The organism is Pseudomonas endophytica (assembly GCF_001411475.1).
Lineage (GTDB): Bacteria > Pseudomonadota > Gammaproteobacteria > Pseudomonadales > Pseudomonadaceae > Aquipseudomonas > Aquipseudomonas endophytica.
This window is the reverse complement of the sequence record NZ_LLWH01000024.1, coordinates 1-57,671: the sequence shown is the minus strand read 5'-3', so window position 1 is coordinate 57,671 and position 57,671 is coordinate 1. Positions and strand designations below refer to the sequence as shown.

Annotated in this window: 46 protein-coding genes, 2 tRNA genes, 1 other RNA gene and 2 pseudogenes (1 of these 51 running past the window's edge); 22 read left to right on the top strand and 29 right to left on the bottom strand. The window is 54.5% G+C overall.

What is annotated here, in order from left to right; all coding sequences use genetic code 11:
- The 9 genes from AQS70_RS03260 to AQS70_RS03220 all read left to right on the top strand — a co-directional run.
- A protein-coding gene (locus AQS70_RS03260; protein WP_055101495.1) for a sigma-54-dependent transcriptional regulator crosses the window boundary here: on the top strand, positions 1 to 9 show its end. 1,425 nt of this gene lie to the left of the window's left edge; 9 of the gene's 1,434 nt are visible here — the last part of the coding sequence; the start codon falls outside the window, past its left edge; the stop codon is at positions 7 to 9.
- A 754-nt stretch (positions 10 to 763) separates the two neighbouring features.
- Positions 764 to 2,158, top strand: coding sequence for a polynucleotide adenylyltransferase PcnB (locus AQS70_RS03255; RefSeq protein WP_055101494.1), 1,395 nt, complete (start codon positions 764 to 766; stop codon positions 2,156 to 2,158).
- A 3-nt stretch (positions 2,159 to 2,161) separates the two neighbouring features.
- Complete coding sequence (gene folK, locus AQS70_RS03250; protein WP_055101493.1) at positions 2,162 to 2,662, top strand: 2-amino-4-hydroxy-6-hydroxymethyldihydropteridine diphosphokinase; 501 nt, start codon at positions 2,162 to 2,164, stop codon at positions 2,660 to 2,662.
- Positions 2,663 to 2,868: 206 nt separating this feature from the next.
- Complete coding sequence (gene panB / locus AQS70_RS03245) at positions 2,869 to 3,669, top strand: 3-methyl-2-oxobutanoate hydroxymethyltransferase (RefSeq protein WP_055101492.1); 801 nt, start codon at positions 2,869 to 2,871, stop codon at positions 3,667 to 3,669.
- Entirely contained in the window at positions 3,666 to 4,520 is an 855-nt protein-coding gene (panC, locus tag AQS70_RS03240) for a pantoate--beta-alanine ligase (protein WP_055101491.1), read from the top strand. The genes panB and panC overlap by 4 nt, the downstream gene beginning before the upstream one ends.
- Positions 4,521 to 4,792: 272 nt before the next feature.
- Entirely contained in the window at positions 4,793 to 6,457 is a 1,665-nt protein-coding gene (gene pgi / locus AQS70_RS03235; RefSeq protein WP_055101490.1) for a glucose-6-phosphate isomerase, read from the top strand.
- Between the two features lie 46 nt (positions 6,458 to 6,503).
- On the top strand, positions 6,504 to 7,373 hold the full coding sequence (locus AQS70_RS03230; protein WP_055101489.1) for an oxygenase MpaB family protein: 870 nt from the start codon (positions 6,504 to 6,506) through the stop codon (positions 7,371 to 7,373).
- Positions 7,374 to 7,447: 74 nt separating this feature from the next.
- On the top strand, positions 7,448 to 8,428 hold the full coding sequence (locus AQS70_RS03225) for a class I SAM-dependent rRNA methyltransferase (protein WP_055101488.1): 981 nt from the start codon (positions 7,448 to 7,450) through the stop codon (positions 8,426 to 8,428).
- A gap of 141 nt (positions 8,429 to 8,569) precedes the next feature.
- Positions 8,570 to 11,494: a DUF748 domain-containing protein gene (locus AQS70_RS03220; protein ID WP_055101487.1), complete on the top strand. Its 2,925-nt coding sequence runs from the start codon at positions 8,570 to 8,572 to the stop codon at positions 11,492 to 11,494.
- 414 nt (positions 11,495 to 11,908) lie between these two features.
- On the opposite strand, the gene AQS70_RS03215 is transcribed toward AQS70_RS03220, so the two are convergent.
- The 16 genes from AQS70_RS03215 to rlmE form a co-directional block, all read right to left on the bottom strand.
- Positions 11,909 to 12,262, bottom strand: coding sequence for a BON domain-containing protein (locus AQS70_RS03215; protein ID WP_055101486.1), 354 nt, complete (start codon positions 12,260 to 12,262; stop codon positions 11,909 to 11,911).
- A gap of 279 nt (positions 12,263 to 12,541) precedes the next feature.
- Positions 12,542 to 14,647: a polyribonucleotide nucleotidyltransferase gene (gene pnp / locus AQS70_RS03210; protein ID WP_055101485.1), complete on the bottom strand. Its 2,106-nt coding sequence runs from the start codon at positions 14,645 to 14,647 to the stop codon at positions 12,542 to 12,544.
- Between the two features lie 225 nt (positions 14,648 to 14,872).
- Positions 14,873 to 15,142: a 30S ribosomal protein S15 gene (rpsO, locus tag AQS70_RS03205; RefSeq protein WP_016783433.1), complete on the bottom strand. Its 270-nt coding sequence runs from the start codon at positions 15,140 to 15,142 to the stop codon at positions 14,873 to 14,875.
- A 161-nt stretch (positions 15,143 to 15,303) separates the two neighbouring features.
- Positions 15,304 to 16,221, bottom strand: a complete 918-nt coding sequence (gene truB, locus AQS70_RS03200) for a tRNA pseudouridine(55) synthase TruB (RefSeq protein ID WP_055101484.1) — start codon at positions 16,219 to 16,221, stop codon at positions 15,304 to 15,306.
- A 3-nt stretch (positions 16,222 to 16,224) separates the two neighbouring features.
- On the bottom strand, positions 16,225 to 16,623 hold the full coding sequence (gene rbfA / locus AQS70_RS03195) for a 30S ribosome-binding factor RbfA (protein WP_055101483.1): 399 nt from the start codon (positions 16,621 to 16,623) through the stop codon (positions 16,225 to 16,227).
- Positions 16,624 to 16,781: 158 nt separating this feature from the next.
- Positions 16,782 to 19,292, bottom strand: a complete 2,511-nt coding sequence (gene infB / locus AQS70_RS03190; RefSeq protein WP_055101482.1) for a translation initiation factor IF-2 — start codon at positions 19,290 to 19,292, stop codon at positions 16,782 to 16,784.
- A gap of 27 nt (positions 19,293 to 19,319) precedes the next feature.
- The gene (nusA, locus tag AQS70_RS03185) at positions 19,320 to 20,801 is read right to left on the bottom strand and encodes a transcription termination factor NusA (RefSeq protein ID WP_055101481.1); all 1,482 of its coding nucleotides are present in this window, start codon (positions 20,799 to 20,801) and stop codon (positions 19,320 to 19,322) included.
- Positions 20,802 to 20,848: 47 nt separating this feature from the next.
- Positions 20,849 to 21,307: a ribosome maturation factor RimP gene (rimP, locus tag AQS70_RS03180; RefSeq protein ID WP_055101480.1), complete on the bottom strand. Its 459-nt coding sequence runs from the start codon at positions 21,305 to 21,307 to the stop codon at positions 20,849 to 20,851.
- Between the two features lie 141 nt (positions 21,308 to 21,448).
- Positions 21,449 to 21,525, bottom strand: a tRNA-Met gene (locus AQS70_RS03175).
- A gap of 96 nt (positions 21,526 to 21,621) precedes the next feature.
- Positions 21,622 to 21,707: transfer RNA gene (locus AQS70_RS03170), tRNA-Leu, on the bottom strand.
- A gap of 29 nt (positions 21,708 to 21,736) precedes the next feature.
- Positions 21,737 to 22,120 (bottom strand): preprotein translocase subunit SecG, encoded by a 384-nt coding sequence (gene secG / locus AQS70_RS03165; RefSeq protein ID WP_048373267.1) that lies wholly within the window; start codon positions 22,118 to 22,120, stop codon positions 21,737 to 21,739.
- Between the two features lie 4 nt (positions 22,121 to 22,124).
- Entirely contained in the window at positions 22,125 to 22,880 is a 756-nt protein-coding gene (gene tpiA / locus AQS70_RS03160; protein ID WP_055101479.1) for a triose-phosphate isomerase, read from the bottom strand.
- Between the two features lie 66 nt (positions 22,881 to 22,946).
- Positions 22,947 to 24,284: a phosphoglucosamine mutase gene (gene glmM, locus AQS70_RS03155; protein WP_055101478.1), complete on the bottom strand. Its 1,338-nt coding sequence runs from the start codon at positions 24,282 to 24,284 to the stop codon at positions 22,947 to 22,949.
- A gap of 16 nt (positions 24,285 to 24,300) precedes the next feature.
- A complete protein-coding gene (folP, locus tag AQS70_RS03150) occupies positions 24,301 to 25,152 on the bottom strand; it encodes a dihydropteroate synthase (RefSeq protein WP_055101477.1) in 852 nt (283 codons plus the stop codon).
- Between the two features lie 8 nt (positions 25,153 to 25,160).
- Positions 25,161 to 27,071 carry an ATP-dependent zinc metalloprotease FtsH gene (gene ftsH / locus AQS70_RS03145; RefSeq protein WP_055101476.1) on the bottom strand — a complete coding sequence of 637 codons (1,911 nt, stop codon included), beginning with the start codon at positions 27,069 to 27,071 and terminating at the stop codon, positions 25,161 to 25,163.
- 190 nt (positions 27,072 to 27,261) lie between these two features.
- On the bottom strand, positions 27,262 to 27,912 hold the full coding sequence (rlmE, locus tag AQS70_RS03140) for a 23S rRNA (uridine(2552)-2'-O)-methyltransferase RlmE (protein WP_055101475.1): 651 nt from the start codon (positions 27,910 to 27,912) through the stop codon (positions 27,262 to 27,264).
- A gap of 107 nt (positions 27,913 to 28,019) precedes the next feature.
- On the opposite strand from rlmE, the gene yhbY reads away from it, so the two are divergent.
- Complete coding sequence (gene yhbY / locus AQS70_RS03135) at positions 28,020 to 28,328, top strand: ribosome assembly RNA-binding protein YhbY (RefSeq protein WP_055101474.1); 309 nt, start codon at positions 28,020 to 28,022, stop codon at positions 28,326 to 28,328.
- A gap of 293 nt (positions 28,329 to 28,621) precedes the next feature.
- On the opposite strand, the gene greA is transcribed toward yhbY, so the two are convergent.
- From greA to grpE, 7 genes are all read right to left on the bottom strand, one after another.
- Complete coding sequence (gene greA, locus AQS70_RS03130) at positions 28,622 to 29,098, bottom strand: transcription elongation factor GreA (protein WP_055101473.1); 477 nt, start codon at positions 29,096 to 29,098, stop codon at positions 28,622 to 28,624.
- Positions 29,095 to 32,316: a carbamoyl-phosphate synthase large subunit gene (gene carB, locus AQS70_RS03125; protein WP_055101472.1), complete on the bottom strand. Its 3,222-nt coding sequence runs from the start codon at positions 32,314 to 32,316 to the stop codon at positions 29,095 to 29,097. The genes greA and carB overlap by 4 nt, the downstream gene beginning before the upstream one ends.
- A gap of 115 nt (positions 32,317 to 32,431) precedes the next feature.
- Complete coding sequence (gene carA, locus AQS70_RS03120; RefSeq protein WP_055101471.1) at positions 32,432 to 33,568, bottom strand: glutamine-hydrolyzing carbamoyl-phosphate synthase small subunit; 1,137 nt, start codon at positions 33,566 to 33,568, stop codon at positions 32,432 to 32,434.
- A gap of 258 nt (positions 33,569 to 33,826) precedes the next feature.
- Positions 33,827 to 34,633, bottom strand: a complete 807-nt coding sequence (gene dapB, locus AQS70_RS03115) for a 4-hydroxy-tetrahydrodipicolinate reductase (protein ID WP_055101470.1) — start codon at positions 34,631 to 34,633, stop codon at positions 33,827 to 33,829.
- Positions 34,634 to 34,642: 9 nt separating this feature from the next.
- Positions 34,643 to 35,767 (bottom strand): molecular chaperone DnaJ, encoded by a 1,125-nt coding sequence (dnaJ, locus tag AQS70_RS03110; RefSeq protein ID WP_055101469.1) that lies wholly within the window; start codon positions 35,765 to 35,767, stop codon positions 34,643 to 34,645.
- Between the two features lie 317 nt (positions 35,768 to 36,084).
- A complete protein-coding gene (gene dnaK / locus AQS70_RS03105) occupies positions 36,085 to 38,001 on the bottom strand; it encodes a molecular chaperone DnaK (RefSeq protein WP_055101468.1) in 1,917 nt (638 codons plus the stop codon).
- 100 nt (positions 38,002 to 38,101) lie between these two features.
- Positions 38,102 to 38,671: a nucleotide exchange factor GrpE gene (gene grpE, locus AQS70_RS03100; RefSeq protein WP_055101467.1), complete on the bottom strand. Its 570-nt coding sequence runs from the start codon at positions 38,669 to 38,671 to the stop codon at positions 38,102 to 38,104.
- 253 nt (positions 38,672 to 38,924) lie between these two features.
- Between grpE and recN the strand changes: the two genes are divergently transcribed.
- Complete coding sequence (gene recN, locus AQS70_RS03095) at positions 38,925 to 40,607, top strand: DNA repair protein RecN (protein WP_055101466.1); 1,683 nt, start codon at positions 38,925 to 38,927, stop codon at positions 40,605 to 40,607.
- Positions 40,608 to 40,702: 95 nt separating this feature from the next.
- Here recN and fur read toward each other — a convergent pair whose 3' ends face one another.
- A complete protein-coding gene (gene fur / locus AQS70_RS03090; RefSeq protein ID WP_055101465.1) occupies positions 40,703 to 41,116 on the bottom strand; it encodes a ferric iron uptake transcriptional regulator in 414 nt (137 codons plus the stop codon).
- A gap of 98 nt (positions 41,117 to 41,214) precedes the next feature.
- Between fur and AQS70_RS03085 the strand changes: the two genes are divergently transcribed.
- Positions 41,215 to 41,742 (top strand): outer membrane protein assembly factor BamE, encoded by a 528-nt coding sequence (locus AQS70_RS03085; RefSeq protein ID WP_055101464.1) that lies wholly within the window; start codon positions 41,215 to 41,217, stop codon positions 41,740 to 41,742.
- A 61-nt stretch (positions 41,743 to 41,803) separates the two neighbouring features.
- Here the strand turns inward: AQS70_RS03085 and AQS70_RS03080 are convergent, their stop codons facing one another.
- The 3 genes and pseudogenes from AQS70_RS03080 to AQS70_RS23730 all read right to left on the bottom strand — a co-directional run.
- Positions 41,804 to 42,121 (bottom strand): RnfH family protein, encoded by a 318-nt coding sequence (locus tag AQS70_RS03080; RefSeq protein ID WP_055101463.1) that lies wholly within the window; start codon positions 42,119 to 42,121, stop codon positions 41,804 to 41,806.
- Complete coding sequence (locus AQS70_RS03075) at positions 42,114 to 42,548, bottom strand: type II toxin-antitoxin system RatA family toxin (RefSeq protein WP_055101462.1); 435 nt, start codon at positions 42,546 to 42,548, stop codon at positions 42,114 to 42,116. Before AQS70_RS03075 ends, AQS70_RS03080 begins: the two co-directional genes overlap by 8 nt.
- Positions 42,549 to 42,555: 7 nt before the next feature.
- Positions 42,556 to 42,729: pseudogene (locus AQS70_RS23730) on the bottom strand (sodium-dependent transporter); the annotation flags it as partial.
- 110 nt (positions 42,730 to 42,839) lie between these two features.
- Here AQS70_RS23730 and smpB point away from each other — a divergent pair.
- Positions 42,840 to 43,322 carry an SsrA-binding protein SmpB gene (smpB, locus tag AQS70_RS03070; RefSeq protein ID WP_055101461.1) on the top strand — a complete coding sequence of 161 codons (483 nt, stop codon included), beginning with the start codon at positions 42,840 to 42,842 and terminating at the stop codon, positions 43,320 to 43,322.
- Between the two features lie 81 nt (positions 43,323 to 43,403).
- Here smpB and AQS70_RS03065 read toward each other — a convergent pair whose 3' ends face one another.
- Positions 43,404 to 44,171 carry a GntR family transcriptional regulator gene (locus tag AQS70_RS03065; RefSeq protein ID WP_055101460.1) on the bottom strand — a complete coding sequence of 256 codons (768 nt, stop codon included), beginning with the start codon at positions 44,169 to 44,171 and terminating at the stop codon, positions 43,404 to 43,406.
- A 260-nt stretch (positions 44,172 to 44,431) separates the two neighbouring features.
- Here AQS70_RS03065 and AQS70_RS03060 point away from each other — a divergent pair, with 260 nt between their 5' ends.
- The 5 genes and pseudogenes from AQS70_RS03060 to AQS70_RS03040 all read left to right on the top strand — a co-directional run bounded on the left by AQS70_RS03060 (position 44,432) and on the right by AQS70_RS03040 (position 51,874).
- On the top strand, positions 44,432 to 46,126 hold the full coding sequence (locus AQS70_RS03060) for a lactate permease LctP family transporter (RefSeq protein WP_055101459.1): 1,695 nt from the start codon (positions 44,432 to 44,434) through the stop codon (positions 46,124 to 46,126).
- 146 nt (positions 46,127 to 46,272) lie between these two features.
- Positions 46,273 to 46,942, top strand: a pseudogene (locus tag AQS70_RS03055) ((Fe-S)-binding protein).
- Positions 46,939 to 48,399 carry a LutB/LldF family L-lactate oxidation iron-sulfur protein gene (locus AQS70_RS03050; RefSeq protein WP_055101458.1) on the top strand — a complete coding sequence of 487 codons (1,461 nt, stop codon included), beginning with the start codon at positions 46,939 to 46,941 and terminating at the stop codon, positions 48,397 to 48,399. The pseudogene AQS70_RS03055 and the gene AQS70_RS03050 overlap by 4 nt, the downstream one beginning before the upstream one ends.
- On the top strand, positions 48,396 to 49,067 hold the full coding sequence (locus tag AQS70_RS03045) for a LutC/YkgG family protein (protein WP_055101457.1): 672 nt from the start codon (positions 48,396 to 48,398) through the stop codon (positions 49,065 to 49,067). The genes AQS70_RS03050 and AQS70_RS03045 overlap by 4 nt, the downstream gene beginning before the upstream one ends.
- Positions 49,064 to 51,874 (top strand): FAD-binding and (Fe-S)-binding domain-containing protein, encoded by a 2,811-nt coding sequence (locus tag AQS70_RS03040; RefSeq protein ID WP_055101456.1) that lies wholly within the window; start codon positions 49,064 to 49,066, stop codon positions 51,872 to 51,874. Before AQS70_RS03045 ends, AQS70_RS03040 begins: the two co-directional genes overlap by 4 nt.
- A gap of 80 nt (positions 51,875 to 51,954) precedes the next feature.
- On the opposite strand, the gene AQS70_RS03035 is transcribed toward AQS70_RS03040, so the two are convergent.
- The gene (locus AQS70_RS03035) at positions 51,955 to 52,305 is read right to left on the bottom strand and encodes a DUF6124 family protein (RefSeq protein ID WP_055101455.1); all 351 of its coding nucleotides are present in this window, start codon (positions 52,303 to 52,305) and stop codon (positions 51,955 to 51,957) included.
- A 484-nt stretch (positions 52,306 to 52,789) separates the two neighbouring features.
- On the opposite strand from AQS70_RS03035, the gene AQS70_RS03030 reads away from it, so the two are divergent.
- The 4 genes from AQS70_RS03030 to hsdR all read left to right on the top strand — a co-directional run.
- A complete protein-coding gene (locus AQS70_RS03030) occupies positions 52,790 to 53,068 on the top strand; it encodes a hypothetical protein (RefSeq protein ID WP_055101454.1) in 279 nt (92 codons plus the stop codon).
- 71 nt (positions 53,069 to 53,139) lie between these two features.
- Positions 53,140 to 53,537: a transfer-messenger RNA gene (ssrA, locus tag AQS70_RS23070) on the top strand.
- A 411-nt stretch (positions 53,538 to 53,948) separates the two neighbouring features.
- Positions 53,949 to 54,314 (top strand): hypothetical protein, encoded by a 366-nt coding sequence (locus AQS70_RS23900; protein ID WP_187331769.1) that lies wholly within the window; start codon positions 53,949 to 53,951, stop codon positions 54,312 to 54,314.
- A gap of 272 nt (positions 54,315 to 54,586) precedes the next feature.
- The coding region (hsdR, locus tag AQS70_RS03020; protein ID WP_055101452.1) for a type I restriction-modification system endonuclease at positions 54,587 to 57,671 on the top strand (3,085 nt) is incomplete at its 3' end.

The window sequence follows — 57,671 nt, the reverse complement described above, 5'->3', positions numbered from 1 at the left end:
GAAAACTGAGTCGGTAACGCCTCAGGTAACACGTCAGAACGCGAGAAAACTGTTACCGCTGTCGATTCACGTAACAAAAGCCGGGGTTTACGGTAACGAAACCCCGGCTTTTTTTTGGTCTTCAAAAAAGTGAAAAGCCTGAAAACCCCCTATTTTGCTGGGCCTCACAAAAGTTGGCACGACCCCTGCTATATGTATTCGTACAAGAACAATAAGAAGCACAGCAACACACAATAAAAATAAGACGTATCGGCTCACGCATAACAAGAACAACACGGCGGAGGCGCAGCTAACTGATTGTTTTGGAGAGGCGTTGTACATGGGGCTTGCCCCACGACTAGGCAGAGAACAACAAAAACTGCACTTAAAGCAGAGCCTGAACTAGTTGGATCATTGATCACATCAACACAGCGACCAAAGCAATCCGTTTGCTCTTATCTCTCAATTTGAGAGGGTTACACAGGCTAAACCTTTGTAACCAGGGCACTTAACAAAAACAAAAAGCCCGCAAATCATAATAAAAATAGAGCATGCAACTAATTCTGGGGGAGCTTCGGCTCCCCTTGTGCTTACTGCGATTCAGCAAAACCCGCCAACACGCTCTACCTCAGCCCTCTTGCAGCTTTTTTAGCTTGCCGCTTGTAGCTTCGCTCGCAAGAGCGGCTCAGCTTCCTACACCATCCCCTGACTAAATGCTAGAATCCCCGCCCATCATGCGGTCATTCTTCGGTTTGGCCGAACATTCCTTCAAACAGTGCATCCCATGCTGAAGAAGCTGTTCCAGTCACTCCGTCCCCCCAAGCGTCGTACGCAACAACTGCGTAGCACCCCTGAAGTGCTTAACAGCAGCCAACACTCGCTGCAACGCGCCCAATTCAGTCGTTACGCCGTCAATATTGTCGAGCGCCTGCAAAACGCTGGTTACCAGGCTTATCTGGTCGGCGGTTGCGTACGCGACATGCTGCTCAACATCACGCCTAAAGACTTCGACGTTGCCACCAGCGCCACGCCTGAACAGGTGCGTGCAGAGTTCCGCAATGCCCGAATCATTGGCCGACGGTTCAAGTTGGTTCATATCCACTTTGGTCGCGAAATCATCGAAGTCGCAACCTTCCGTGCCAATCACCCGCAAAACGACGAAGAGGAAGACAGCAACCAATCCTCGCGTAACGAAAGCGGGCGCATTTTGCGCGACAACGTGTATGGCACCCTTGAAGAAGACGCCCAGCGTCGTGACTTCACGATTAATGCCCTGTATTACGACCCAGTTAGCGAGCGGATTCTCGATTACGCCAACGGCGTACATGACATTCGTAACCGACTGATTCGCCTTATCGGTGATCCGCAACAGCGCTACCAAGAAGATCCGGTGCGCATGCTGCGTGCTGTGCGTTTCGCTGCCAAGCTCGACTTTGGCATCGAAAAACATACGGCAACCCCCATCCGCGCCTTGGCGCCGATGCTGCGTGAGATTCCGTCTGCGCGGCTCTTCGAAGAAGTTCTGAAGCTGTTCCTTTCTGGCAACGCGGCTGACACCTTTGAGATGCTGGTTGATCTTGAATTGTTTGATCAACTGTTCCCGGCCAGCGCCCAAGCGCTGGAGCACAATCCAACCTACACCCACACCCTGATCAGTGAAGCGTTGCGCAACACAGATTTGCGGATCAAACAGGGCAAACCCGTTACCCCGGCCTTCCTGTTCGCCGCCTTGTTGTGGCCAGCCCTGCCAATCCGTGTCCTGCATTTGCAAGATCGCGGCATGCCAGCCATCCCTGCTATGCAGGAAGCCGCACATGACCTGATCGCCGAGCAGTGCACGCGGATTGCAATTCCTAAGCGTTTCACAATGCCTATCCGCGAGATTTGGGACATGCAAGAACGTCTACCGCGTCGTAGCGGTAAACGGGCAGATGCGCTGCTCGATAATCCGCGCTTTCGCGCGGGCTATGATTTCTTGCTGTTGCGTGAGAGTGCAGGTGAACAGACCCACGGTTTGGGCGAGTGGTGGACCGATTATCAGGATGCCAACGACAGTGGCCGCCGCGAGATGATCCGCGAGCTAAGCACTGCTAAGGAAGATGGCACTGGCCCTGCCCCGCGTAAACGCCGCCGCACCAGCAGTAGCAAGCGCAAACGCAGTGCGGGCGCGGAAGAGTAAGTGATGGAACGTATTTACATCGGCATGGGCAGCAATTTGGCTGCCCCCGCAGACCAATTGCGCAGCGCTGTCCAGGCGCTTGCTCAATTGCCGAACTCTCGTTTGGTCGGGGTTTCGGCGTTCTATCAAAGCGACTCGTTGTTGCCCGGTCAACCGCGTTATACCAACGCCGTGGCGGCTATCGACAGCGCACTTGCACCTCTGGCCCTGCTCGATGCGTTGCAAGCCATTGAGCAGGATCAAGGCCGCGAACGCCACGAACGTTGGGGGCCGCGCACACTGGATCTAGACATCTTGCTTTTCGGCGACCAACTGATCGACGAGCCTCGCCTGAAAGTCCCGCACTACCATATGCACGCGCGCCCTTTCGTTCTGTATCCGTTGGCCGAGCTGGCACCTGCCTCGTTGAAATTCGCCGATGGTCGCCGCCTTGAGCAACTACTGGCAGACTGCCCGTTTGTCGGCCTAGAACGTCTTGTGCCATCCGCTGAAACGAATCAATAACGGCGGTAACACCCCAGCGGTAACACCTCTAATTGACTTCCAGTGTCCTCGTCACGACTATAGGCATCCCGCTGCCGTCCGTTTGGCGGCGCAATGTGAAAAGCAGGCGTTAAAAGCACCGTCCATAACAGGTGTGCCTACTTAAACGATGAATCACGTGCGTGACACGCAGTGGTTATCACACTGCCTGACGAGGATCCTTTTTCATGCCGGCTATCACCCTGACCACCCTGCAAAGCCTTAAGCAAAAAGGTGAAAAAATCACCATGCTGACGTGCTATGACGCCACCTTTTCCCACGTCTGTAATCAAGCTGGTGTGGAAGTGTTACTGGTTGGCGATTCTTTGGGCATGGTCCTGCAAGGGCATGACAGCACACTGCCAGTCACTACCGCAGACATGGCGTACCACGTGGCCTGCGTCAAACGTGGCAACCAAGACGCCTTAATTCTCGCGGACCTCCCATTCATGGCCAACGCGACGATTGAACAAACATTGAACAACAGCGCTCAGCTTATGCAAGCAGGTGCGCACATGATCAAAGTTGAAGGCGCAGTCTGGCTCGCGGAGTCGATTCGTTTGCTGACCGAGCGCGGCATTCCAGTCTGCGCCCACATGGGCCTGACCCCGCAAACAGTCAACGTGTTGGGTGGCTACAAAGTCCAAGGCCGCAACGAAAACCAGGCCCGCCAAATGCGCGCCGACGCGATTGCTCTGGAACAAGCTGGCGCTGCCATGTTGCTACTTGAATGCGTTCCTAGCGAGCTAGCCAAGGAAATCACCAGCGCGGTCAAAATCCCAGTGATCGGCATTGGCGCGGGCAGCGACACTGATGGCCAAGTGTTGGTATTGCACGACATGCTCGGCCTGTCCCTGACCGGGCGCGTACCCAAGTTCGTGAAGAACTTCATGACCGGCCAACCCGACATTCAATCGGCACTCAGCGCTTACGTAGCTGAAGTCAAAGCCGTCAGCTTTCCTGGCATCGAACACGGATTCTCTGCATGAACACAGTCAAAACCGTTCGCGAATTGCGCGCTGCCGTAGCTCGCGCCCGCAGCGAAGGTAAACAAATCGGCTTGGTCCCTACTATGGGCAACCTGCACAGTGGCCACGCGGCATTGGTGACCACCGCCGCTCAGCAAGCAGATTTTGTGGTGGCGAGTATTTTCGTCAACCCGTTACAGTTCGGCGCCAACGAAGATCTGGATACTTACCCTCGTACCCTCGCGGCAGACCAAGAAACACTCTTGCAAGCAGGCTGCAATCTGCTGTTTGCCCCGGCAGTTGAAGAAATGTACCCCCACGGTATGACGGGACTGACCCGCGTGACCGCTGCGCAATTAAGCAATGAGCTATGCGGCAGCCGTCGCCCGGGGCATTTTGACGGTGTCACAACCGTGGTCAGCAAGCTCTTCAATATGGTTCAACCTGACCTGGCTATCTTTGGGCAAAAAGACTACCAACAACTGGCCGTTATCCGCGCCATGGTCAGTGACCTGAACATACCGGTGCAAATTATTGGCGAACCTACGGTGCGTGCCGACGATGGTTTGGCCTTATCCTCACGCAATGGTTATTTGACTGACGAACAACGCCAAGTAGCCCCCGCGTTGTATCGCCACCTGGGCCAAATCGCTAAGGCTATTAAAGACGGTGAGCGCGATTACCCAGAGCTGGCTCGCCAGCATTTGGCGAGTATAAAAGCTGAAGGCTTTCGCCCCGACTACCTAGAAATCCGTCATGCGCAGACCTTGTTGCCAGCGACCGCTGAGGATCGTGACATTGTGATTCTGGTGGCGGCATTCATGGGTTCAACCCGGCTGATCGACAATCTACACATGGGCCTCGACAGTTAATTTTTAGAAGTAGACTGCACGGAACAGCAGATCTGCTGCCTAACCGTTCTCACAGCACTGAACACTGTGTAGTACGCGAGTAACATGCTCGTGACAAAAGTTACACAGTTACGTCAGACAAAGCCGAGACAGAAGTAGGCTCGAGGGTTAATGTAATCGCCCTGCTTCTGAATGAAGCGCAGATTAGACCGGCCGAAATCTTCAGCCTAGAGCGAAGGTTTCGGTGTTTTCCGTGTCCAAAAGGCAGTTTAAGCAAAAGGATATTCGCAGCGATGGCGTACTACCGCACCCCTCATGACGTTACCGCTCTGCCCGCTTGGCAAGCGTTAAAACTCCACCGCGCCGACATGCAACATTTCAGCATGCGTGATGCGTTCAACAGCAACCCTAAACGCTTTGAGGATTTCTCTCTCAGCAGCTGCGGGTTGTTTCTGGACTATTCGAAAAACCTGATCACCGACCAAACCCGTAGCCTGCTGGTCAATCTGGCCAACGAAGCTGACCTTAAGAATGCGATTAAAGCGCTGTTCGAGGGCGACATCGTCAACGCCTCCGAAGGCCGTCCTGCTCTGCACACTGCTTTACGCCGTCCAGTGGCAGACAAACTGTCGGTGAGCGGCGTAAATATCATGCCGCAAGTACACAAAGTCCTGAATCAAATGACCGAACTGGTCGGTCGTATTCACGACGGTCTGTGGCGCGGTTACACCGAAAAGCCCATTACCGACGTGGTAAACATAGGCATCGGTGGCTCATTCCTCGGCCCGGAGCTGGTGTCCGAAGCGCTGCTGTCCTACGCCCAAAAAGGCGTGCGCTGCCACTACTTGGCGAACATCGACGGCAGTGAATTCCACGAGTTGACCGCAAAGCTTAGAGCAGAAACCACGCTGTTCATCGTTTCATCGAAATCCTTTAACACCCTCGAAACCCTGAAAAACGCGCAAGCTGCGCGGGCTTGGTACTTGGCTCAGGGCGGCTCTGAAGCGGAACTGCATCGCCACTTTATTGCGGTATCGAGTAACAATGCAGCGGCAGTAGCGTTCGGGATTCGTGAAGAAAACATCTTCCCGATGTGGGACTGGGTCGGCGGTCGTTACTCGCTGTGGTCGGCGATTGGCTTGCCGATTGCCCTGGCGATCGGGATGTCCAACTTCAAAGAGCTGCTGTCCGGCGCCTACACCATGGACCAGCACTTCCAAAACGCACCGTTCGAACAGAACATGCCGGTGTTGATGGCCGCGCTAGGCGTTTGGTATGGCAATTTCTGGGGCTCGCAAAGCCACGCGATCCTGCCGTACGACCATTACCTGCGCAACATCACTAAGCACTTGCAACAGTTGGACATGGAATCCAATGGCAAGAGCGTTCGTCAGGACGGCACGCCCGTCTCGACCGATACAGGCCCGGTCATTTGGGGCGGCGTAGGTTGCAACGGTCAGCACGCCTATCACCAGTTGCTGCATCAAGGCACGCTGCTGATTCCGGCTGATTTCATTGTGCCGATTGTCAGCTTCAACCCGGTGTCTGATCACCATCAATGGTTGTACGCCAACTGCTTATCGCAGAGCCAGGCATTGATGCTGGGTAAAACCCGCGAAGAAGCCGAAGCAGAATTACGCGATAAAGGCTTGAGCGAAGAAGAGGTGCAAAAGCTTGCGCCTCATAAAGTGATCCCGGGCAACCGTCCGAGCAACACCTTGGTGGTTGAACGCATCAGCCCGCGCCGCTTAGGCGCACTGGTCGCGCTGTACGAGCATAAAGTCTTCGTACAAAGCGTGATCTGGGGCATTAACGCGTTCGACCAATGGGGCGTAGAGTTGGGCAAAGAGCTTGGCAAGGGCGTTTACAATCGTCTGACCGGCAATCTCGAAGAGCCTGCCGAAGACGCATCGACTCAAGGTCTGATCAACTACTTCCGCGGCCGTCATCGCGGTTGATTGATAGCCAGCCAGTCCCCCGACTGGCTGGCTCAACCGAGGCCCAATGGAATTTATCCGTCGCCCCATCGAACGCCAGATCATGAGCCTGACCGGGCTTTCGCTCGGGCGGCTTGACCTTGAAAACCCCAAAGGCGACCCCGGATTGTTTGGCCCGGACTCCATTAGTTGGCGCGTACACGGTGACTTCACCAGCATGCTGATTGGCGGTATTAGCGCACTAATGCTGCAAGCTTTACACCCGCTGGCATTGGCCGGGGTGTGGGATCACTCCAATTTCCGCCAAGACATGCTGGGCCGTTTGCGCCGTACCGGGCAGTTTATTTCCGGTACTACGTTTGGCTCCACCGCAGACGCGAACTGGCTGATCGACAAAGTACGCACCATTCATTTGCAGGTCATCGGTACGTCGCTTGATGGCAGACCTTATGCCGCCAGTGACCCTGAATTACTCACGTGGGTGCATGTCGCGGAAGTCAGCAACTTTCTTGCCGCCCATCTTCGCTATCGTAATCCGCACTTGAGCGCTGAAGATCAAGACCGGTACTACGATGAAATTGCTTTGGTCGCTGAACGCTTGGGCGCCATACACGTGCCGCGTTCGCGCCAGCAAGTCGCCGATTATCTCGAGCGTATTCGCCCACAATTGCTGTGCGATGAGCGTAGCCACGAAGTCATTCGTCTGTTATTGAATGCGCCCGCACCCAGCGTATTGGCCAAACCGTTTGGGGCGCTGATGATGCAGGCCGGGATTGATTTGCTGCCAGATTGGGCCAGTGATCAATTAGCGCTTGAACAACGCCCTGTTACCCGACAGCTAGTGCGCTCGTGTGTGAACAGCACCGCGCCAATTCTGCGCTGGGCCGTGCGCAACGGTTCTGTGCAACGCGCCCGGCGGCGGATGGGTCTTGAATGACTAGCCTCAGGCAGCGGTGACAGCCCCTATTCTGTTAGAATGCCGCGCCTTATCAGTCCCCCAAGGCGCATCGTATGTCCTCCTTGAATCAGGCGCTGCGCGCCGCCCTCGATAACCGTCACGATTTATTGGCCGAGCTTCAGGCTCAGGGGACTGACTGCTATCGCTTGTTCCATGGCAGCCAAGAAGGTGCTAGCGGTTTGACCATCGACCGCTACGGCCCGCAACTGTTGGTTCAAAGCTTCCATCAGCGTCTTGATCGCGATGATCTACTGCAACTGCATGACACGGTTAACCAGCATTTGGGGCTCGAGTTATTGCTCGTCTACAACGATCGCTCCCAAGGTAACTCTCGTATTGATCGCGAAGACACGGTGTACCGTGCTGAAGACGCCGCGCTGGCGGACATGGTTGGTCACGAATGGGGGCTGAAATATCGCGTGCGTGGGCGGCATGCCGGTCAAGATCCGCTGCTGTTTCTCGACTTACGCAACGCGCGCGGCTGGGTCAAACAGCACAGTACAGGCAAACGTGTTCTTAACCTCTTTGCTTACACCTGTGGAGTGGGCCTGAGCGCGGCAGCTGGCGGCGCCAGTGAAGTGTGCAACGTGGACTTTGCCGAGGGCAATCTGGCAGTTGGCCGTGAAAATGGTCAATTGAATCCAGAATTGAAAAAAATGAAGTTTATTCAGTCCGACTACTTCGCCGCGATCCGCCAGTTAGCTGGGCTACCGATCATTCAACGGCGTCACAAACTACCCGCCTATCCGCGCCTCGACCAGCGTGAGTACGACCTAGTGCTGCTTGACCCCCCAGCATGGGCAAAGAGCGCTTTCGGTACGGTCGATCTGCTGCGCGACTATCAAAGCCTGCTCAAGCCTGCGGTACTCACCACGGCACAGGATGGGGTGCTGATCTGCTGTAACAACTTGGCAAAAGTCAGCATGCAAGACTGGCGCGAGCAAGTATTGCGCTGCGCTGAGAAGGCAGGTCGTCCAGTGCGCGACTGGCAGGTGTTAACGCCGGCGTCAGACTTCCCGTCTTTGGATAATTAGCCACCGCTGAAAACGTTGATTTTGCAGTTCTAAAAACCGCTGAGAAAGGGAAAAGCCCTACACAAAATAAGGCGTACGTATCGGAACCGGAAACGCGTGCCATACTCAAAGGCACTCCTGAATGTAAAGACGACGCCTCATATGCTCAAAGGATTGCTTCGCGCCATTGGCGCAGTGTTAACGGCTATCGCGATTTATTGCGTACTGGGCTTCTTTATTTTACCCGGCGTCGGCTTACGCATTATTAATCAGCAGTTAGCCAGCTACGCCACCGTACCGGCCAAACTCGATCGTCTGGAGTTCAATCCTTTCAGTCTGGAACTGACTCTGTGGGGCTTTAGGGTCGGGGAGCCTGTCAATGAGCAAGTCGGTTTTGAGCGTCTCTATACCAATGTACAGGTTGATAGTTTGTGGACCAAAGCCCTGCACTTGACCGACGTGCAATTGGACAAGCCCAAGACCGAACTCTTATTCAGCAAAGATGGCGCTTTCAATCTGGCCCAATTGTTCAAATGGCCCGCCAGCGAGCCCACACCAGATAACACCGACAGCCAACCCTTCCCCTTACGCATTGATAACATCAAGCTCACCGACGGCTATCTGCACTTCGTTGACAAGCGACCTAGCGAACCTATCGAGTTTGTCTATGACTCGATGAATCTCGAGCTTAAAAACCTCAGCACCTTGCCCGACGACAATGCAGACATGACGTTAGTGGCAGATGGCCCGGCAGGCGGACGTATCGACTGGAGCGGCACGCTGAGCCTGGTGCCGATTGCCTCCAAAGGTAAGCTCACCGTCACCGATAGCAACATGAAAGCGTGGTGGCCCTATGTGCGCGATGCGCTGCCACTTGCGCTTGAAAGCGGCGTATTGAACTTCAGCACTGACTACACGCTGAACTTGGCTAAAGACACTGAACTGGTCTTGAACAACCTTTCTGCCAATATCGCCCAATTTAAGGTCAATGCCCCTAATGGTAGGGCGCTGGCTCGACTGGAGCGCCTGAACGTCAGCGATACCACGGTAGATTTAGCGAAGCAACACGTGGTTGTCGGCAAAATTCAGAGCAACAAGCTGGAAACCTGGGCTACCCGCGAAAAAGACGGACAGCTCGACTGGCAAAAGCTATTCGCCAGCCAACCCGTAAAAATAGTTAAAAAGACCGATGAGGTGGTAAAAGTTGAACCGCCAAAGCCTGCTCCGGTAGCGCCCAGCAAACCTTGGCAGGTGCTGCTCAAAGACGTAGACCTACGCGACTATCTGGTGCACTTGGCCGATAAAGAACCCAAGACACCGGTCGCGCTGGACGTCGGCCCTCTCAACCTAAAACTGAAAAACTTTGACAGCCTCAATCAGTCACCCTTCACCGTCGCACTCGACACCGGTGTCGGTAAGCAAGGCAAGCTGACGGCCAGCGGCGACGTCAACCTGAGCCCGGTGAGCGCAAACCTAAAAGTCACCACTAAAGACATCGACCTGCGGGTCGCTCAAGCGTACATCGACCCGTTAATTCGCTTAGAACTGCGTAGTGGCATGCTCAGCAGTGACCTGGGGGTCAACCTTAAAGGCATCGAACCACTGGCCTTTACCGTGGAAGGCCGTGCTCAGGTAGATCAACTGCACACACTGGACACGCTTAAAAACCGCGACTTCCTGAAATGGCAGCGCTTGGAGCTTGAAAGCCTGAAGTATCAGCACGATGACAGCTTGTCGATTGCCAAGGTCAACCTGATGCAGCCTTACGTGCGTTTTATGATCAACGATGACCGCACGACCAACATTGATGATCTGTTAATCCCTCAGGCGCCCACTAAAGGCGGCCAAGGTAATGTCAAACCGACATCTGCTGCCAGTAAACCCTTGGCCATCCGCGTAGGCGGTATCAAGATCAATGATGGCTCGGCCAACTTTGCAGATTTTACCCTGACACCTTTTTTCGCCACAGCCGTACAGCAACTTAACGGTGAGATAGGCACCATTGACAGCCGCCAGGCCAAACCCGCTAGCGTGAATGTTGCGGGTAAGGTTGACCGCTATGCGCCAGTGACCATCAAGGGCAACGTCAATCCTTTTGATCCCATGGCCAGCCTGGATATTGCCACCAGCTTTAAACGTGTCGAACTCACCACGCTAACGCCTTATTCAGGCAAGTTTGCGGGCTATCGAATTCGCAAAGGTCGATTGAGTCTCGATCTTCACTACCTAATTACAAAGGGCCAACTCAAAGCTGAGAACAAGGTGCTAATCGAGCAGTTGCAGTTGGGTGAAAAAGTCGACAGCCCTGACGCCGTTAACCTACCTCTGAAATTGGCTGTTGCGTTGCTAAAAGATACTGACGGCAAGATCTCTATCGAACTGCCCGTCACAGGCGATCTGAATAATCCGCAGTTCAGTGTGATGCCAATTGTTTGGCAAACCCTGCGCAATCTGGTGCTACGTGCCGCACAAGCACCGTTCAAGTTCATTGGCGGCCTGATTACGGGTGGCGGCTCCGAGGACCTAGGTACTGTGTCATTCGCGCCTGGGTCCAGCGAACTGAGCCCGGATGCACTTAAAGCATTGACCACACTGGCCGAGGCATTGAAGCAACGCCCCAGCTTACGCCTTGAGATTGAAGGTACAGCAGCACGTAGCAGTGACGGTCCTCTGATCGCCCAAGATCGTCTAGAGCGCGAGTACCAGTACAACTACTACAAGATCCTTCAACGCCGAGGTGAAAAGGTGCCTGCTCAAGCATCGTTGTTGAAGGTTCCAGATGATGAAAAGGGGCCTTTACTAGAAGGCATCTATCGGGCACGACTCAAACAACAGCCACCCGCTGAATGGGCTAATTTGGACAGCGATGAGCGTGCGAAGAAAATGAGTACAGCGCTGATCGACTTCTGGCGCCAAAGCGAAGTACTGTTACGCCAGTTGGGCCAAGAGCGTGCGAGCAGTATCAAAGACTACCTTGTAGACAAAGGTGGCCTGGCTGATGAACGCGTGTACTTTATCGACGCAAGTCTGGGCGAAGCCGAAAGCGATGGCAGGGTGATCTCACCGCTGCATTTGGACAGCGAATAACGGTAATACCCCGTAGGAGCTGCCGCAGGCTGCGATCATTTGATCTTAGAAGCGTTTACCGGCAGCTCAAAAAGATCGCAGCCTTCGTGCCTCGGCAGCTCCTACAGCTGATCTTTATGATGCGGTTGTCACAATCGACGCTGCTTCTGCTTTGGTAGGAGCTGCCGTAGGCCGCGATCACTTGATCGTTTAAAACAAAGACCGCAGCCTTCTTACCTCGACAGGTCCTACCGTTGGGCAGTACAGAACTGAGCAGTTCAGCTTCCATAATAGAACAGCCCCCGGCGCAGAACGCCGAGGGCTGTAATGGCCACATCCGTGTGGCCGTCGCATGAACCTATTTTGAAAGCCAGCAGGCGTGACACTTAAATCACCTGCTCCTGCTTTCCCCCCGGCTCTACGAATTAGGGCAAGTTAGTCAGCTTTCAGGCCATCGGCCGAAACAGCTTGCACGCCTTTGATCTTTTTAGTGATATCTACGGCAATTTTCTTTTGCGCGTCAGTCACAGCAACTGTCGAGGACAGAGAAACCACGCCTTTGTTGGTTTCAACTTTAATGTCCGAACCTGGAATGCCTTTTTCGGTCAGCAGGTCAGATTTAACTTTGGTAGTGATCCAAGTATCAGAAGTGGCTTCCTTGGCTTTGGTGACTTCACCAGCAGCTACAACCATCGGTGCTTGAGTCGATGCCTGAGCAGCGAATGCAGCATTGGCCAGAGTCATGGTCAGAGCGGTGGCAGTTGCGGCAGCAATAGCGAACTTCTTCATACGAGTAACTCCTGTCTTCTTAAAAATCTGCGCTGTCTTACAGCTGCAGGGTTACCTGTAATGTTGCAGAGCTTGTGCCAACTTCTTTAAATCAGAAAACCCTTATAAATCAACAAGTTGAAGAAATCACGCTTTTCAACTCTCGTGCAGAATGCATGACCTTACAAAAATCAGCATGCAAGTTGCAGCTTTTGAATCATGGCCTTTTGCACTGTTTTAACTGTAGGTATAAAAAAAGGATCCCGAAGGATCCTTTTTTAAAGCAGGGGTCGATAGCGATTAAGCTTGCGACGCCTTAGCAGCGGCTACGTCTTTGATGGACAGTTTGATACGGCCGCGGTTGTCCACGTCCAGCACCAGTACTTCCACTTCCTGACCTTCTTTCAAAATGTCAGTCACTTTCTCAACACGAGCGTCGCTCAGCATTGAGATGTGAACCAGGCCGTCTTTGCCTGGCAAGATGTTAACGAATGCGCCGAAGTCGACGATGCGCTCAACCTTACCTACATAGATTTTGCCGATTTCAGCTTCAGCGGTGATGCTCAGAACGCGCTGACGTGCTGCTTCTGCTGCTTCTTTGGACTCGCCGAAAATCTTGATCGAACCGTCGTCTTCGATATCGATCGAAGCTTTGGTTTCTTCACAGATTGCACGGATAGTCGCGCCGCCCTTACCGATAACATCACGGATTTTGTCGGTGTCGATTTTCATCGCGATCATCGTCGGCGCGTTAGCCGACAGTTCGTTACGCGACTGGCCAATGATCTGGTTCATCTGGCCCAAGATATTCAGGCGAGCTTCTAGGGCTTGGCCCAGAGCGATCTCCATGATTTCTTCAGTGATGCCTTTGATCTTGATGTCCATCTGCAGCGCGGTAACACCTTTAGCGGTACCGGCTACTTTGAAGTCCATGTCGCCCAAGTGGTCTTCGTCACCCAGGATGTCAGTTAGAACGGCAAACTTCTCGCCTTCCTTAACCAGACCCATGGCGATACCAGCAACCGGGGCCTTCATCGGTACGCCCGCGTCCATCAGTGCCAAGGATGCACCGCAAACCGATGCCATCGAGCTGGAACCGTTGGATTCGGTGATTTCCGATACAACACGGATGGTGTAAGGAAAAACATCAGCCGCAGGCAGCATGGCTTGAACCGAGCGACGCGCCAGACGGCCGTGACCGATTTCGCGACGACCTGCGCCACCCATACGACCACACTCACCTACCGAGAACGGAGGGAAGTTGTAGTGCAGCATGAACGGGTCTTTTTTCTCACCTTCTAGGGTGTCTAACAGTTGCGCATCACGGGCGGTACCCAGAGTTGCAACCACCAGTGCCTGAGTTTCGCCACGGGTGAACAGTGCCGAACCGTGAGTTTTTGGCAGAACGCCTACTTCGATGTTCAAAGGACGAACAGTTTTGGTGTCACGACCGTCGATACGTGGCTTGCCGTTAACGATGTTTTCGCGAACGGTGCGGTATTCGATTTCACCAAATGCAGCTTTAACGTCGCTAGAAGAAGGCTGACCTTCTTCACCGGACAGCTTGGCAACCACTTGATCTTTCAGCTCGCCCAAACGCGCGTACCGCTCGGCCTTGATGGTGATGGTGTAAGCCTGGGAGATCGCCTCACCGAACTCGGCACGGATAGCGCCCAGCAGTGCAGTGGCTTCTGGGGCAGCAGACCATTCCCAAGTCGGTTTGGCAGCTTCGGCAGCCAGTTCTTTCACCGCCTGGATAACCACTTGGAACTCGTCGTGAGCAAACAGTACCGCGCCCAGCATCTGGTCTTCGGTCAGCTCTTTAGCTTCCGACTCAACCATCAGTACGGCTTCCGACGTACCGGCAACAACCATGTCTAGGCTTGAAGCGGCCAGTTGCTCGTAAGTCGGGTTCAACAGGTAGCCAGTGCTTTCGTGGTAAGCAACGCGTGCAGCGCCGATTGGGCCATCAAAAGGAATACCGGAGATTGCCAGTGCAGCCGACGTACCGATCATCGCAGCTACGTCCGGATCGGTTTTTTTGCTAGTGGACAGAACAGTGCAGACAACCTGCACTTCGTTCATGAAACCTTCCGGGAACAGTGGACGAATCGGACGGTCAATCAGACGCGAAGTCAGGGTTTCTTTTTCGGAAGGGCGACCTTCACGCTTGAAGAAACCGCCAGGAATTTTACCGGCAGCGTAGGTTTTTTCTTGATAGTGAACGGACAGAGGGAAGAAGCCCTTGCCTGGATCCGCTTGCTTGGCTCCGACTACAGTCACCAACACGCTGACGTCGTCGTCAACGGTGACCAATACTGCGCCGGAGGCCTGACGGGCGATACGGCCAGTCTCGAGAGTAACGGTCGACTGACCGAACTGAAATTTTTTGATAACCGGGTTCACGGTGTCCTACCTTCTATGTGGCTCTTGGGGAACAGGTTTCTTGCGAAAGTCATGTGCAATATCGGGCATTGGCCCGACTCAAGATGCTTACGAAAACAAACGTTGCGGCAAGCTTTCGTAAGAATCCGGCGAGTCCCAGATAAAACTTGAGGCTGGAAGCCTGCCATGTGCCAGCGGGAAACCCGCAGACACACGACCGACAACCAGCCTCTAGCAACATCGCTATTAGCGACGCAGACCCAGGCGAGCGATCAGCGCTTTGTAACGCTCAACGTTCTTGCCTTTGAGGTAGTCCAGCAGCTTACGACGCTGGTTTACCATGCGGATCAGACCACGACGTGAGTGGTGATCTTTGCTGTTAGCTTTGAAGTGACCTTGCAGCGTGTTGATGTTAAAGGTCAGCAGTGCAACCTGCACTTCTGGAGAACCTGTATCACCTGGAGCTTGCTGGTAGTCTTTTACGATTTCTGCTTTGTGTTCAACTGTCAGTGCCATGAGGCATTTCCTTTCATTAGGGGTCTGCTTGCAAGCAAGACAGATCCAATAGGCCGAGGACAAATCCTCGTATTTAAAAGTGAGATGTGACCGTGCCTAATAACAGCCACCCTCTTTCCAGTACGGCTCAAGGCTATTAACCCAGAACCGTCCTGCTCCGGTCATTCTGACCGAATCAGTCGACGCGGCGCGATGCGCCCGTCTTCGCTCACTTCACCGATACCGATAAAGCGACCGTTGTGATCTTGCACCCGCACCATACCGAACTTCGGTGCATCAGGCGCGCGTACTGGCTGGCCATTGAGCCAATAGAACGCGCTGGCTTCCGAAAAGTGCAGTAACGGCCAGTCCAGCAAACCGCTGTCCGATGGCATCAAGAAGCGATCAACTGCTTCGTTACCGCCTTCTGCGTGTACGGCTTCCAACTCTTCCAGCGTAACGGTTTGCGCCAAGCTGAAAGGTCCGGCTTGGGTACGACGCAATTGTGCAACGTAGGCTCCGCACCCTAGCTCTTCACCGATATCTTCCACGAGGGTACGAATATAGGTGCCTTTGGTGCAGTCAACGGACAATCGCGCTGTATCGTCTTCACTGGCCAGTAATTCGAGGCGAGTAATAGTAACAGAACGCGGTTCGCGCTCCACCACTTCACCCGCACGGGCCAACTTATAAAGAGGCTGACCATCACGCTTAAGTGCCGAGTACATCGGCGGTATCTGACTGATTTGCCCACGGAATTTAGGCAAAACAGCTTCGATATCGGCGCGACCAACGGTCACTGGACGCGTGAGTAAAACTTCACCCTCGGCATCCGCTGTACTGGTGGTTTTGCCCAATTGCATCAGGGTTTCGTAACCCTTGTCCGAATCGAGCAGGTATTGCGAAAACTTGGTGGCTTCGCCAAAGCACAGTGGCAATACACCGCTGGCCAATGGATCGAGGCTGCCGGTGTGCCCTGCTTTCTCAGCATTAAGCAGCCAGCGGACTTTCTGCAGGGCCGCATTGGAGGTAAATCCAAGCGGTTTATCGAGCAGGATAATGCCGCTGACGTTACGACGGATACGCTTGACCTGAGCCACCGCTTACTCCTTGGTGTCTTCAGGAGCAGAGGTATCGTGCTGGTTATCCTCAGCGACTGCACGCTCGATCAAAGCGGACAAGTGAGCACCACGCACAACGCTTTCGTCATAGTGAAAGTGCAACTGAGGAACGCTGCGCAATTTCATTTCACGTGCCAGTTGCATACGCAAAAAGCCAGCAGCGGCGTTCAAAACTTTGATGCTCTGAGCAATTTCTTCTGCGTTGTCTTGACCCATTACGGTGATAAAGATTTTGGCATGACCGACGTCACGGCTCACTTCAACTGCAGTAATGGTGACCAGCCCCACACGCGGGTCTTTCACTTCACGACGGATCAGCTGCGCCAGCTCGCGCTGCATCTGATCGCCGATACGTTGGGTACGGCTATATTCTTTTGCCATGTCTTGTTACCTGTTACTCACCCATGGGAAACCCATGCGTTCTGAAAGCGGCAAACGCCCGGCCAGACAGAAGCCGGACCGGGCGTTGCGTTTAGAGTCAGGGGCGAGCACATAGCATTTGCAGGCTATGGCTCGTCCTTGCTCTTGAGGCTCGCGATTTAGAGGCTGCGAGCAACCTGGACCTTCTCGAACACTTCGATTTTGTCGCCGACTTTGACGTCATTGTAGCTCTTGACGCCGATACCGCATTCCATGCCAGCACGCACTTCAGCAGCGTCATCCTTGAAGCGACGCAGGGATTCCAGCTCGCCTTCGAAGATAACGATGTCGTCGCGCAGTACACGGATTGGACGGTTACGGTGAACAACACCTTCCAACACCATGCAACCTGCGATCGCACCAAACTTCGGCGAACGGAACACGTCGCGGACTTCAGCGATACCCAGGATGTTCTCCCGAACGTCGCTGCCAAGCATGCCGGTAAGGGCTTTCTTGACGTCTTCGATGATGTCGTAGATGACGTTGTAGTAACGCATGTCCAAGCCTTCTTGCTCGACAATCTTGCGAGCACCAGCATCAGCACGCACGTTGAAGCCGAACAATACAGCGTTGGAAGCCAGTGCCAAGTTAGCGTCGCTTTCGGTGATACCACCGACGCCGCCGCCCACTACACGCACTTGCACTTCGTCGTTACCCAAGCCGCTTAACGCGCCCTGCAGAGCTTCCAACGAACCACGAACGTCAGATTTGAGGACGATGTTAAGCGTCTTCTTCTCTTCTTGACCCATGTTCTCGAAGATGTTTTCCAGCTTGCCTGCGTGAGCACGCGCCAGTTTAACTTCACGGAACTTGCCTTGACGGAACAGGGCAACTTCACGCGCCTTCTTCTCGTCGGTCATTACGCTCATTTCGTCGCCAGCATCTGGCGTACCGTCCAAACCGAGAATTTCGACTGGAATCGAAGGGCCGGCTTCTTTAATAGCCTTGCCGTTCTCATCGAGCATGGCGCGAATACGGCCGTAGTTGGAACCGACCAGTACCATGTCGCCTTGGCGCAAAGTACCGTCCTGAACCAGAACAGTCGCAACAGGGCCACGGCCTTTGTCCAGACGGGACTCAACGACGACACCACGGCCTGGAGCCGATGGAGTGGCTTTGAGTTCCAGAACTTCAGCTTGCAGCAATACGGCTTCGAGCAACTCGTCAACGCCAGTACCCATTTTCGCCGAAACCGGAACAAACGGCGTGTCACCACCCCACTCTTCCGACGTCACGCCGTGAACGGACAGTTCGCTACGGATACGATCAAGGTCAGAACCTGGCTTGTCGATTTTGTTCACTGCAACCACCAGCGGCACGCCAGCAGCTTTCGCATGCTGAACAGCTTCGATGGTTTGCGGCATTACGCCGTCGTCTGCAGCAACAACCAGAATCACGATGTCAGTTGCCTTGGCACCACGGGCACGCATTGCAGTAAACGCAGCGTGACCTGGGGTGTCGAGGAAGGTGACCATACCGCGCTCGGTTTCAACGTGGTAAGCACCGATGTGCTGAGTAATACCACCAGCTTCGCCAGCCGCTACCTTGGCGCGACGAATGTAGTCGAGCAGGGACGTTTTACCGTGGTCAACGTGACCCATTACGGTCACAACCGGTGCACGGGAGAACGACTCGCCTTCGAACTTCAGGGACTCGGCCAAGGAGTCTTCCAAAGCGTTGTCACTAACCAGCGTTACTTTGTGGCCCAGCTCTTCAGCAACCAGTTGAGCAGTTTCCTGATCCAGTACCTGGTTGATGGTGGCTGGAGTGCCCAGCTTGAACATGAACTTGATAACTTCGGCAGCCTTAACCGACATCTGTGCAGCCAAATCGCCGACAGTGATGGTTTCGCCGATTTGTACATCACGAACGACAGGACCGGTTGGGCTCTGGAAACCGTGAGCATTGCGCTTCTTCAGCTTGCTCTTGCCACGACCACCGCGACGGAAGCTGTCGCTTTCTTCGTCGGAAGTGCGAGGAGCAACGCGAGGAGCAGGCGCTTTTTCTTTAACAGACGCACGATGCGGCGCGTTTTTGCGTTCGCCATCACCGCTACCGCGACGATTGTTATCGTCAGCACGTGGCTTGTCTGGGCGGCGCTGTTCATCACGCTTACGAGTATCCGCCGCAGGAGCCGGCGCTGCTGGTGCAGGCGCGGCTACCGGTGCAGCCTGTACAGGTGCAGGGGCAGCCGGGGCTGGCGTCGGAGCAGCCGCAGGCTGACGACGCGCTTCTTCTTCGGCGCGCCGCTTGGACTCTTCATCAGCTTTTTGACGCGCAGCATTTTCTACTGCACGGCGTTCATCCAGCTCACGCTTGCGCTCGGCTTCAATTTCTTCCGGGCTTTGTTGTACGAAGACTTTCTTCTTGCGTACTTCAACGCTAATGCTTTTGCTTCCAGCAACACGCAGGGTGCTGGTGGTTTTACGCTGCAAAGTGATTTTGCGCGGTTCTTCCACTTTAGCCTTGTGGCTGCTTTTCAGGTGAGTCAGCAAAGCTTGCTTCTCACTGTCGGTCACATTCTGCTCGGCGGCGGTGTGCGGCAGACCTGCCTCACGCATCTGCTGCAACAGGCGCTCCACCGGTGTTTTGACCTCATCGGCCAGTTGTTTCACCGTGACTTGCGTCATGCATTTCTCTCCTCAGGCCGCGCCTAATTACTCGAACCAATGGGCTCGGGCGGCCATGATCAACTTGCCGGCACGATCATCGTCAATGCCGTCGATGTCGAGCAGGTCGTCAATAGACTGCTCGGCCAGGTCTTCGCGGGTAATTACGCCGCGCACCGCCAGTTCCATCGCCAAATCCTTGTCCATACCCTCAAGCGAGAGTAGGTCTTCGGCCGGATGGGCGTCTGCCAGCTTTTCCTCAGTAGCGATGGCTTTAGTCAACAAACGATCCTTGGCCCGAGCGCGAAGCTCGTTGACGATATCTTCGTCAAAGCCGTCGATGTTGAGCATTTCTTCCACCGGTACGTAGGCAATCTCTTCCAGGCTGGTGAAGCCTTCATCAACCAGCACCTGCGCCAACTCTTCATCAACTTCCAACTCTTCGATGAAGTTGCGCAAGATGTCGCCGGTTTCTGCTTGCTGCTTAGCCTGGATGTCTGATTCAGTCATCACGTTCAAGGTCCAACCAGTCAACTGGCTAGCCAAACGTACGTTCTGACCGCCGCGACCAATCGCCTGGGCCAGATTGTCTGCGCCAACGGCGATGTCCATAGCATGGGCATCTTCGTCGACAATAATTGCGGCTACTTCTGCTGGCGACATCGCGTTAATCACGAACTGCGCCGGGTTGTCGTCCCAAAGGACGATATCCACTCGCTCTCCGCCCAATTCGCCGGATACTGCTTGAACGCGTGAACCACGCATACCAATGCAAGCACCTTGCGGATCAATGCGTTTGTCTTTGGAGCGAACGGCTATTTTAGCGCGTGATCCCGGATCGCGGGAGGCTGCCATCACTTCGATCAGACCTTCAGAGATCTCTGGAACTTCGATACGGAACAGCTCGATCAACATCTCTGGCGCAGTACGCGACAGAATCAGCTGAGGGCCACGGTTCTCAGTACGAATTTCTTTCAACAATGCGCGAAGGCGTACGCCAACACGGAAAGTCTCACGCGAAATGATGTCTTCACGGGCCAGCAACGCTTCTGCGTTGTTACCCAAGTCAACGATCACGTTATCGCGCGTTACTTTTTTAACAGTGCCAGAAATGATTTCGCCCAAACGCTCGCGATAGGCATCGACTACTTGAGCACGCTCAGCTTCGCGGACTTTTTGCACAATAACCTGTTTGGCCGTTTGTGCAGCAATCCGACCGAACTCGATAGAATCAATTTTCTCTTCGATAATATCGCCGGCTACCGCGCCTGGCCGTTTTGCCTGTGCTTGGTCTACAGCCAACTCGATTGCTGGATCATCCAGATCTTCGTCTTCGACCACAGCCCAGCGACGGAAAGTCTCATAGTTACCGGTGTGGCGGTTGATTTCCACACGCAGATCGACTTCGTCCTCAAAACGCTTTTTGGTAGCGGTGGCCAGAGCCAGCTCCAGCGCTTCAAAAATTACGTTTGCCGGTACGCCCTTTTCATTGGACACCGACTCAACAACCAGCAGTACTTCTTTGCTCATCGTACGCCTCGCCTTTCGCAAGCCATTGGATCCGCGGGATCCGCGTCTCAGTCAAAACTGGGAATAATGTTGGCCTTGTCGATCATATCGATCGGCAACAAGAACTCGTGATCATCAACTTGCACCACGATGTCCTGCTCCTCTACGCCGCGCAGAAGGCCCTGAAAGTTGCGTCGCCCCTCGAAAGGAGAACGCAGCTTGATCTTTACTTGCTCACCGACAAACTGGGCAAACTGCTCAAGGGTGAACAGTGGGCGTTCCATGCCAGGAGAGGAAACTTCAAGGGTGTATTCAACAGCGATAGGATCTTCGACATCCAGGACGCCGCTGATTTGACGACTGACAATTGCGCAGTCATCCACCAACACGCCGCCTTCCTTGTCGATATACACACGCAACATTGAATGGCGGCCCTGAGCCGAAAATTCAATACCCCAGCATTCATAGCCAAGGGCCACGACCACCGGGGCCAACAAGGCCTGCAACTCTTCTAGCTTGCTCGACACCTGAACCCCCTAGTGCATGTTTGTGCATGCTGTGCAAAATGAAAAATGGGCGTATCGCCCATCTCTGAAACGCCGTTGAATATCGACGTTATAAAGTGTCCAGTTAACAAAAAGCCCCTGAATAAGGGGCTCCGCTAAAACTGGTTGCGGGAGCCGGATTTGAACCGACGACCTTCGGGTTATGAGCCCGACGAGCTACCAGACTGCTCCATCCCGCGACAAAGCTGGAGCGGAAGTATACGGTCGATCCTTTTCAGGGTCAATCCAGCCTTCCACATACAAGAAAGCCCGCAACTGCGGGCATTCTTGATAATTGGTACCGAGAAGGGGACTCGAACCCCTACACCCTATGGGCACAACCACCTCAAGGTTGCGTGTCTACCAATTCCACCACCTCGGCAATACTACAGTTACTTCTTGAAACCCGTTTTACTTTTGCTCTTGAGCTGGAGGTACGTCAGTCGCTGGAGTAGCCGACTTTTGCTCATTAAGCACCGGTACATCATCTGAAGCCGGCTTTTGCTTTGGCGCTTCTAACACTGCTGGATCTGGCAAACCTACTTGAGTCAGCTCATGAGCTTTCTCTTTAGCAAAGTAACCTAACCCCAAGCTGGTTATGAAAAAACCTGCGGCAAGTATAGCAGTAAACTTACTAAGAAAGGTAGAGGAACCTTGGCTTCCGAACACAGTATTTGATGCACCTGCCCCGAAAGATGCTCCAGCATCCGCACCTTTACCCTGTTGCAGCAATACCAGGGTAATTACACCCAATGCAGCCAACAGATGAAAAACCACTACGACTGTTTCCAGCATTTTCTCAGTTTCCCGCGGCGCGACAAATCGCACCGAACTCATCTGCATTCAGGGAAGCCCCACCAATGAGCCCCCCATCGATATCCGGCATGCTGAACAGTTCGACCGCATTGGCCGCCTTCACGCTGCCGCCGTATAGAAGCCGCACACCTTGTGCCACCTCAGGATTCTTCTGCGCCAGTTGTGCGCGAATGGCCGCATGCACATCTTGCGCTTGCTGCGGTGTTGCAGTCAGCCCAGTACCAATAGCCCAGACCGGCTCGTATGCAATCACTGCGCTTGCCAACACATCAATACCGAACTCATCAATAACAGCGTTCAGTTGACGCTCAACAACCTCAAGCGTTTGCCCTGCTTCTCGTTGCTCAAGAGTTTCCCCTATGCACAACACTGGCGTTAAGCCAGAAGCTTGAGCAGCTGCAAACTTACGATTTAGCGTCTCGTTCGATTCACCCAAAATCAGGCGTCGCTCAGAGTGCCCTATCAACACAAATTTGCAACCCGCACCCACTAACTGCTCAGGAGATATCTCCCCAGTCAGCGCACCTTGCTTCGATTCAATTGCAGCATCCTGAGCACCAACCAAAATAGGCGCATCTTCCAAGCCATTGATTACACGATCAATAAACAATTCAGACGGGAATACTGCAATCTCAACATCTTTCGGCAAGTTCAGATTACGCAGACCATCGATCAGCTCAGCGACGCTGGCGCGGGTACCGTGCATCTTCCAGTTACCAGCTACCATAGTGCGACGCATGCTTTACCTCGTCGGTCAAAGTGGGCGCAGATGTTACCCAACCAAATCAACGCTTGCAAGCCGAAATCAGGCACAAACTTCACTTACTAGCTTTGTCAGCTCTTCTGCATAGCCGCGAACCATGATTTCGTCGTCACCTTCAACCATCACCCGCACCAACGGCTCAGTGCCGGACTTGCGCAGCAATACCCGCCCACGGCCGTTCATAGCCTCAGTAACGCGCGCGCACGCCTCCTTGACTGCAGGGTGCTCAACCGGATTGTTATCACCGCCAAAACGAACGTTCAGAAGCACTTGCGGACATTTGCGCAGTGCCTGGCGCGCTTGAGCCAGGCTTTCACCTCGGCGACGCAACGCCAACAACGCTTGCAGCGCCGCAAGAAGCGCGTCACCCGTTGTGGTGTGCTGGAAGCAAACGATATGCCCAGAGTTTTCGCCGCCCACTTGCCAGTCACGCTCTTGTAGATCTGCAATCACATAGCGATCGCCCACACCAGCCCGTACAAATGGAATGCTAAGGTCAGCCAGTGCTAGCTCAAGCCCCAGATTGCTCATCAGCGTACCAACCACGCCCCCTTGCAGCTTGCCGCGCTCATGCAAGTCGCGGGCAATAATGAACAGCAGCTCATCACCATCAACAATGGCCCCGGTATGGTCAACCATCAGCACTCGGTCACCGTCACCATCGAAGGCAATCCCCAAGTCCGCGTGCTCAGCCAAGACCGCCGCCTGCAATGACTCCATATGAGTCGAACCACAGTTGTCGTTAATGTTCAAGCCATTTGGTTGTGCCGATAACACCGTGACGTTGGCGCCCAGCTCCTTAAACACGCTCGGCGCAACCTTATAGGTCGCGCCATGAGCGCAATCAAGCACTACTTTCAAGCCGCTAAAGTTAGTGCTAGTTGGGACACTGCTTTTACAAAACTCGATGTAACGACCGGATGCATCATTGATACGCGAAACCTTGCCCAGCTTGTCAGAGTCGACAACCGTCATTGGAGCCTCAAGCAACTCCTCGATCATCAGCTCAACTTCATCAGGGAGCTTGGTGCCCTCACCCGAGAAGAACTTGATACCGTTATCGTCATGAGGATTGTGCGAAGCACTAATCACAATGCCCGCTTCGGCGTGAAAGGTTCGGGTAAGGTAAGCAATAGCAGGGGTCGGCATGGGCCCCAGAAGCATGACGTCCGCGCCTGCAGCCGATAGACCCGCCTCAAGGGCAGACTCAAACATGTAACCCGAAATACGCGTGTCCTTACCCACCAAGATCCGGCAAGCACCCATGCTTCGAAATGCCATGCCCGCAGCCCAACCCAGCTTGAGCATAAAATCCGGGGTAATAGGATAAACGCCGACCCGACCACGAATACCGTCGGTGCCAAAATACTTCTTCGTCATAGGTGCTCCATCATTCTTAGTCGGCGGACTCTACCGCTGCGATCATCCGTACCACATCAACCGTTTCGGCCACATCATGGACACGCAAAATACGCGCGCCTTTTGTCACGGCAAGTGCTGCCAGCGCAAGGCTGCCATACAAACGCTCGGTGACGGGCCGATTCAACGTCTGACCAATCATACTTTTACGCGACACACCCACCAGCAGCGGTGCCCCCAAAGCGTGCAGGGCCTCCATATGCTTAAACAAACTCAGGTTGTGTTGCAGTGTTTTTGCAAAGCCGAAGCCCGGGTCCAGCACAATGCGGTCTGCGGCGATACCAGCAGCAACACATTGCTTAGTGCGCTCAACCAAAAACGCTGAAACCTCGCCAACTAGATCAGCGTAATGCGGATTATCCTGCATATCGCCCGGCTCGCCCAGCATGTGCATCAAGCACACAGGCAAACCAGTGGCAGCAGCAGCCTGCAAAGCACCTTCACGACGCAGAGAGCGAACATCATTTATAAGCCCCGCACCGAGGCGTGCAACTTCAGTCATTACGATTGGCGCGGAGGTATCGACCGAGATAATGACATCTAGTTCACGACTGATTCGCTCCACTACCGGAGCAACTCGATCAAGCTCCTCCTGCGGCAGGACGACACGAGCACCTGGGCGTGTAGATTCACCGCCTACATCAATGAGGGTCGCTCCCGCTAACACCATCGACTCTGCATGGCGTAAGGCCGCATCTGCCGGAGCATAGCGCCCACCATCAGAGAAAGAGTCAGGGGTAACATTGAGAATGCCCATAACATGCGTATGGGTTAAATCAAGAACCCGGTTGCCGCAAGGCAACCGGGTCAGGGACTGAACAGAAGTCATTTCAAGCCTTAGTGCTCAGCTGCGGGACCGCCGATAGGGGCTTCTGGACGATCAGTTTTGTCCAGCGTCGGATTACTTGGAGTGCCTGTACCGCCACCCTCCCAATCACGCGGCTCACGCGGAGGACGACCCGCCATAATGTCGTCAATCTGATCAACATCAATCGTCTCGTACTTCATCAAGGCATCAGCCATAGCTTCAAGCTTGTCACGGTTATCAGTCAGGATCTGCTTGGCAGTGCCGTAGCATCCATCAATGATGCTGCGCACCTCAAGATCGATCATCTTGGCTGTTTCGCCCGAAACGCTAGCGCCTTGACCGCCGCCGCCACGACCCAAGTAAGACTCATCATCTTCGGCATACATTAACGGGCCCAGCTTTTCGGACAAGCCCCACTTGGTCACCATGTTCCGCGCAATCTGACTCGCACGCATGATGTCATTGGAGGCACCCGTAGTAACACCGTCAAAGCCCAGCGTCATTTCCTCAGCAATACGACCACCGTAAAGCGAGCAAATTTGACTGATAAGCGCACGCTTGGAGAGGCTATAGCGATCTTCTTCAGGCAAGAACATCGTTACACCTAACGCACGACCACGTGGAATGATCGACACTTTATAAACAGGATCATGCTCTGGCACAACGCGACCCACGATAGCGTGCCCCGCCTCGTGATAAGCAGTGTTGCGCTTTTCTTTATCCGACATAACCATAGATTTGCGCTCGGCGCCCATCATGATTTTGTCTTTAGCCAGCTCAAACTCTTTCATTTCAACAATGCGCTTGCCGGTACGCGCGGCAAACAGAGAGGCTTCGTTCACCAAGTTGGCGAGGTCGGCACCCGAAAATCCTGGTGTACCACGCGCAATCACACCCGGCTGCACATTGTCACCGATTGGCACTTTACGCATGTGTACTTTGAGGATCTGCTCGCGACCACGGATGTCCGGCAAACCAACCACAACTTGACGGTCAAAACGACCTGGACGCAGCAGCGCAGGGTCGAGAACGTCTGGACGGTTAGTCGCAGCAATCACAATGATGCCGTCATTCATTTCAAAGCCATCCATCTCAACCAGCAACTGGTTGAGGGTCTGCTCACGCTCATCATGACCGCCACCCATACCGGCGCCACGATGACGACCGACAGCGTCGATTTCGTCGATGAAGATGATGCAAGGAGCATGCTTTTTGGCTTGCTCGAACATATCGCGAACACGACTCGCACCTACACCCACAAACATTTCGACGAAGTCAGAACCAGAAATCGTGAAGAACGGTACTTTAGCTTCGCCAGCAATCGCCTTGGCTAACAAGGTTTTACCCGTACCTGGTGGGCCAACCATCAGCACACCACGAGGGATTTTACCGCCCAAACGCTGGAATTTGCCCGGATCACGGAGAAACTCAACCAGCTCGCCCACTTCTTCTTTGGCTTCATCGCAGCCTGCTACGTCAGCCAGAGTCGTTTTGACCTGATCTTCGGATAACAGACGCGCCTTGCTCTTGCCAAAGCTCATCGGGCCGCCTTTACCACCGGCACCGCCTTGCATTTGACGCATGAAGAACATGAAAACAGCGATGATCACCAGAATCGGAAAGCTCGCAACCAGCAATTGAGTCCAGATGCTTTGCTGCTCAGGCAACTTGCCTTCCACGGTGACATGGTTATCAACCAGGTCGCCGATCAAACCGTTGTCCTGAATAGCAGGACGAATGGTTTTGAAGGTATCGCCATCACTGCGCTTGCCGGTGATCACGTAGCCATCCACGGCAACGCGCTCGACTTTGCCATCCTTAACTTGCTGGATGAAGTCGGAATAGTTGAGGGTTTGTGGCTCGTTTGGACTGGAGAAGTTGTTCATCACTGTCACCAGGACAGCCGCGATGATCAACCACAGGATCAGATTCTTTGCCATATCGTTCAATTAGCTACCCTCTGAAGCAAGCCCCGCTACTGAAGCGTGCTTCGCATGATATTCACCGGCATAACTTACTACATTGCCTACAACCCTTGCAGGCTCCGTCTGTAACCCTTTGTGAAACTTGACTACACAATATTCGTTATGTCAGTTCTGTAAAGCGATACAAAAAAAACTATCGCCTCGGTTAGAGGCGCTCATCGCTGGCCGAACCCTCGATACCACGAAAGCCGCGCCCCAACAAATACTGCTCGCGAGACCTGTCTCGTGATGACGACGGCTTGCGCATCTGCACTTTATCAAAAAGTTTGCGGATGTCTTTGTGGTATTGATCGAAGCCTTCACCCTGGAAGACTTTGATCAAGAAATCACCACCTGGACGCAGAACACGCCCGGCAAGATCCAGTGCTAATTCACACAGGAACATTGCTCGCGGCATATCTACAGCGGCCAATCCACTCATATTGGGGGCCATATCTGAAATCACAAGGTCTACTTGCGTATTTCCAACAGCTTCGAGAATTTGTTCCAGTACAGCGTCCTCAGTAAAGTCACCTTTAATAAAGGTCACATCCGGGATGCTGTCCATTTCCAGAATATCAGAGGCGATCAAACGTCCTTGACCACCGATCAGACGACTGGTCACCTGCGACCACCCACCCGGAGCCGCACCCAAGTCAATCACCGTCATGCCTGGACGAATCAAACGATCACGCTCCTGGATCTCCAGAAGCTTGTAACTTGCACGCGAGCGATACCCATCCTTTTGCGCCATTTTGACGTACGGATCGTTGAAATGCTCTTTAAGCCAGTTAAGGCTAGTCTTGGAACGGGCCACGGGCCACCTCAAAAAATATAAACGGGTCGTGATTAACTGGGCGGTCCCGGACTCGCTCGGGTAAACTGGCCGCCGCTTTTTACAAGATCAGACACAGGGGTCAGATTATGCCGCTCACTCAAGAGCAGAAGAAACAGTACAAATCCATTGGCCACCATCTGAAACCAGTATTGACTGTGGCTGATAATGGTTTGACTGAAGGTGTTTTAGCCGAACTCGAACGCGCATTGGGCGATCACGAGCTGATTAAAATCAAAGTCAACATCCTGGATCGCGAGTCCCGCCTAGAAACCATCGCAGAACTCTGCAAGGCTGGCAAAGCAGACCTGGTACAGGTTATCGGCAAAATGGCGCTTCTGTACCGTAAGAACGTCAATGTTAACAAGAACCTGTCGAACATCCATCGTTTCAAGTGATGTAGGCAAGAGTCAAGGGTGCGTCTATCGCACCCTGACACTCTTACTTACCAATAACAAAACCACCTGCGCAATGCATCGGGCTTTCAGCCCCGCTTAACACACCACTTCCCGCCGTAAGCCAGCCTAAGCCCGTCTTTAGGGCTCACCCAGTCATGCCTTGCAGGCAGTCGATGTCAACCTATTGTGATCGACACCTTATAAATTCTATGCCTTGCAAGCCTTGGCTATCAGCCCGCAAAAGCTAGGCTGAACGCCAAAACAGAACGCCCGCACGAAGCGGGCGCTATTGCTTAGATGTGCCGCACTTCAACAATCTCGTACTCAATGACGCCACTCGGGGTTTTCACCGCGACTACGTCACCCTCTTCCTTGGCAATCAAGGCGCGAGCAATCGGCGAACCTACCGAGATTTTTCCGAGCTTAATATCAGCCTCATCCTCACCTACGATTTGGTAAGTCACGGATTCGTCAGTTTCAACGTTCGCGATCTCGACCGTGGTACCGAAAATCACTTTACCGGTATGAGGAATAGTCGTGACATCAATGATGACCGCGTTCTGCATGCGCCCTTCGATATCACGGATACGCGCCTCAACCATACCTTGCTGCTCGCGGGCAGCATGGTATTCAGCGTTTTCTTTCAGGTCGCCCAACTCACGCGCCGTGCCGATATCTTGGCTCAGCTTAGGCCGAACAACCTTGGTCAGGTGTGCGTGTTCTTCTTCCAGGGCTTTCGCGCCCTGGACCGTCATTGGGTATTTGATCATGCCTTCATTCCTGCGTGTAAATCCTGCAAGCGACGTACGGTTTTTTCAGGACCGAATTTAAGCGCTTCACAGATCGCTTCGCCAGCAGCAATAGTCGTTGTGCAGTAAATCTTGTGCTGCAGAGCGTTGCGGCGAATGGAGTAAGAGTCAGCAATCGACTGACGACCTTCGGTGGTGTTGATAATCAAAGTGACTTCGTCGTTTTTGATCATATCAACCACGTGCGGGCGACCCTCAGTCACCTTGTTCACACGACGCACTTTTAAGCCAGCCGCTTCGATGAACTTCGCAGTACCGGCAGTCGATACGACTTCAAAACCAAGGTTAATCAGATCACGCGCAACAGCAGCAACCAATGGTTTGTCATCATCACGCACGCTGATAAATGCAGTACCGCCAGTTGGCAGCACTTCGCTAGCGCCCATTTGCGCTTTGGCAAAAGCCTCACCGAACGTGTCGCCCACGCCCATTACTTCACCTGTGGACTTCATCTCTGGGCCGAGAATCGGGTCAACGCCAGGGAACTTAGCGAATGGGAAGACCGCCTCTTTCACGCTGTAGAAGTTAGGAATGATTTCTTTAGTAAAGCCGATTTCTTTCAGCGTCTTACCAGCCATCACACGAGCAGCGATCATTGCCAGCGAGACACCGATGCACTTAGACACAAAAGGAACAGTTCGCGAAGCACGCGGGTTCACTTCGATCACGTAGATGTCTTCGCCTTGCAGGGCCAGTTGCACGTTCATCAGGCCAACCACACCCAACTCCAGCGCCATTTTCTTGACCTGCTCACGCATCTCGTTCTGGATGTGCAGCGGCAACGAGTAAGGCGGCAGCGAGCACGCAGAGTCGCCGGAGTGAACACCTGCCTGCTCGATGTGTTGCATGATCGCGCCGATCACGACATCAGTACCGTCGCAAACAGCATCAACATCCATTTCAATAGCGCAGTTCAGGAAGTGATCCAGCAGCACAGGGCTGTCATTAGACACTTTCACCGCATCGCGCAGGTAACGCTTGAGCTCTTCTTCTTCGTAAACGATTTCCATCGCACGGCCGCCCAATACGTAGGAAGGACGAACAACCAGCGGGTAACCGATTTTGCCAGCGGCGCGGATGGCTTCATCTTCGCTGCGCACAGTGGCGTTTGGCGGCTGACGCAGATTCAGACGCTCAACCATTTGCTGGAAGCGCTCGCGGTCTTCTGCACGGTCGATGGCATCAGGGCTGGTGCCAATGATCGGCACGCCTGCTTCTTCTAGGGCACGCGCCAGTTTTAGTGGAGTTTGGCCGCCGTATTGAACAATCACACCCTTGGGCTTCTCGACACGTACGATTTCCAGCACGTCTTCTAAGGTTACGGACTCGAAATACAGACGATCCGAAGTATCGTAGTCGGTAGATACTGTTTCTGGGTTGCAGTTGACCATGATGGTTTCGTAACCATCTGCTCGCAACGCCAGCGCCGCATGTACGCAGCAATAGTCAAACTCGATACCCTGACCAATACGGTTAGGACCGCCACCCAGAATGATGATCTTGTCACGATCCGTAGGGTTCGCTTCGCACTCTTCCTCATAGGTGGAGTACATGTAGGCAGTGTCAGTCGCAAACTCGGCCGCGCACGTGTCAACGCGCTTGTAAACCGGGAACACTTCAAGCTTGTGGCGATGGCGACGCAGGTTTTTCTCGGTGACACCCAGCAATACTGCCAAACGAGCATCAGAGAAGCCTTTACGCTTGAGGCGATACATGGTGTCGCGATCAATCGCAGACAGGCCTTGAGTCTTGATCTTCTCTTCATCCTTGATCAGATCTTCGATCTGGACCAAGAACCAAGGATCAATCATGTTCATGCCGAAGATGTCTTCAACAGTCATGCCCGCACGGAACGCGTCAGCCACGTACCAAATACGCTCGGCGCCCGGCACAGTCAGCTCGCGCTTGAGGACAGCCATGCTTTCCGGGTTGCTCAAGTCGAGCTTAGGATCAAGACCACTAACGCCAACTTCCAGACCGCGAAGAGCTTTCTGCAATGACTCTTGGAAAGTCCGGCCAATGGCCATAACTTCGCCTACGGACTTCATTTGCGTGGTCAAACGCGCATCGGCTTTAGCAAACTTCTCGAATGCAAAACGTGGCAGCTTGGTCACAACGTAGTCAATGGACGGTTCGAAGGACGCCGGCGTTGCACCGCCAGTGATTTCGTTTTGCAACTCGTCCAAGGTGTAGCCAATCGCCAACTTAGCTGCGATACGTGCAATCGGGAAGCCAGTAGCTTTGGAAGCTAGCGCCGAAGAGCGGGATACACGAGGGTTCATCTCGATCACGACCATGCGGCCAGTGTTCGGGCAGATACCGAATTGAACGTTGGAACCACCCGTTTCAACGCCGATCTCACGCAGCACCGCCAGCGAGGCGTTACGCATGATTTGATATTCTTTGTCGGTCAGGGTTTGAGCCGGAGCAACGGTGATTGAGTCACCGGTGTGGACGCCCATCGGGTCAAAGTTTTCGATTGAGCAGACGATGATGCAGTTGTCCTTCTTATCGCGGACAACCTCCATCTCGTACTCTTTCCAGCCGATTAACGATTCGTCGATCAGCAGTTCTTTGGTTGGCGATAGATCCAGACCACGTGAACAGATTTCTTCGAACTCTTCACGGTTGTAAGCAATACCGCCACCGGTGCCGCCCATGGTGAAGGACGGACGAATGATGCACGGGAAGCCCAGCTTTTCGAGAACCGCGTTAGCCTCTTCCATGCTGTGAGCAATACCGGAGCGCGGGCAATCTAGGCCGATAGACTTCATCGCCTTGTCAAAACGCGAACGATCTTCAGCTTTGTCGATGGTGTCAGCGTTAGCGCCGATCATCTCCACGCCAAACTTCTCCAGAACGCCTTCGCGCTCCAGATCCAGTGCGCAGTTCAAGGCTGTTTGGCCGCCCATTGTCGGCAGCAAAGCGTCTGGACGCTCTTTTTCGATGATCTTAGCGACGGTTTGCCATTTGATCGGCTCAATGTAGGTCGCATCGGCCATGTCCGGGTCGGTCATGATGGTGGCCGGGTTAGAGTTCACCAAGATGACGCGATAACCCTCTTCACGCAGAGCCTTACAGGCTTGGGCGCCGGAGTAGTCAAATTCACACGCTTGGCCGATAACAATCGGGCCAGCGCCGAGAATCAAGATGCTTTTTATGTCTGTACGTTTTGGCATGGGTTTGTCACTCAAATCCGCAGGTCAGTCGGCAAGCCGTTGATCAGGTTCCTAAGCAACCTAAGGGGCCGCCAGTATCGGGGCCACCATTAGGCTACTCATCACAGGGAGCTAATCAGCGGCGCTTGGCCATCTCATTGATGAAGCGATCGAACAGCGGCGCAACGTCGTTCGGGCCAGGGCTTGCTTCAGGGTGACCCTGGAAGCTGAAAGCGCTCTTGTCGGTACGCTCGATACCTTGCAAGGTACCGTCGAACAGCGACTTATGGATGGCGCGTACGTTGGCAGGCAAAGTCGCCTCATCAACAGCGAAACCGTGGTTCTGGCTGGTGATCATCACCACACCGGTGTCCAAGTCTTGAACCGGGTGGTTCGCACCATGGTGGCCATGACCCATTTTCACAGTCTTGGCGCCAGAAGCCAGTGCCAACAGCTGATGACCCAAGCAGATGCCAAACACCGGAATCTCGGTTTTCAACACGTCTTGAATAGCAGTGATCGCATAGTCGCATGGCTCAGGATCACCTGGGCCGTTAGACAGGAACACACCATCAGGGTTAAGCGCCAACACATCGCTAGCTGGCGTTTGAGCCGGCACTACCGTGACGCGGCAGCCACGCTCAACCAACATACGCAGAATGTTCCACTTCACACCGTAGTCGTAAGCGACTACGTGGTAAGGCAGATCGCTGGCTTCGATAGTCGGGTGACTGTCGGTTGCCAGATTCCAGACACTCGAACGCCACTCGTAAGCTTTTTCGGTGCTAACGACTTTCGCCAGATCCATCCCTTTGAGGCCAGGGAATCCGCGAGCCGCTGCGATCGCAGCTTCGTCAGAGATATTGTCACCCGCCATGATGCAGCCGTTTTGCGCGCCTTTTTCTCGCAAAATACGCGTTAGGCGGCGAGTGTCGATACCGGCGATTGCCACCACATTGTTGGCTTTCAGATAATCAGACAGCGACATTGTGTTACGCCAGTTGCTCGCAACCAGCGGCAGATCACGGATAACCAAACCTGCGGACCAAACACGATCAGACTCGGCATCTTCCGGTGTAGTGCCGGTATTGCCAACATGCGGGTAAGTCAGGGTCACGATTTGCTGAGCGTAGGAAGGATCCGTCAAGATCTCCTGGTAGCCAGTCATTGCGGTGTTAAATACCACCTCACCAACGGTCTGACCGTCGGCCCCAATGGCTTCGCCGCGAAAAATGCTGCCATCAGCGAGGGCGAGTATGGCTTGCTTAGTCAAGAAGACCTCCCGTAAATAAAGCCTGAAAGGGCGATCGCAGGTTGTAAAAAAGCGGAGTGACGTATGGACACGTCACCCCGCTTCTTCATCGAATTATCTGCGCGCTTTTAGTGGACACACTAAAGCTGTAGCTTACAGAAAAAGGCTTTTTTGGTCTACCGCTAAAGAGCCCTAAAGGCAGAGGAATGCGACAGATCATCGCTTAGCGGTTAAAAAATGGACTGCTGCGGGTGCAACAGCCCCATTTTTAAAGACGACTCAACGCAGATCGAGCACATCCTGCATGTCATACAGACCCGGCTTACGCCCATCGAGCCATTGAGCAGCGCGAACAGCGCCTTTGGCGAACGTCATGCGGCTTGAGGCTTTATGGGTGATTTCCAAACGCTCACCCTCAGCCGCAAACAGAACCGTATGGTCCCCAACCACATCACCACCGCGAACGGTCGCAAAACCAATCGTTTCGTGCTCACGCGCACCGGTATGGCCTTCGCGACCATAAACCGCAACCTTCTGCAGATCACGACCCAACGCATCGGCGATGACTTCACCCATGCGCATGGCCGTACCTGACGGCGCGTCGACCTTGTGACGATGATGCGCCTCGATAATTTCAATATCAGCATCATCCCCCATCACCCGCGCCGCCATATCCAGCAGCTTGAATGACAGGTTGACCCCAACACTAAAGTTGGATGCAAACACAATCGGAATGTCTTTAGCAGCCTCAACCAACAATTGCTTTTGCGCCGCACTCAAACCCGTCGTGCCAATCACCATGGCTTTGCCCGCTTGGCGGCAAAAAGCCAGATTACCGAGCATCACCTCAGGCAGCGTGAAGTCGATTAGCACATCGAAATCATTAACTACGCCTTCAAGACTGGCAGACAACGGAACATTGATACGCCCAAGCGATACGAGCTCACCCGCATCAGCCCCCACCAGCGAACTGCCCGGACGAACAATCGCCGCAGTCAGCCCGCACACTGGCGAGCGCTGCTCAACGGCAGCAATCAGCGTTTTACCCATGCGCCCCGCAGCGCCCATCACAGCTATACGTCGCATGCCAGCCCCTTATAAGTCGCCGAAGAAGCGCTTAACGCCTTCAAACCAACCCGTCGCGTTTGGCGAATGGCAGCTATCGCCCTCCAGTGTCGAGCGGAACTCCTCCATCAGCTCGCGCTGACGACGGCTCAACTTGACCGGTGTCTCAACAACAACACGGCACATCAGATCACCAACGCCACCGCCACGCACAGGAGCAACACCTTTGCCACGCAGACGGAACTGCTTGCCAGTTTGAGTACCCTCAGGAACCTTCAACTTGACCCGACCATCCAGCGTCGGCACTTCAAGTTCAGCGCCCAGCGCAGCATCGGCAAAACTGATCGGCACTTCGCAGAACAGATGCTTACCATCGCGCTGGAAGATCGCGTGCTCACGCACTTCGATAACCACGTACAGATCACCGGCCGGGCCACCTTGCACACCCGCCTCGCCCTCGCCTGACAGCCGGATACGATCACCGGTATCAACACCTGCGGGCACTTTCACAGACAGGGTTTTGTACTCTTCTACACGACCGTCGCCATTGCAGCTTTCGCACGGGTCAGAAATGATCTTGCCCTGACCATGGCAACGTGGACAGGTCTGCTGAACAGAGAAAAACCCCTGCTGCATGCGCACCTGACCAATACCACCGCACGTTGTGCAGGTCACAGGCGAAGAACCTTTCTTCGCACCCGAACCGTCACAAGGCTTGCAATTGACCAGCGTCGGCACACGAATATTGACCGTAGTACCGCGCACAGCCTCTTCCAGGTTCAGCTCCAGCGTGTAGCGCAAATCGCTACCGCGCTGCGCGCCACCCCGGGAGCCGCCACGGCCACCGCCAAAGAAATCACTGAACACATCGCCGAAAATATCGGAGAAGTTCTGGCCACCGAAACCCGCACCACCGCCACCCATTTGCGGATCAACACCCGCATGACCATATTGGTCGTAAGCAGCTCGCTTGCTGGTATCGGACAGCACTTCATAAGCTTCATTAGCCTCTTTGAACATCTCTTCAGAGGCTTTGTCACCCGGGTTACGGTCCGGATGGTGTTTCATTGCGAGACGACGATAAGCCTTTTTCAGCTCGACCACAGTGGTGGTCCGTTCGACACCCAATACTTCGTAATAGTCGCGCTTTGCCATAATTCTTTGCACTCTCAAGGACGTTTGGAAAAACCCTCCCGAGCCTCACCAAACCCGCCGAGCCTGGACAAACAAGGCTCAACTCACGTCTTTTCAACGATATTGGTTTCTGATTAACGACCAATGCATTGGTCGACAGGAGCGGCTATCACAGACAGGAACACAAAAGCCCTGCCTTAACCGCAAGCATCCGAGCTTGTCGCATGCTGTAAAAATTCCCTTGCTCCAGACACGCCAACGCGGGAGCAAGCTCCCGCGCGGCGACATCCTACCAGTCACCGCTTATGCACGGTCAACCGGCCCGACCAACAAGCCTATTACTTGTTGTCTTTAACTTCTTCGAACTCAGCGTCGACAACGTCATCCGCTTTTTCAGCCGAATCAGCTGGTTTAGCCGCTGCATCTGCCGGGTTCCCTTGCTCTGCGTACATTTTTTGAGCAACTGGAGCCGACACCTTGGACAGCTCTTCAACTTTGGCTTCGATAGCTGCTTTGTCATCGCCTTTAACAGCGGCTTCAAGTGCAACTACTGCAGCTTCGATTGCGGTTTTCTCTTCCTCAGTAACCTTGTCGCCAGCGTCAGCGATCATTTTACGAGTCGAGTGAACCAGCGCATCGCCTTGGTTGCGCGCAGCAGCCAGCTCTTCGAATTTGCGGTCTTCTTCAGCGTTGACTTCAGCGTCACGGACCATTTGAGCGATTTCGTCCTCGGACAGACCCGAGTTCGCCTTGATCACAATGGACTGAGACTTGCCAGTCGCCTTGTCTTTAGCGCTTACGTTCAAGATACCGTTAGCGTCGATGTCAAAGGTCACTTCGATCTGAGGCTGACCACGTGGAGCTGGTGGAATGTCAGCCAGGTCGAATTTGCCCAACGACTTGTTCTGAGTCGCTTGCTTACGCTCACCTTGCAGCACGTGAATAGTCACTGCACCTTGGTTATCGTCTGCAGTCGAGAACACTTGCGATTTCTTGGTAGGAATCGTGGTGTTTTTCTCGATCAGCGGGGTCATTACACCGCCCATGGTTTCGATACCCAGAGTCAGCGGGCTCACGTCCAGCAACAGAACGTCTTTAACATCACCAGCCAATACTGCGCCTTGGATAGCAGCACCCATTGCAACAGCTTCGTCAGGGTTCACGTCTTTACGCGCTTCTTTACCGAAGAACTCGCTAACTTGCTTTTGCACTAACGGCATACGTGTTTGACCACCGACCAGAATTACGTCGTTGATCGCATCAACATCAATACCGGCGTCTTTCAGAGCGATACGGCAAGGCTCGATAGTGCGCTGAACCAAGTCTTCTACCAGCGATTCCAACTTGGCGCGCGAGATTTTCACGTTCAAGTGCTTAGGACCGGTAGCGTCTGCAGTGATGTACGGCAGGTTCACATCAGTCGACTGGCTCGAAGACAGCTCGATTTTTGCTTTTTCAGCGGCTTCTTTCAGGCGCTGCATCGCCAGCGGGTCACCTTTAAGGTTCATGCCGGTTTCTTTCTTGAACTCATCAACCAGGTAGTCGATCAGACGAATGTCGAAGTCTTCACCACCCAGGAACGTGTCACCGTTGGTCGCCAACACTTCAAACTGGTGCTCGCCATCAACTTCAGCAATTTCGATAACCGAAACGTCGAAAGTACCGCCGCCCAAGTCATAAACGATGACAGTGTGGTCGCCTTTCGCTTTATCCATACCGTAAGCGAGAGCAGCTGCGGTAGGTTCGTTAATGATACGTTTTACGTCCAGACCCGCGATACGGCCGGCGTCTTTAGTTGCCTGACGCTGGCTGTCGTTGAAGTAAGCAGGAACGGTGATCACCGCCTCAGTCACCGCTTCGCCGAGATAGTCTTCGGCGGTTTTCTTCATTTTCTTCAAGATTTCAGCAGAAATTTGTGGCGGAGCCATTTTCTGGCCGCTCACTTCAACCCACGCATCGCCATTGTCAGCCTTGACGATTTTGTAAGGCACCATCTGAATATCTTTCTGTACAACTTCTTCGTCAAAACGACGACCGATCAGACGCTTCACCGCATAAAGGGTGTTATGCGGATTGGTCACTGCCTGACGCTTGGCCGACTGGCCAACCAAAATTTCGCCATCATTGGCGTATGCAACGATTGAAGGCGTGGTACGCGCGCCTTCTGCGTTTTCGATAACTTTTGCTTTACCGTTTTCAAGAACCGAAACACACGAGTTAGTGGTCCCGAGGTCGATACCGATAATCTTGCCCATGTTGACTCTCCCAAAATTTGAATTTTTTTGCCGTAGCAGTAATGACTAACTACGGCACTGCTTATCGCTTGACATCTAAATGGGGCCCTTGCGGCCGATTTCAAGCCTGCTCGTCAATAGATGGCGAAACCGGTGCTGGCGCCTTGCTGACTACGACCATAGCCGGGCGTAGTAAGCGACCATTGAGCTGATAACCTTTTTGAAACACCTTGAGCACACTGTTCGGCTCCAGGTCAGCACTTTCTTGCATGGCCATCGCTTGGTGATGCGATGCATTGAAGGGCTCACCGTCGTGCGGATCAATGGCTTCCAAGTGATAACGCTTCAGAGTGTCCTGGAACATTTTCAGCGTCAGCTCGATCCCTTCGCGCATTGGACGAATGTTCTCGTCATCCGGATTCGACAGATCAAGGCCGCGCTCCAGACTGTCGATAACTGGCAACAAGTCACCAGCGAATTTTTCCAATGCAAATTTGTGTGCTTTTTCAACGTCCTGTTCGGCACGACGGCGAACGTTCTGCAAATCAGCAGCTACACGCAGAGCCTGATCATTCGCCGCAGCCAGTTGCTCTTCGAGCGTCTGTACACGTGCTGTCAGATCAGCATTTGCACCCTCAGCAGCCTGATTAGCGTCTTGGTTCTGCGTATCCATAGTCTGTTCGTCTGCCATAGATTTCTCCTTTCAAACTTCGTCCGCGAGCTCAACTCGCGCTTCTGCCTCGGTATATGGGGTCGCAATTTTCAGGTTCAAGAGCCAAAAGGCACTAAGAATCGCCTTTTGATTCCTCATTACGCCCCGCCTGCCCTCTCAAAACAGCTTAAAAAAGCCTTCAAGCCAAGCAAATAGAACTAAGCACAGCCATTGTCAGCATGAAACAAAACACTGTATAAATAACCAGACATTACGTTTTGGAGCAGCTCCTATGCTGGTGCACCTGTCCGTACATAACTACGCCATCGTTGAACATCTCGATCTTGAGCTCGATCGCGGTATGAGTGTAATCACTGGTGAGACTGGCGCTGGGAAATCAATCATGCTCGATGCACTTGGCCTCACTTTAGGGGACCGTGCTGATCATGGCGTGGTTCGTCCTGGGGCCGAAAAAGCCGACATTTTGGCCACCTTCGACCTGCAAGATATCCCTGAGGCTCGAGCCTGGCTGGCGGAGCGCGATCTTGAGTGCGACGGCCCGTGTATCCTGCGCCGCGTCATTACTGCCGAAGGGCGCTCGCGAGGCTATATCAACGGCACTCCCTGCCCACAAGGCGACCTCAAGGCCTTGGGTGAACTGCTGATCGACATTCACAGCCAACATGAACACCAATCACTGCTTAAGCCCGACACCCATCGCCGCCTGCTAGACGAGTATGCAGGCGCCACCGACCTTGCCCGCCAAGTCCAACTGGCCGCACAACGCTGGCGTCAAACCCGTCAGGAACTTGAACATCTATCCAACTCGGGCGATGAGCAGCGGGCACGCCACCAACTGCTGAGCTACCAGCTCGAAGAGCTAGAAACCCTGTCGCTGGGCGAAAATGAGCTAGAAGAACTAGAGCAAGAGCACAAAAACCTGACCAGCGCAGAAACGCTACTAACGATTTGCCGCCAAGTCATTGAACAGTGCAGCGAAAACGACTCAGGTAACGTTCTTAATGCGCTGACAGCCAGCCTGAATCGGCTGTCGAGCGTGCATAACAACTCTGGTTCATTGAGCGAAGCAACTGACCTACTGGCCAGCGCGCAAATCCAAGTTGAAGAGGCCGTGGGCGAACTCAATCGTTTTATTGACCATTTTGATGCCGACCCAAGCCGCCTGCAGTACCTTGAAGAACGGCTCGACACCATTTACTCGTTAGCACGCAAACACCGTGTGCAGCCTACCGAGGTTGCCGCACTGCAACAAAATCTGCTTGATGAGCTCGAAACCCTTAATGCCAACGATGAAAACATCGAGCGCTTAACCCATGAGCTGGCGTCTTACGCGCGCCACTATCAAGAGTGCGCAGGCGAACTGAGCAACTTGCGCGCCCATGCCGCAACCCGACTAGGCAGTGCAGTTGAAGAAGAAATCCAGCGATTGGGCATGCCCGGTGGCCGCTTTGTGATCGAGCTGCGCGCACAGAGCAGCAGCGATCCAATGCCCCATGGGTTAGAGCAAGTGGAGCTTCTGGTCAGCGCCAACCCTGGGCAACCCCTAAAAGCACTTGCCAAAGTGGCCTCTGGCGGCGAGCTATCGCGTATCAGCTTGGCCATTCAAGTCATCACCGCCCAGACCTCACGCATTCCTACCTTGGTGTTTGACGAAGTGGACGTAGGTATTGGCGGCCCGACCGCGGAGATTGTAGGCCAACTGCTGCGCCGCTTGGGTGAGCGCGGGCAAGTGCTGACGGTCACTCACCTGCCGCAAGTAGCAGCGCAATGCCATCAACATCTTTTTGTACACAAGGTTCGCGAAAGCGAAACAACACGTACTGCCGTCTCAAAACTGAGCAAAAAAGAGCGTGTAGAAGAAGTGGCACGCATGCTCGGCGGCATAGACCTGACCAAAGAATCGCTGGCTCATGCTAAAAAAATGGTCGTCACCGCAAAAATTTTAGCCGCTTAACGACGAACGGTCATAAAAAATTACATTTTAGAAAGCACGAAGGCGACTCAAGGTCGCCTTCGATCGTTTCGCGAATCGAAATTCGCGCGACATGCTTATTTTGCTGACTTACGCACGTACAGCACCAAGTTGTGATCCACCAGCTCAAAGCCATGCTTGGTAGCAATCGCTTTCTGCAGCTTTTCGATTTCTTCGTCGAAAAATTCAATCACTTCATTGGTATCCATATTGACCATATGGTCGTGATGACCACCGTCAGCATCGGCCAATTCAAAGACCGCATGACCACCATCAAAATTGTGACGGATTACCAGCCCAGCGGACTCAAACTGGGTCAAAACACGGTAAACCGTGGCCAGACCGACGTCTTCGCCAGCCTGCATAAGCGCCTTATAAACATCCTCAGCACTCATGTGACGCTGCTCAGCAGAGTCAAGCATTTGTAGAATTTTGACTCGTGGCAGAGTCACCTTAAGTCCGGCCTTACGTAGTTCGCTATTTTCAACCATGGTTAGCTTTCTCGCGGAAGCGGCTTCGCAGCTTCTCTTAATACGGGTATGATCGGCGTTTACCTTGTCCCAGCCAAGATAGTGGAAGTCGCCCACCGATGCAAAACACCAAGCTCTTGCTAACCAGTTTCACCTTTGTGGGACTGCTCGCACTCGCCGGTTGTTCATTCCCCGGGGTTTACAAAATCGACATCCAACAGGGCAATGTCGTCACGCAGGACATGATAAACCAGTTGCGCCCGGGAATGACCCGTCGGCAAGTGCGGTTTATTATGGGCAACGCCCTGTTGACCGATACATTCCACCCTGATCGCTGGGATTATCTGTACAGCCTGCAGCCCGGCGGCGGTGAACGCCAACAAGAGCGCGTCAGCGTGTTCTTCAACCAAAACGACCAACTCGTCAGCTTGTCAGGTGATTTTAAGCCTGGTGTAAGCCGCGACGAAGCCATTTTGGGCAAAGAAGACTCGACCGAGGTCGTCAATCCGGCGGATCAAGAACCTGCCGAGAAGAGCGAAGTCCCGGCCAAACCGGGATCGCTGCTTGATCAAATCCAGAAAGACGTCGACGGCGTAGAAACAGTACCCGTCCCGACGCCAACGCCTCTGGACACCCAAGAGCAATAACAGCTCGTTGCAAAAAGCCCGGCATGCCGGGCTTTTTGTTATCTGCGCCTAATTGAGCGATTCACAACCCGCTCAGCCGCTTTGCCTCAGCCGCTTTGGCGGCACGCTGGCGCCTGATCTCTTTCGGGTCGGCCAACAGCGGGCGATAAATTTCAATACGAGCCCCAGCCTCTACAACGCGCAACTGCGGATCCATGACCTGCTTACCAAAGATACCCACAGGGCAATGTTCCAAATCCAACTCAGGAAACATTTGGCCGATACCCGACGCCTGCACCGCAGCCCGCAGCGATGTGCCCTCAGGCACCGTCACCTGCAACAACTTCTGCCGATCAACTGCCGCGTAAACCACTTCAATGTCGATCACCGGCTCAGCCATACAACTGCTTGGCGCGCTGGCAAAAAGCATCCACTAAAGTGTTAGCCGCCTGATTAAACAACGGCCCCAAGGTTGCTTTGACGATTGCCCCGGCGTAATCAAAGGTCATGTCCAAGCTTATCTTGCAGGCCTTCTCGCCCAATGGTTTGAACACCCAAAGACCGTGCAGCTTGGTAAAGGGGCCCTCTTCTAGGTTCATCTCAATCGACTCACCGGGCGTTAGCGTATTACGCGTAACAAAATGCTGGCTCAAGCCGCCTTTGGCCACGCCCAAACTGGCGCGCATCAACGACGCAGTGCTTTCGATAATCTCGGCAGATGAGCACCACGGCAAAAATTCCGGATAACGCGCTACGTCGTTAACCAGGTCATACAAAGCCTGTGCCGGATAAGGCAACAAGGCGGAGCGTTGGATATGGGTAGTCATGTCAGCGTTAATTCCACAGCTGGGCGGCAAACACAATCAGAATGCCGAGTGGCGCCACATAGCGCATCAAGAAAAGAGTCAGGGCGAACCGTCGCGTACCGCACCGCGCCCATGATCAGCTTGTAAAGACCACAAGGCACAGCCCACCCAAAGGCAGCATGATACGCGACGTAAGAAAATTACGCCCAAGCACTAAAAAACAGTGCGTATTGTCCGGGAATCAAACTACCTGCTCAAGCACACAGGTTGACCGTAGCAGACTCGCTCGCAACTCCCTATAATGCTGCCCCTATGGCTAAACAGAAGAAGCACCCCACAGGGACCATCGCGCAAAATAAAAAGGCGCGACACGATTACTTCATCGAACATCGGTTCGAGGCTGGTCTGGTCCTGGCCGGCTGGGAAGTAAAAAGTCTGCGCGCAGGCAAAGCACAGCTGGTCGACAGCTATGTGCTTCTCAAAGATGGTGAAGCTTGGTTGCTCGGCAGCCACTTCTCGCCTTTGACCACAACCAGCACGCACGTTATCGCTGACCCGACACGCAGTCGCAAGCTGCTGCTCAACAAGCGCGAGCTTGAAAAGCTGGCCAGCTCAGTGCAGCAAAAAGGTTATGCCTGCGTCTGCCTCTCGCTTTACTGGAGCAAGCACTTGGTCAAGTGCGAAATTGCCCTAGGTAAAGGTAAGAAGGAATACGACAAGCGGCATACCGAACGTGAGCGCGACTCCGATCGCGAACTGCAACGCGCGGTACGTAGCAAAGGTAAGGAAGATTAGATCCTAGCCCGAGCGCTGTAGGAGCGAGCTTGCTCGCGATCTTTTAAAAGATCAAAAGTCCGCTCCTACAGGTTTTGCATCTCACAACCCATTACGCCGCTCTGCCCGCGCCACGCGCTGAACCTCCTGACGTACTTCCTCCAACACTTCCTGCACATACATAAGATGGCGGCTCGCAACGCCCCGCGCATCTTCAGCCCGACCTTCGATAATCGCCAAATACAACTCGCGATGCTGACCAATTAGCATGTCGCGCGTCTCGCTGCGCTGCTTGTACATACCACCAATGTTGGTTACCACGTTGCGCTTGAGCAAATCGAATAACCCGCGAATGGTGTGCAACAACACCGCGTTGTGGCTTGCCTCAGCAATCGCCAAGTGAAAGCTGGCATCTGCCTCGCCCTCCTCGGCCCGACTGATTTCACCGGCCCGGGCATAACAGTCCTGCAAGCGCTCGAAGGCTACCCGCAACCGCTCACGGTCCATATCGGTTGCCCGCAAAGCCGCGTAGTAAGCGCAAGAGGCTTCAAGGGTGTGACGAAACTCCAGCAAATCTCGCTGGGCGTCAGGGTTACTCTCCAGCAGTTGCAACAAAGGATCACTAAACGTCGATCCCAACGAAGTGGCTACATAATTGCCACCGCCCTGGCGGCTGACCAGTAAGCCTTTGGCGATCAACTTTTGAATCGCCTCACGCAATGAGGGCCGCGACACACCAAATTGCTCCGCCAGCGCACGTTCCGCAGGCAAACGCTCGCCCGCCTTCAACGTGCCCTCAAGGATCATGCCTTCGAGCTGCTCAACAATATCGTCCGACAAGCGGCGCTGGCGAATTTGATCAAACCCCATCTCGACTCTCCACACACCCGACCACGCGCCGGGCCCTCTATTCTCGCTGATTGGCGTTCGCCAAACACCTATCAGAGAAATCGTTTTTTACCCCATCAGCCGCCGTGACGACGAACTACACGACTAAAGATTTAGCAGCGGCAAATTGACACACACCCTTCAAGGCTTTTAACCTAGCCCACAGCAATTGTAAATTGGTAATACCAATTATCCAGTTACACGCAACAGCAGTGACCAATAACAATTAGGGGCCATCCCACATGCAAACTTGGCAACAACTTTACAGCCCACTCGGCAGCCTCGGCTTATCTGCCATCGCGGCCGTTATCCCCATCGTATTTTTCTTCTTAGCGTTGGCCGTGTTCCGCCTCAAAGGTCACGTCGCCGGTAGCATTACCCTTGCCTTGTCGATTTTGGTTGCGATCTTTGCCTTCCAAATGCCTGCCGATATGGCTTTCGCCGCCGCGGGCTACGGATTTGCTTATGGCCTTTGGCCCATTGCCTGGATCATTGTTGCCGCAGTGTTCCTCTACAAACTGACCGTCAAAAGCGGCCAATTCGAAATCATCCGCAGCTCAGTGCTGTCCATCACCGATGACCAGCGTCTACAAGTGCTACTGATTGGTTTCTGCTTCGGAGCCTTCCTAGAAGGTGCCGCCGGTTTCGGCGCTCCGGTAGCGATTACCGCCGCCCTGCTTGTCGGCTTAGGTTTCAACCCTCTGTACGCTGCGGGCCTATGCCTGATCGCTAACACCGCCCCAGTAGCCTTCGGCGCCCTCGGAATTCCGATCATCGTGGCGGGTCAAGTCACCGGCATCGACGCCTTCAAAATCGGCGCTATGGCCGGTCGCCAGTTACCCCTGCTGTCACTGTTTGTACCGTTCTGGCTGGTTTTCATGATGGATGGCCTGCGCGGTGTGCGTGAAACTTGGCCCGCAGCGTTGGTCGCCGGCTTGAGCTTTGCCGTCACCCAATTTTTCACCTCCAACTACATTGGCCCAGAACTGCCGGACATTACCTCTGCGCTGGCTAGCTTGGTAAGCCTGACCCTGCTCCTGAAAATCTGGCAGCCAAAACGCACCGCAGGCGCACAGATTCCGGGCGTGACCTCTGACGTTATCGTCACCGCCAGCACAGGCGGATTCGGCAAACCCACCAACCTAATGGTTTCGCCCTACAGCCTGATGCAGATCCTTAAAGCGTGGTCGCCGTTCCTAATTCTGACCGTGCTGGTCACTATCTGGACCCTCAAACCGTTCAAGGCCATGTTCTCGCCAGGCGGCTCGATGTACGGCTGGGTGTTCAACTTTGCGATCCCGCACCTTGATCAACTGGTGATCAAAACCGCACCTATCGTCAACACTCCTACGGCAATTGCCGCGGTGTTCAAACTTGATCCGATCTCAGCCACCGGTACGGCGATTTTCTTCTCAGCTCTGATCTCGATGCTGATCCTCAAAATCGACATCAAAACCGGCCTGACCACTTTTAAAGAAACCTTGTACGAACTGCGTTGGCCAATCCTGTCCATCGGCATGGTGTTGGCATTTGCCTTCGTCACCAACTACTCCGGTATGTCCTCGACCATGGCATTGGTGTTGGCCGGAACTGGCGCAGCCTTCCCGTTCTTCTCGCCGTTCCTCGGCTGGTTGGGCGTATTTCTGACAGGCTCCGACACCTCGTCCAACGCGCTCTTCAGCTCGTTGCAAGCCACCACCGCGCACCAGATCGGCGTGAGCGACACCCTGATGGTGGCCGCCAATACCAGCGGCGGTGTGACCGGCAAAATGATCTCGCCACAGTCGATCGCCGTGGCCTGCGCCGCAACCGGTCTGGTGGGCAAAGAGTCCGACCTGTTCCGCTTTACCCTCAAACACAGCCTGTTCTTCGCCACCATCGTCGGCCTGATTACCCTGGCGCAGGCCTATTGGTTCACCGGCATGCTGGTGCATTAAAAAATAGCGCTATGGTTACAACACGTTAAAAGCGCCGGGGGCTAACACCCCGGCGCCAATAATTCACTACCCGGTCTGCCTCGTGGCTGAAGAGGGTTTTCAGCCGCTGGCGTAGACACATAACCGGGACCACCCGGAGACGCCTGATGAGCGAGCTTTTTTACAATGCCGTGCCGAACGCGACCCGTGTCGCCCCGCCCCTTCCTGTCCCGCGCCAATACCCCGCGCACAAACCGCGCAAGGTCTACCTGTTTGGCACCTGCGTCGTCGATCTGTTTTTCCCCGAAGCCGGGATGGACGCCATACACCTGATTGAGCGCGAAGGCATCGAGGTTGACTATCCACAAGGCCAAAGCTGCTGTGGGCAACCGGCCTACACCTCGGGTTACACCGACCAAGCCCGCGAAGTCGCCCGCGCGCAACTTGCATTGTTTGCCGAAGATTACCCCGTGGTCGTACCCTCCGGCTCCTGCGCCGGCATGCTGCGCGAGCACTATGAAGACCTATTCAAAGATGAGCCAGAAACCTTAAAAAAGGTGCATGCCCTCGCCGAACGGACCTTTGAACTGACCGAGTTTCTGCTGTTCGTGTGCAAGTGGTTTTGGTGGGACATTTAGCGTTCGCATGCCCGATATTTCTGGGGCTATGGTCATCGACAAGACCCGCGCCCTGATTGAAACCGGCGCACATCAAGTGTTGACCGCCGACTGCGGCTGCCTAATGAACATCAATGGGTCGCTCGAAAAACAGCAAAAAGCACTCCGCGGCCAGCACTTGGCCAGCTTTCTATGGCAGCGCACTGGAGGTGAACAATGAGCGCTAGCACACTGATTCCTACCGTCGCCGTAGAAGAAGACTTCCGTGCACGCGCCCATGAGGCATTAGGTGACAAGCAACTGCGAAATAACTTTCGCACCGCGATGGACTCGCTGATGACCAAACGCGCGGTTGCCTTCAGCGATGCTCACGAACGCGCGCATTTGCGCGCGCTGGGCAATGCGATAAAAGCCCGCGCCTTGTCCAAGCTTCCCGACCTGCTGGAGCGTCTTGAGGCCAACCTGACCCGCAACGGTGTCCAAGTGCACTGGGCTGAAACCGTCGAGCAGGCCAACGACATCGTCATGTCCATTGCCCGCCGCCGTGCTGCCAAGCAAGTCATCAAAGGCAAGTCGATGGTTAGCGAAGAAATGGAGATGAACCACGTGCTCGGCGCGCAAGGCATCGAATGCCTTGAGTCCGACATGGGCGAGTACATCGTTCAGCTCGACAACGAGAAACCGTCGCACATCATCATGCCCGCAATTCACAAAAACGCTGGGCAAGTGGCTGACCTGTTTCACGACAAGCTGGGCGTCGACTACACCAAAGACGTTGACCAACTGATCCAGATCGGCCGTCGCGTATTACGCCAAAAGTTCTACGAAGCAGACATCGGCGTATCGGGCGTTAACTTTGCCGTGGCCGAAACCGGCACCCTATTGCTGGTCGAAAACGAAGGCAACGGCCGTATGTCGACCACCGTACCGCCCGTACACATCGCCGTCACCGGGATCGAGAAAGTAGTCGAAAACCTGCGCGACGTTGTACCGCTGGTTTCATTACTGACCCGTTCAGCCCTCGGCCAACCGATCACAACCTACGTCAACATGATCTCCGGCCCACGCAAACCGGGCGAACTCGACGGCCCTGAAGAAGTCCACCTGGTGCTACTCGATAACGGCCGTAGCCAAGCTTTTGCTGACAGCGAACTGCGCCAAACCCTCAACTGCATCCGCTGCGGTGCCTGCATGAACCACTGCCCGGTGTACACCCGCATCGGCGGTCATGCCTACGGCGAGGTTTACCCCGGCCCCATTGGCGCGATCATCACCCCGCACATGGTCGGCTTGGCCAAAGTCCCTGATCACCCAAGCGCCTCGTCGCTCTGCGGTGCCTGTGGCGAAGTGTGCCCGGTAAAAATTCCGATCCCGGCATTGCTACGCCGCTTACGCGAAGAGAACGTGAAATCGCCAGACACCGCACCTCGCATCATGCGCGGCCAAGGCAGCAAGTATTCACGTAAAGAACGCCTGATCTGGAACATGTGGGCCAAGCTCAATAGCTCACCGGCTCTGTACCGTGTGTTCCTCAAGGCCGCCACTCGCCTGCGGGGCTTAACCCCAAGCAATGTAGGCCCTTGGACACAAAACCACAGCGCCCCCAAACCTGCCGCCCGCTCGCTGCACGACATGGCTCGCGATCACATGGCGAAAAAGTCAGGAGAATCGCGATGAGCGCCAAGCACAATATCCTCAACAAACTGCGCAACAGTCTGACCGGCGCCACACCGGTGCCTGACAACTTCGACGAAGTGCTGGTGACAGAACCTTGGACCTACACCCCGGAACAACGCATCCCTCAACTGCGCAAGTTGATGGAAGCCGTACACACTGAAATCCACCTCACCACCGAACACGACTGGCCCGCCTTGCTGGCGCAATTGGTCCGTGATCGTGAGTTACCCAGCCTGTTAATCGCACCAACTACAGCACACGGGCAAAAAGTGACAGCACATTGGGCGCAGAATCCTGCACTGCCAATACTTAAAGCCTACGACCGCCCCATAGAAGAATGGAAGGCCGAACTGTTCAACGATACCCCGGCCAGCTTCACCACCACCTTGGGCGCTATTGCCGCCACCGGCAGCTTGATCATGTGGCCAACCCCGGAAGAACCGCGCCTCATGAGCTTGGTGCCGCCAATACATTTTGCATTGCTCAGGGCCAGCCAAATCCGCGACAACTTTTACCAAGTACAGCGCGAAATGAACTGGGCCGCCGGTATGCCGACCAACGCCTTATTGGTTTCTGGCCCGTCAAAAACAGCCGACATTGAGCAAGTACTCGCTTACGGCGCCCACGGCCCGAAAGACTTGGTGGTATTGATTCTGGAGGATGCATGAGCCTGCCCGTCAGCTTTACCCGTGATGCCGAACGGTTGATCCCGCAAGACCGCCGCTTCACCGACCCGCTTTCAACCTTGGCCTTCGGCACCGACGCAAGCTTTTATCGGCTGATCCCCAAACTGGTGATCCGCGTTGAGTCCGAAGACGAAGTGGTCGAACTACTGCGCCTCGCCCGGCGCGACCAAGTGCCCGTCACCTTCCGCGCTGCGGGCACCAGCTTGTCAGGCCAAGCCATCAGTGACTCAGTACTGATCGTGCTTGGCGATAACTGGAACGGCAAAATCATTCGCGAACAAGGTGCGCAAATCCGTCTGCAACCGGGCGTGATTGGCGCCCAAGCCAACGCGTGGCTAGCGCCGTTTGGACGTAAGATTGGCCCCGATCCGGCCTCGATCAACGCCTGCAAAATTGGCGGCATTGTTGCCAATAACGCCAGCGGCATGTGCTGCGGTACCGCGCAAAACACCTACCACACCTTGGCGGGCATCCGCGTTGTATTGGCCGACGGCACCCCGGTAGATACCGAAGACGCGGCTAACATTGCAGCCTTTCGTCAAAGCCACGGCTCTATGCTCGACCAATTGGCGACATTGGCCCGCGAAACCCGCGCTAATGCTGAGTTGGCTGCGAAAATCCGCCACAAATACCGTCTGAAAAACACCACAGGCTTGTCACTTAACGCCTTGGTCGACTTTGATGACCCGCTGGATATTCTCAGCCACTTACTGGTTGGCAGCGAAGGGACGCTGGGGTTCATCAGCTCGGTGACCTACGACACAGTCGTCGACCATCCGAACAAAGCTTCGGCGCTGATCGTCTTCCCGGACGTAGAAACCTGCTGCAACGCGGTCACCGTGCTCAAAAGTCAGCCCGTGTCCGCCGTTGAATTGCTCGACCGCCGCAGCCTACGTTCGGTGCAAGACAAACCCGGCATGCCCGCGTTCGTCAAACAGCTTTCAGACAACGCCTGCGCCTTGCTAATCGAATCCCGCGCTGCCACGCAAACCTTATTGCACGAACAATTGGCACAGATCATGGCCTCGTTGGCGGGGTTTGCGGTCGAAAAACAAGTCGACTTCACCGAAAACCCGACCGAAAACGCCAAGCTGTGGGCCATTCGCAAAGACACCTTTCCGGCGGTCGGCGCTGTGCGCAAAACCGGCACCACCGTCATCATCGAAGACGTCACCTTCCCGGTCGAGCAACTGGCCATCGGCGTTAACCGCCTGATCGAACTGTTCGACAAACACCACTACGACGAAGCGATCCTGTTCGGCCACGCCCTCGAAGGCAACCTGCACTTTGTGTTCACTCAAGGGTTTAACAACCCCGAAGAGGTCGCCCGTTACCAAGCCTTTATGGACGACGTGGCGCAACTGATCGCTGTGGAATTTGGCGGCTCGCTCAAGGCCGAACACGGCACGGGGCGCAACATGGCGCCCTTTGTTGAGCTGGAATGGGGCAGCGACGCGTACCAATTAATGTGGTCACTCAAACGCCTGCTTGATCCACAAGGCATCCTCAACCCCGACGTGGTGCTCAGTGAAGACCCGCACATCCACCTCAAACACCTCAAGCCGATGCCGGCCGCCGACGAGATTGTGGATAAGTGCATCGAATGCGGTTTTTGTGAGCCGGTGTGTCCATCAAAAGGGCTCACGCCCAGCCCACGGCAGCGAATTGTCATCTGGCGAGACATTCAGGCCAAAAAACGCGCCGGGGTTGACACCCGCGAGCTGGAAAAAGCCTACGCCTACCAAGGCATCGACACCTGCGCCGCCACTGGCTTGTGCGCCCAACGTTGCCCTGTAGGCATCAATACCGGCGAGTTGGTGAAAAAGCTGCGCGCTCGTAGCGCCAACCACCTCAAAGCCGCCGACATGCTGGGCAACCACTTTGCAACCACACTGCAAGGCGCACGTTTCACCCTACACGTGGCCAATGGCGCGCGCATCCTGTTGGGCGCGCCGCGACTGGGCAAACTCTCCGCCGCGTTGACCAAAGCCAGCAAAGGCCGCGTGCCGCTGTGGACAAATGCCATGCCACAACCCGAGCGCGCGATTCGCTTCAGCCCGCCCGTCAAAGACGCTCGCCCGCGGGTGGTGTATCTGGCGGCCTGCGTGTCACGCGTAATGGGGCCTGCGGCGGGTGATCGCGAACAAACCTCGCTGCTGGACAAAACCCGCAGCCTGTTGGAAAAAGCCGGTTACCAAGTCGTCTTCCCCGAGAACATGGACAGCCTGTGCTGCGGCCAACCGTTTGCCTCAAAGGGCTACAACGAGCAGGCCGAACACAAACGTCAGGAACTCATTAGCGCCTTGCTGCATGCCAGCCGTGGCGGGGTTGACCCGATTTACTGCGACACCAGCCCGTGCACCCTGCGATTGGTGCAAGACCTAGGCGAAAGCCGCCTCGACCTCTACGACCCCGTGCGCTTCATCCGCACTCACCTTGTGGATAAGTTGAACTTCACCCCGCAAACCAACCCCATCGCTGTGCATGTCACGTGCAGTACCCAGCACTTAGGCGAAAGTCAGGCATTGATTGACATCGCCCGGCTGTGCAGCACCGAAGTCGTGATACCAGAAGGGATTCATTGCTGCGGGTTTGCAGGCGACAAAGGCTTCACCACGCCCGAACTGAACGCCCATTCGCTGCGCACCTTAAAAGACGCGGTGCAGCATTGCAGTGAAGGCTTCTCGACCAGCCGCACGTGTGAAATCGGCCTAAGCCAACATGGCGGCATCGACTACCACGGGTTGGTTTATCTGGTAGACCGCGTCAGTACAGCCCGAGCCTTGTAGGAGCTGCCGAAGGCTGCGATCTTTTGATCTAAATCGGTTAATTCAAAAACGCGCCTGCTTGCACTCAGGCGCGTGCTGCATCAGTGCGTCGTCAAACCGTCCAGCGACTTATCCACATACGCCTTGGCCAGCTCCACCAAGTGCATGCTCGACAACACCAAACTGCGCGCATGCCCGCTCAAGCCATTCCCCGCCTCACTCGCCGAAGCACCCGCGCAGCGCAACAAGTCTGACGCTTGGGCCAAAGCCGCTTCTAAATTGACACTGTCCGGGATGGCATACGTGGCCAGATCCACGTGCCGTGGAGGCTTATGGTCTTGCAGGTAGTAATTGAGGGCGCGCTCGGTGGCCGCACGGTCCAACGAAAGGGCTTCGCACTGAGCAGCTTCTTGAAGGGATAAAGCGGGTGGATCGGGGACAATTTTTTTCATAGCGTACTCCAAGTTTAAGGAGCTGCCATTAATCGCTACTAACGATGGGGTGGCAGCCGTACGCAGGTTAGTAGACCGGCAAACTTGGAAACCGGCGCGCTAGAAAGCGCCCTGCGCACGGCCACCATAAAACGCAGGCCGTAAAAAAACGCCTCGCGGAGGTGGCGCCTTGCGCCAAGTTTACAAGCCGGGCTACTAAACCCGACCGCTGAAATGCAGCGATGGGCCGAGACTATGCCTCTAACTGGACGGGCGCAAGAGAACGAGAGTTTCTAGGAAGTTTCATAAGATTGAAAGGGATAGAGACTACGAAATCCACAAAAAACGCCCCATTTTTGGGCGTAAAAAAAAGTTCTCCAATACTGGCCAAATACAAGCAGAACTCCAGAGCACGGCTATAGTCAATTGGATTAACGCCCTACCCTTTGGGCATAAAACCGAGCCTGGAACCACCGGGCCTAACTGTATACAAGGAGTTTTCCCTATGAAACGTACCGCGCTTGCTGGTCTGTTTGTATGCGCTACGATGTTGGCCTCCCCGGTGTTTGCTGCAGATGATCTGTGCCAGATCAACCTTGTAAAAATCGCCGATGCCCAAGCGACCTTGCTAGCAACCAGCGAAAACACCAAAGACGATATCGACGCCATGGTCGAAAAAGCCAAAGCTGAACAAGCCGCAGGCAAAAAAGAAGACTGCATCTCGACCACCACCCAAGCCCTGCAGAAACTGCAAAACCTCACCAAAGGCGACGACAACAAATAAGTACTGAGGTTGGCCTTCTGAGTCGAAATGGCGTAGACTGCGCAGCTTGCTGGTTAAGGCCAGCAAGCATCGGGGCCGTTTAGGATTCGACGCTGGTTGCGAAACTTTAGGTGCATGCCGAGTTGGTAACAGAACTCGTAAATCCACTGTTGCAACTACTTATAGTTGCCAATGACGAAAACTACGGCCAGGAATTCGCTATCGCTGCGTAAGCAGCCTTAGATCCTGAGCTTCTGGTACCTTCGGGTCCAGCAATCATTAGGGGATGTCTGTAAACCCAAAATGATTGTCATATAGAACAGAATCGCCGTGCAGTACGTTGTGGACGAATCGGCTAAAACTTACACAACTCGCCCAAAGCACCCTGCCCTTCGGGTCGCTGAGGGTTAACTTAATAGAAACGGCTAAGCATGTAGTACCGACAGCGGAGTACTGGCGGACGGGGGTTCAAATCCCCCCGGCTCCACCACTTCAACAAAAAAAGACGTCCTAGGACGTCTTTTTTTGTGCCTGAAATCCAGTGAATACGGGGCTTTCAGCGCTTTTTCGGTATTGTGAGAGTTTTGGAGTTCCAGCCATTCGGGTATTCCAGACGGTATTCCAGTCCGTCCGGTGCTAATCTTTGGAATACCGAATTAGTGCCTGAGGACAGTCTCATGCCTGCTCAAAACCTCCGCCTCTCCGATCGACAGCTCAAAGGAGTCAAACCCGCGTCCAAGGATTATGTCCTCACTATCTAGCCACCGCTCTGCTGCTGTTGCTTAGTGTTTTGATGAGTGGCTGGTCGGTGTGCCGCTTCAATCATCTGGCAGATTTGAGCCGAAAGGATTGGCGCAACAAGCTGTATAGCTTTCTCTCAGGCAGTGACGGGAAGAAGTTAATGGAGCGCCAGGTTCGCGCCGGACGCAGGGTTTTCTGGCGAACGTGGTTGATTGGCTTGCTGCTGTTCGTGTTGAACTCGATCTACTTGATTAATGCTGCAATCCCGGATGTGTACCCAAAAATCAAGGAAGTCTTGGCGCACCTTGGATCTTTCTGGTTCGATGCGCTACCCAAATCCTCCCTCAGGGTTATGAGAAATCGCGAAAGTTACGCAATACTCTTGCAGCGAACGATGCTCGCGATATTCTGCATCGGTGAAGGTTCAAGGGCTTTCATGAACTACGCTTGCGAACGTTACGAGCAACTCACGGGCCACACTACGTCGCTCAATGATGACACGGCCGTCGCGTCAAACGCGCCTTGACCATGCTGGGTAAGCGCAGCACTGGCAGCGCCAGTATTGCAACCTGCAGCACCTGTTGCGATGTTCTGTGCGAACCCGATCGATTTCTTCACAAGCGAACTCGACCTCCCACTGTCTCACCACATCCAAGCGTAATACCTAGGCCTACACCGGTAGCTGTTCACTGCACACCAACGGCATCAGGTTATACACGCACAACGCTTCGTCTGGCATGATGCTTTCACAGCGCCACCACTCTCGGGATGGCTGGTGACGAATTCAAGGGATGGAACATGGCAGAGAACAGCAACTTCGCCCTTTTCAAAGAACACGACCCGGTTTTTTTCCAACTTGCCCATGCGGCCGAGCGAGTATTTTCCAGTGACCCAAACACGACGCTGATCAAACTGCGCCAGCTGGGCGAAGCGCTCGCCCAGGATCTAGCGGTAAGAGCAGGCATTGAGTTCGACGTCACCACTTCCCAAGCTGATCTGCTGTTCCGCCTGAGTCGTGAAATCCAGCTCGACGGTAACATCCGCAACCTATTCCATACACTGCGCATCGAAGGCAATAAGGCTACCCATGAATTCCGCACCCAGCATCGTGAAGCACTTGACGGGCTGAGAGTCGCCCGCGCCTTGGCGATCTGGTATCACCAGTCATTTGGCACGGGCGGCAACACCTTCAAGCCTGGGCCTTTCATGGTTCCGGCCGATCCGAGCGAGCCTCTGCGTGAGCTGCAGGGGCAGATCGAAACACTTCGCGCAGAGCTGGGTGACAGTCGCCAGAAATTGGAGAACAACCACCAATTAGCCGAGCTACTGGCGCAAGAAAAGCATGAGCAAGCCAATCTCGTTGGGCAGATGAACGAGGAAGCCCGCGTCTACGAGCAGATTGCCCTTGAACGCGAGGCAGAACTATCGAAGGCCCGAGTCGACTTCGAGGCGCGGCTGAAAGTGCTGCAACAACAGCTTGAAGATCAGCCGCAAGCTGCCCAGCAAGTCACGCGTAAAACTCAGCAGGCAAGCAGCCAGTTCGACCTCAACGAAGACCTCACCCGTATTCTCATCGATCAACAGTTGAACGATGCCGGCTGGGAAGCCGATTCGCTCGATCTTACCTACAGCAAGGGCGCTCGGCCCGAAAAGGGCAAGAACAAGGCCATCGCCGAATGGCCAACCAGCAAGCCGAAAGAAAATGCTGATTACGTGCTGTTCGCCAGCCTAATCCCAGTCGCCATCGTCGAAGCAAAACGCAAGCGCGTCAACATAGCGGACCGCATTCCCCAAGCCGAGCGCTATTCACGCCAACTGATCGTTACCGACAGTCTGCAACCGGCCGGGCAGAACACAGGCTGGGCGGATGGCCAGGGCGACCACTTCAAAGTGCCGTTTGCCTTTGCCTGCAATGGCAGGCCCTTCATTAAGCAGCTCGCTGAGATGTCTGGCATCTGGTTTCGTGACTTGCGTAGCCCGGCCAACCTGCGCCGACCGCTGCAGGACTTCCACACGCCGGGCGGCCTACTCGACCTGCTCAAACGCAGCCGTGAGGACGCCGAGGCGAAACTACAGCAGGAAGGCTTCGCCTATCTCAAGCTGCGTGACTATCAGGAAGACGCCATCCGCGCCGTCGAGCAGGCCCTAGCCGCCAATCGCCGCAACTGTCTGCTGGCCATGGCGACCGGAACCGGAAAAACGCGCACGATCATTGGCTTGATGTACCGCCTGCTGAAGGCCGAGCGCTTTCGCCGTATTCTTTTCCTGGTCGATCGCAGCGCCTTGGGGGAACAGGCCATCGAAGCCTTCAATGAGGCGACGCTGGAACAGAACCACACGCTGGCGCAGATCTACGACGTCAAAGAACTAGGTGACATGGCTGCCGAAGCTGAAACACGGGTTCAGGTCGCCACTGTGCAGGCCATGGTCAAGCGCATCTTCCAGTCAGACACTCCGCCGCCCATCGATGCCTTCGACTGCATCATCGTCGACGAAGCCCACCGCGGTTACACCCTCGATCAGGAAATGACTGAAGGCGAGCTGGCAGTGCGTGACTTCAACCAGTACCTGTCGCAGTATCGTCGCGTGCTCGACTATTTCGACGCCTGCCGCGTTGGGCTCACCGCTACGCCAGCCAAGCACACCAGCGAAGTCTTCGGGGCTCCGATATACACCTACAGCTACCGGGAGGCCGTGGCTGACGATTGGCTGATCGATCACGAGCCTCCAATCCGCTACCAGACCCTGCTGAGCCAAAACGGCATCCACTTTGCCAAGGGCGAGAGCGTCAGCGTCATCGATACGAGTACCGGCGAAGTGGATGTCGCCGAGCTTGAGGACGAACTCGACTTCGAAATCGAGTCCTTCAATCGCCGCGTGATTACGCCCGGCTTCGACAAGGTCATCTGCGAGCAACTGGCACAAGAACTCGACCCGTCGGGCGACGAAAAAACGATGATCTTCTGCGTTAACCAGGCTCATGCCGAGCGGGTCAAAAACCTCCTAGACGAAGCCTTCAAGGACGTTCACGGCGAGGATTACAACCAGGCAGCTGTACAGATCATCACCGGGCAAAGTGACAAGGTCAAACAACTGATCCGCCAGTACAAAAACGAGCGCTACCCGAGCATTGCCATCACGGTCGACCTGTTGACCACCGGTATCGACGTACCGCGCATTTGCCACTTGGTGTTCATGCGCCGGGTGCGTTCGCGCATCCTCTACGAACAGATGAAGGGCCGCGCGACTCGCCGCTGCGATGAAATCGGCAAGACGGTATTCAAGATCTACGACCCAGTTGACCTGTACGCTGCCCTCGAACCAGTAGATACAATGAAGCCGCTAGTGAAAGACCCAAGCATCAGCCTCGAACAACTGGTCAGCGAGCTTACCAACCCAGCCAGCCTCGATGCTCCTGGTAACCAGCCAGACACTAGTCATGCCCAAGACGTCCTGGACCAACTCAGCCAGCGGATCATGCGTATTCTGCGCAAGGCCAGCCATAAGGCCGAGCAAAAGCCAACCCTAAAGGCCAAGCTCGCCGAACTGGAGAACACCTGGGGCGTAGCCCCGGACAAACTGCATCAGCACCTGCACCAGCTCGGCCCACAGCAAGCTGCCCAGTTCATCCAACAGCATGCCCAACTGCTCGATCAACTCGCCACGGTTAATGCCCTGCTGGGATCGCTGAACTACCCGGTGATCTCCACTCACATGGACGAACTGATGGTCCGTGAGCAGAACTACGGCGATTACCAAAAGCCCGCTGACTATTTGGAAAGCTTCAACGACTTCATTAAGAATCAGTTGAACCAGTCAGTGGCCCTCGGCGTAGTGGTCAACCGCCCGCAAGACCTGACCCGTGAACAATTGCGCGAAGTGC

Coding starts and splice junctions, on each gene's coding strand:
- infB (WP_055101482.1), bottom strand. CDS start 19,292: ATGACGCAAGTCACGGTGAAACAACTGGCCGATGAGGTCAAAACACCG.
- AQS70_RS03255 (WP_055101494.1), top strand. CDS start 764: ATGCTGAAGAAGCTGTTCCAGTCACTCCGTCCCCCCAAGCGTCGTACG.
- recN (WP_055101466.1), top strand. CDS start 38,925: ATGCTGGTGCACCTGTCCGTACATAACTACGCCATCGTTGAACATCTC.
- AQS70_RS03080 (WP_055101463.1), bottom strand. CDS start 42,121: ATGGCTGAGCCGGTGATCGACATTGAAGTGGTTTACGCGGCAGTTGAT.
- pgi (WP_055101490.1), top strand. CDS start 4,793: ATGGCGTACTACCGCACCCCTCATGACGTTACCGCTCTGCCCGCTTGG.
- carB (WP_055101472.1), bottom strand. CDS start 32,316: ATGCCAAAACGTACAGACATAAAAAGCATCTTGATTCTCGGCGCTGGC.
- glmM (WP_055101478.1), bottom strand. CDS start 24,284: ATGACGAAGAAGTATTTTGGCACCGACGGTATTCGTGGTCGGGTCGGC.
- AQS70_RS03220 (WP_055101487.1), top strand. CDS start 8,570: ATGCTCAAAGGATTGCTTCGCGCCATTGGCGCAGTGTTAACGGCTATC.
- AQS70_RS03215 (WP_055101486.1), bottom strand. CDS start 12,262: ATGAAGAAGTTCGCTATTGCTGCCGCAACTGCCACCGCTCTGACCATG.
- smpB (WP_055101461.1), top strand. CDS start 42,840: ATGGCTAAACAGAAGAAGCACCCCACAGGGACCATCGCGCAAAATAAA.
- greA (WP_055101473.1), bottom strand. CDS start 29,098: ATGATCAAATACCCAATGACGGTCCAGGGCGCGAAAGCCCTGGAAGAA.
- yhbY (WP_055101474.1), top strand. CDS start 28,020: ATGCCGCTCACTCAAGAGCAGAAGAAACAGTACAAATCCATTGGCCAC.
- tpiA (WP_055101479.1), bottom strand. CDS start 22,880: ATGCGTCGCACTATGGTAGCTGGTAACTGGAAGATGCACGGTACCCGC.
- dnaJ (WP_055101469.1), bottom strand. CDS start 35,767: ATGGCAAAGCGCGACTATTACGAAGTATTGGGTGTCGAACGGACCACC.
- secG (WP_048373267.1), bottom strand. CDS start 22,120: ATGCTGGAAACAGTCGTAGTGGTTTTTCATCTGTTGGCTGCATTGGGT.
- panC (WP_055101491.1), top strand. CDS start 3,666: ATGAACACAGTCAAAACCGTTCGCGAATTGCGCGCTGCCGTAGCTCGC.
- AQS70_RS03085 (WP_055101464.1), top strand. CDS start 41,215: ATGCAAAACACCAAGCTCTTGCTAACCAGTTTCACCTTTGTGGGACTG.
- AQS70_RS23900 (WP_187331769.1), top strand. CDS start 53,949: ATGGAGCGCCAGGTTCGCGCCGGACGCAGGGTTTTCTGGCGAACGTGG.
- folP (WP_055101477.1), bottom strand. CDS start 25,152: ATGACTTCTGTTCAGTCCCTGACCCGGTTGCCTTGCGGCAACCGGGTT.
- AQS70_RS03065 (WP_055101460.1), bottom strand. CDS start 44,171: ATGGGGTTTGATCAAATTCGCCAGCGCCGCTTGTCGGACGATATTGTT.
- rpsO (WP_016783433.1), bottom strand. CDS start 15,142: ATGGCACTGACAGTTGAACACAAAGCAGAAATCGTAAAAGACTACCAG.
- AQS70_RS03030 (WP_055101454.1), top strand. CDS start 52,790: ATGAAACGTACCGCGCTTGCTGGTCTGTTTGTATGCGCTACGATGTTG.
- AQS70_RS03035 (WP_055101455.1), bottom strand. CDS start 52,305: ATGAAAAAAATTGTCCCCGATCCACCCGCTTTATCCCTTCAAGAAGCT.
- folK (WP_055101493.1), top strand. CDS start 2,162: ATGGAACGTATTTACATCGGCATGGGCAGCAATTTGGCTGCCCCCGCA.
- dapB (WP_055101470.1), bottom strand. CDS start 34,633: ATGCGACGTATAGCTGTGATGGGCGCTGCGGGGCGCATGGGTAAAACG.
- panB (WP_055101492.1), top strand. CDS start 2,869: ATGCCGGCTATCACCCTGACCACCCTGCAAAGCCTTAAGCAAAAAGGT.
- AQS70_RS03060 (WP_055101459.1), top strand. CDS start 44,432: ATGCAAACTTGGCAACAACTTTACAGCCCACTCGGCAGCCTCGGCTTA.
- ftsH (WP_055101476.1), bottom strand. CDS start 27,071: ATGGCAAAGAATCTGATCCTGTGGTTGATCATCGCGGCTGTCCTGGTG.
- AQS70_RS03230 (WP_055101489.1), top strand. CDS start 6,504: ATGGAATTTATCCGTCGCCCCATCGAACGCCAGATCATGAGCCTGACC.
- rbfA (WP_055101483.1), bottom strand. CDS start 16,623: ATGGCAAAAGAATATAGCCGTACCCAACGTATCGGCGATCAGATGCAG.
- AQS70_RS03040 (WP_055101456.1), top strand. CDS start 49,064: ATGAGCCTGCCCGTCAGCTTTACCCGTGATGCCGAACGGTTGATCCCG.
- AQS70_RS03045 (WP_055101457.1), top strand. CDS start 48,396: ATGAGCGCCAAGCACAATATCCTCAACAAACTGCGCAACAGTCTGACC.
- nusA (WP_055101481.1), bottom strand. CDS start 20,801: ATGAGCAAAGAAGTACTGCTGGTTGTTGAGTCGGTGTCCAATGAAAAG.
- grpE (WP_055101467.1), bottom strand. CDS start 38,671: ATGGCAGACGAACAGACTATGGATACGCAGAACCAAGACGCTAATCAG.
- AQS70_RS03075 (WP_055101462.1), bottom strand. CDS start 42,548: ATGACTACCCATATCCAACGCTCCGCCTTGTTGCCTTATCCGGCACAG.
- fur (WP_055101465.1), bottom strand. CDS start 41,116: ATGGTTGAAAATAGCGAACTACGTAAGGCCGGACTTAAGGTGACTCTG.
- dnaK (WP_055101468.1), bottom strand. CDS start 38,001: ATGGGCAAGATTATCGGTATCGACCTCGGGACCACTAACTCGTGTGTT.
- AQS70_RS03050 (WP_055101458.1), top strand. CDS start 46,939: ATGAGCGCTAGCACACTGATTCCTACCGTCGCCGTAGAAGAAGACTTC.
- AQS70_RS03225 (WP_055101488.1), top strand. CDS start 7,448: ATGTCCTCCTTGAATCAGGCGCTGCGCGCCGCCCTCGATAACCGTCAC.